This window comes from Streptomyces sp. NPDC085937 (assembly GCF_044540535.1).
In the GTDB taxonomy this organism is placed as follows: domain Bacteria; phylum Actinomycetota; class Actinomycetes; order Streptomycetales; family Streptomycetaceae; genus Streptomyces.
In genome coordinates, this window is the sequence record NZ_JBITSH010000014.1 from 55,919 (window position 1) to 112,869 (window position 56,951).

Here is a 56,951-nt window from a genome sequence, read left to right on the forward strand (position 1 = left end):
GCGGGCGGGCTGCCCGGGTTCCTCTCCCGGATCCCGGACCTGCTGCACCTGGACCGGCCCACCGTCTGCCACGACACCCTGCGCGACCAGCTCGCCGGCGCACAGGTGCATGACGACGACGTGATCCGCACCCGCGACAACCCGGTCGCCGCCGAGGGCGGGGTCGCCGTGCTGCGCGGCAACCTCTGCCCCGACGGCGCCGTCGTCAAGCACATCGCTGCCGAGCCGCACCTGCTCAAGCACACCGGGCCCGCCGTCGTCTTCGACGACTACAAGGAGATGCAGCGGACCATCAACGACCCGGCGCTGGGCATCACCGCGGACAGCGTGCTGGTGCTGCGCAACGCAGGGCCCAAGGGCGGCCCGGGCATGCCCGAGTACGGGATGCTGCCGCTGCCCGACCACCTGCTCAAGCAGGGCGTGCGGGACATGGTCCGTATCTCCGACGCCCGCATGAGCGGGACGAGTTACGGCACCTGCGTGCTGCACGTCGCCCCCGAGTCGTACGTCGGCGGACCGCTCGCGCTGGTGCGCACCGGCGACCCGATCACCCTCGACGTCGAGAACCGCACCCTCACCCTCGACGTGGACGACGAGGAGCTGCGCCGCCGCCGCGCGGAGTGGACGCCGCCGCCCGCGCGTTACGAGCGGGGCTACGGCGCGCTCTACAACGACCAGATCACCCAGGCCGACACCGGCTGCGACTTCGAGTTCCTCGCCCGCCCGGGCACCGTCCAGGACCCGTACGCGGGCTGACCCGCCCGCACGGGCGGACCCGGCCCCCGCACACCCATGCAGAAAGCGCTTCCTATCGCTCCCTGCCGCTCCCTGCCGCGCACGACAGCCACCCAGCCAGGCACCGCACAGCACGACGTACCGAGAAACGGAGAACAGTCATGGCCCAAGCCGCAGCCGTGGCGAAACCGCCCGCGCCACCGAGGCGGCGCCGTGCCTCCGCCACACCCCGCAGACTCCCCTACCTGCTGATCGCGCCGGCCGCCCTGCTCATGCTCGGGTTCATCGCCTACCCGGTGCTCAGCGTCTTCTGGTACAGCCTTCAGGAGTACAACCCCACCAAGCCCTGGCGGAACGGCTTCGCGGGCCTCGACAACTTCACCCACATCTTCACCGAGGACCCCCTCTTCTGGGACACCCTGGTCTTCAGCGCCAAGTGGGTGTTCGTCGAGGTCGGCCTGCAGCTGCTGTTCGGACTCGCCCTCGCCCTCATCGTCAACCAGACCTTCGTCGGCCGGGGTCTGGGCCGCGCACTGGTCTTCTCCCCGTGGGCCGTCTCCGGCGTGCTGACCTCCGCGATCTGGGTGCTGCTCTACAACTCCCAGACCGGCATCACCCGTTACCTCGCGGACATGGGTGTCGGCGACTACGGCGTCAGCTGGCTGTCGGACACCTCCACCGTGTTCCCGGCGGCGGTCGTCGCCGACCTGTGGCGCGGAGTCCCCTTCTTCGCGATCCTCATCCTCGCCGACCTCCAGTCCGTCTCCAGGGACCTGTACGAGGCCGCCGAGGTGGACGGCGCGAGCCGCCTCAAGCAGTTCTGGCACATCACGCTGCCGCACCTGAAGGACGCCATCATCCTCTCCACGCTGCTGCGCGCCGTGTGGGAGTTCAACAACGTCGACCTGCTCTACACGCTGACCGGCGGCGGACCCGCGGGCGTGACCACGACGCTGCCGCTGTACATCGCCAACACCTCCGTCGACGCACACGACTTCGGCTACGCGTCGGCGCTGACCACGGTGGCGTTCGTGATCCTGCTCTTCTGCTCGATGGTCTACCTGCGGCTGAGCAAGTTCGGAGGCGAGAAGTGATCACCAAGGAGGCCACCACGGCCGCCCCCGCCCCCGCGCCGGCCGTCCCCGAGCCGCCCCGGCCCGCGAAGAAGCGCCGGGCCTGGGACGAGGCACCCCGCTGGCAGATCTACCTGCCGCTCGGCATCTACCTCGTCTTCACCCTGATCCCTTTCTACTGGATCCTGCTGTTCGCGCTCCGCCCGGCCGGCTCGACCTCGCTGGTGCCCTGGCCGATGACCACCGCCCACTTCGAGAAGGTGTGGACCGACCGCAGCTTCGGCACCTTCTTCCAGAACAGCGTCCTGGTCGGCGTCGCCACCCTGGTCATGACGACCCTGGTCGCCCTGGCGGGCGGCTACGCCCTCGCCCGGTTCGACTTCAGGGTCAAGCGGGCGTTCATGCTGGCGCTGCTCTGCTCCCAGTTCGTGCCCGGCGCGCTGCTCCTGGTCCCGCTGTTCGAGATCTTCGCCGAACTGCAGATGATCAACTCGCTCGGCAGCGTCATCATCGCCGAGACGGTGTTCCAGCTGCCGCTGTCGATGATCCTGATCAGCAACTTCATCAAGAACGTGCCGTACTCCCTGGAGGAGGCCGCCTGGGTCGACGGCTGCGGCCGGTTCCGGGCCTTCCGGGTGGTGGTGCTGCCGCTGCTGCGGCCCGGCCTGATCGCCGTCGGCTCCTTCGCCTTCGTGCACTCCTGGAACCACTTCCTGTTCGCCCTGATGTTCCTCAACAACCAGGAGAAGCAGACCATCCCGGTCGGCCTCAACACCCTGATGAGCGCGGACAGCGTCGACCTCGGCGCGCTCGCCGCGGGCGGCATCATCGCGGCCGTCCCCGTCGTGGTCGTCTTCGCCTTCATCCAGAAGTGGCTGATCACCGGGTTCAGCGCGGGGGCGGTGAAGGGATGAGCGCCCCCCGGACCGCGCCCGGCACCCCGCTGCCCGTCGTCCTCGCCGGCGCCCGAGGCCACGGCCGCCGGCACGTCGAGAACATCCGCAGGCTCCAGGCGAAGGGCTTGGTACGGCTCGTGGGCGTCTGCGAGCTCACCCCACTCACCGAGGACGAGTTCGACGGCGAACTCCCCGAGCAGTCGGCCGACTTCGGCGCGCTGCTCGACTCCACCGGTGCCCGTGCCGCGGTGATCTGCACCCCCATCCCCACCCACACCGGCCTCGCCCTCACCGCCGCCTCCCGGGGCGCGCACCTGCTGCTGGAGAAGCCCCCGGCACCGTCGTACGCCGAGTTCCGCAGGATGGCCGACGGGGTCGCCGCGGCCGGCGTCGCCTGCCAGATCGGCTTCCAGTCGCTCGGCTCGCACGCCCTGCCCGCGATCCGCGACCTGGTCGCCGAGGGCGCCGTCGGCCGGGTGACCGGGGTCGGCGGGGCCGGCGCCTGGGTGCGCCCCGAGGCGTACTTCCGGCGGGCGCCCTGGGCCGGCCGGCGGCGGCTCGACGGTGTCGACGTGGTTGACGGGGCGCTCACCAACCCCCTCGCCCACGCCGTCGCCACCGCTCTCGCCCTCGCCGGAAGCACCCGCGCCGAGGACGTCGCCGGCATCGAGACCGAGCTGCTGCGCGCCAACGACATCGAGTCCGACGACACCTCCTGCGTCCGCGTCACCACCGTGCAGGGCGGCTCGGTCACCGTCGCCGCCACCCTGTGCGCGGAGCGGGCCGACGAGCCGTACGTGGTGGTGCACGGCACCAGCGGCCGGATCACCTTCTGGTACAAGCAGGACCGCGTGCTGCTCCAGCGCGCGGACCACGGCCCCGAGGAACTGCGCTTCGGCCGCACCGACCTGCTGGAGAACCTCGCCGCCCACCTCCGGGACGGCACCCCGCTGCTGGTCACCCCCGCCGACACGGGCGCCTTCATGCAGGTCGTGGAGGCGATCCGCAGCGCCGCCGACCCGGTCCCGCTGCCCGCCGAGGCCTGGCACCGCGTCCCCGGTGAGGACCGCCGGGTCGTCCCCGGCGTCGACCACCTGGTCGCCGCCGCGGCGGACCGCCTGTCCCTCTACTCCGAGCTGGGCGCCCCCTGGGCCCGGCCCGCCCACCACCATCTGCCGAACGAGGTGAGCACCCGATGACCGGCAACGACTCCGTGGTGCTGCGCGTCGCCGGCCGGCCCGTCGGCCGGTACGTCACCCGGCCGGAACTGCCGGCCCGGCTCTCCCCGCGGCCCTACCTGCACCCCGTCACCACCCTGGCCGGCACGGCGGTCACCGAGCTGAGCCCCGCCGACCACGCACACCACCTCGGCGTCGGTGTCGCCGTTTCCGACGTCGAGGGGTTCAACTTCTGGGGCGGACGCACCTACGTCCAGGGCCGCGGCCCCACCGAGCTGGACAACCACGGCGCCCAGCGGCACACCGCCTACCAGCGGCGCGAGGCCGACGGCTTCACCGAGGAGCTGCGCTGGGTGGCCGCCCCCGGTGAACTGCTGCGCGAACACCGCACCGTCACCGCGACCGCCCTCACCGCCGGCGCGTGGGCCCTCGACCTCACCTTCGCCCTCACCAACGTCACCGGACGCCCGCTGTCCGTCGGCAGCCCCGCCACCAACGGCCGCCCCGGCGCCGCCTACGGGGGCTTCTTCTGGCGGGCCCGCAAGGAGGACACGGAGCCGGACGTGTTCACCCCCGGCTCCGAGGGGACGGACGCGGCGCACGGGCGGACCGCCGACTGGGTCGCCCTGGCCGGCTCCACCTGGACCCTGGTCCTCGCCGGAGCCACGGAGGCGACCCGCCGCGACCCCTGGTTCGTGCGCACCGAGGAGTACCCGGGCGTCGGTTCCTCCCTCGCCCACGACGCACGGCTGCCGCTCCCGCCGGGGGAGACGGTGGAGCGCCGGGTCGTCACCGTCGTGGCCGACGGCCGACTCGGCCGGGAGGAGGCGGCCGCCCTGGTCGCCGCGGCGGTGAGCCCGTGAGCGCCGACCCGGCCGAGCCCGTCTACCGCAACCCGGTCCTGAACGCCGACTGGTCCGACCCCGACGTGATCCGCGTCGGCGACGACTTCTACCTCACCGCCTCCAGCTTCGGCCGGGCCCCCGGACTGCCCCTGCTGCACTCCCGCGACCTCGTCAACTGGACCCTCGTCGGCCACGCCCTGCAACGCCTCGAACCCGAGGGCGAGTTCGCGGTGCCCCGACACGACTGCGGGGTCTGGGCACCGTCCCTGCGCCACCACGACGGCCGCTTCTGGATCTTCTGGGGCGACCCCGACCAGGGCATCTTCCAGGTCAACGCCCCCGAGATCCGCGGCCCGTGGACCCGCCCGCACCTGGTGAAGGCCGGCAAGGGCCTGATCGACCCCTGCCCCCTGTGGGCGGACGAAAGCGGCGAGGCGTACCTCGTGCACGCCTGGGCCAAGTCCCGCTCCGGCGTCAAGAACCGCCTCACCGGCCACCGGATGCACCCGCACGGCACCGAACTCCTCGACGAGGGCAAGGTGATCGTGGACGGCGACCGCATCCCCGGCTGGTTCACCCTCGAAGGGCCCAAGCTCTACCGGCACGACGGCTGGTTCTGGATCCTCGCCCCCGCCGGGGGAGTGGAAACCGGCTGGCAGGGCGCCTTCCGCTCCCGCGCCTTCTTCGGACCGTACGAGGAGAAGGTGGTCCTGGAGCAGAAGGGCACCGACGTCAACGGCCCGCATCAGGGCGGCTGGGTGCGCACCCCGTCCGGTGAGGACTGGTTCCTGCACTTCCAGCACCGCGGCCCCTACGGCCGGGTCGTCCACCTCCAGCCGATGCGGTGGGACCAGGACGGGGGCTGGCCGGTGATCGGGGACGACGGCGCCCCCGTCACCGAGCACCGCCGCCCGGACCTGCCGCCGCAGAAGCCCGCCGCGCCCGCCACCGACGACGACTTCCCCGGCGGACGCCCCGGCCGTCAGTGGCAGTGGACCGCCAACCCCCGGGACGGCTGGGCCACCCAGCACTCCGCCGACGGCCTGCGGCTCACCTGCGTCCGCACCGCCGACGCCCACGACCTGCGCCTGCTGCCCCACGTCCTCACCCAGCGGCTGCCCGGCACCCCCTGCACCGTCGAGGTGGACCTGCGGCTCGACGGCACCGAACCCGGGGCGCGCGCCGGGCTCGCGGTCCTCGGGGACGCCTACAGCTGGATCGGCCTTCGGCGCGGGTCGGACGGCACGGTGCACCTGGTGCACCGGTTCGCCGAGACGGCCGCGGAACAGGAACGGGACGCCGCGCCCCCGCGCCCCGCCCCCGACGGCCGGGCCCGGCTGCGCGTCGACATCGACGCCGGCGCGCGCTGCCGCTTCTCGTACGACACAGGAGACACCGGAGACACCGGAGACCCCCGAGACACCGGAGACACCGGAGACACCGGAGACGGCACCGGGGGCGGCGGCTTCCGTCCCTCCGGTCAGGTCTTCGCCGCGACTCCCTGGCGCTGGGTCGGTGCTCTGCTCGGCCTGGTCGCCCTGGCGCCCACCGGTCAGGGACACGCCGGTACCGCCACGTTCACGCAGTTCAGGATCCGCATCCAGGAGAAGAGAGCCGACCGATGAAGATCAGCATTCTCGGAACCAGCACGGGCAGCAGGCGCCGCCGCACGTCGGCGGCCGTCGCCCTCGGTGCCGTCCTCGCCCTGACCGCCACCGCCTGCGGTGACGACGGCAGCGGCTCGGGCGGCGACAAGGGCGCCGAGGGCAGCGGCACGGGGAAGATCGTCTTCTGGGACAACAACGGCGGTGTCCGCACCGACATCTGGCAGGAGATCATCGCCGACTTCGAGAAGGCCAACCCGGACATCGACGTCCAGTACGTCGGCATCGCCTCCACGGAGTACCAGTCGAAGGTCGACACGGCCATCCAGGGCGGCGGCCTGCCGGACGTGGGCGGCATCAGCGCGTCGATGCTCGCGGGCTTCGCCGCCCAGGGCGCCCTGGACCCGCTGGACGGGCGCGTCGAGGGGTCCTCCCTCAACGGCAAGCTCAACAAGGACATGGTCGAGTCGCTGCGCGCGGCCGGCGGCGGGGACGACCGGCTGTACTCCGTACCGACCTCCGCCAACAACGGTGTCCTCTACTACCGCACCGACATGTTCGAGAAGGCGGGCCTGGAGGAGCCGACCACCTGGGACCGGTTCTTCACGGCCGCGGAGAAGCTGACCGACAAGGGCGCCAACCGCTTCGGCTACACCATCCGCGGCGGCGCCGGCTCCATCGCCCAGGCCCTCGACGCGATGTACGGGCAGTCCGGGATCACCTCGTTCTGGGACTCCACCGGCAAGAGGACCACGGTCAACGACCCGAAGAACGTGAAGGCGCTGGAGAAGTACGCGGCCCTGTTCAAGAAGGTCACTCCCGCCGCCGACCTCAACAACGACTTCACCAAGATGGTCGCCCAGTGGGACTCGGGCGAGATCGGCATGCTGAACCACAACCTGGGCTCGTACCAGGACCATGTGAAGGCGCTGGGCGCGGGCACGTTCCGGGGCATCCCGCAGCCGGTCGGTCCCGACGGCAAGCGCGTGCAGGTGTCCAACCCGGTCGACGGCATCGGCCTGTTCAAGAGCTCGAAGAACAAGGACGCGGCCTGGAAGTTCATCGAGTTCGCCACCTCCGCGCAGTCGAACTCGAAGTTCAACGAGTCGGCGGGACAGGTGCCGGCGCACGCGGACGCCGCGAAGGACGAGTGGATCGCGAAGGCGGAGCCGACCAAGCTGGCGGCCGAGGCGCTGAGTGACGGTTCGACCACCATCGTGCAGCTGCCGTACTACCTGCCGGACTGGAACACCATCTCCAAGGCGGACAACGAGCCGAACTTCCAGAAGGTGCTGCTCGGGGACATGAGCGCGAAGGCCTTCCTGGACGGGCTGGCCGAGCAGCTGAACGAGGCCCAGGCCGAGTGGGACGAACAGATGGGGTGACGTCGGTCCGGGGCCGGCCCGTCGCCCTTCGGCTGCGGGCCGCCCCCGGCCGGGCGCCCAGTTCCCCGCGCCCCTGAAAGGCGCTTCCCATCCCTGCGAACAGGAGAGCCGCACCATGAACGTTCATGTATGGCATGGGCATGCCAGCAGAGCCGTTGTGCTGGCCGGCTGCACCGCCCTCGTGCTGGCCCTGACCGGTACCGCCGCGCAGGCCCACACGCCGGCGCACCGCGACCCCGCGCGCCAGACCCTGCCCGCGGGCGACGGCTGGGCCTCGTACGGCACCGGCACCAGCGGAGGCGCCGCCGCCGGAACCGCCCGCGTCCGCACCGTGACCGACTGGGCCCAGTTCACCGCGGCCCTCGCGGAGGGCGGGGACGCCCCCAGAATCATCAAGGTGAAGGGCACCATCGACGCCGTCGCCGACGGCTGCGACGCGCTCGCCGTCCCCGGCTACGACTTCGAGGCCTACCTGGAGGCGTACGCCCCCGGGACCTGGGGCCTGGAGCGTGACCTCACCGACGAGCCCGACGACAGCCCCGAAGGGCTGCGCCGCGCCTCCGCCGCCCAGCAGGACGCGGCGATCAAAGTGAACGTCCCCTCCCACACCACCATCATCGGCGTCGGCCGCAACGCCGGGATCAAGGGCGCCAGCCTCCAGATCAAGGACGTCGACAACGTCATCGTCCGCAACCTCACCCTGGAGAGCCCCGTCGACTGCTTCCCGCAGTGGGACCCCACCGACGGCGACCGGGGCAACTGGAACAGCGAGTACGACACCGTCGTCGTGTACGGCTCCACCCACGTGTGGCTGGACCACAACACGTTCACCGACGGCACGCACCCCGACAGTGCGGCCCCGACCCACTTCGGCATGCTCTACCAGCAGCACGACGGCGAGCTGGACATCGTCAAGGGCGCCAACTACGTCACCGCCTCCTGGAACGTCTTCACCGAGCACGACAAGACGATCCTCATCGGCAACAGCGACAGCGAGTCCACCGCCGTGGGCGACCGCGGCAAGCTCAAGGCGACCTTCCACCACAACTGGTTCTCGGACCTCACCGAGCGGACACCGCGCGTCCGCTTCGGCCAGGTCGACGTCTACAACAACCACTTCCAGGCCGGCTCCGGCTACGGCTACAGCTTCGGCGTCGGCAAGGAGTCCCAACTCGTCGCCGAGCACAACGCGTTCACCCTTCCTCGGGGCATCAGCCCGGCGAAGGTCCTCAAGCGCTGGAACGACTCGCCGCTCACCGCCCGGCACAACCTGGTCAACGGCAGGCCCGTCGATCTGATCGCCGTGCACAACGCGGAGATCCCCGAGGAGACCCTGCGCTCCGGCGCCGGCTGGACGCCCGCCCTGCGTACGGCCGTGCACCCCGCCTGGGCCGTCCCGGCCCTGGTCCGCCTCGGCGCGGGCGCCGGCCGACTGCGCTGACCCGCCCGTGCAGCGGGACGCCGGTGCGGTCCGCCCCCACAGCGGACCGCACCGGCCCCCACCTCAAGTCCCCCGAAGGAGCACCCGCATGCCTGCGTACCTGTCCCGGAGGAACGTCCTGCTGGCCGGCGCCGCGGCCGGCTCCGCACTCGCCCTGGCCGCAGCCCCCGCACAGGCGGTCCGCCGCCCCCGTGCCCCGTTCGGCCGCTACGGCTCGCCCCGCGCCCGGCTCACCCGCTCCACCCTGTACGTCCACCCGGCGGGCGCTGGTGACTTCACCGGCGTCCAGGCGGCCGTCGACGCCGCCACCGGCCCCGGACGCACCCTCGTCCTCGCCCCCGGCGTCTACCGCGAGACGGTCTCCGTCCCGGCCGACCGCACGGGCATGACCTGGATCGGCGCCTCCGGAGACCCCCGTGACGTGGTCGTCGTGTACGGCAACGCGGCCGGCACCCCGAAGCCCGACGGCTCGGGCACCTACGGCACCTCGGGCTCCGCCACCACCACCCTGCGCCCCGACGGCTTCACCGCCCGCCACATCACCTTCGCCAACGACTGGCTGCGCGCCGACCACCCCGGCGTCAGCGGCACCCAGGCCGTCGCCGTCAAGGTCATGGGCGACCGCAGCGCCTTCTTCGACTGCCGGTTCCTCGGCCACCAGGACACCCTCTACGCCGACTCGGCCTCCCTGGACACCGTGGCCCGGCAGTTCTTCGCGCGCTGCTACGCCGAAGGGGACGTCGACTTCGTCTTCGGCCGGGCCACGGCGGTGTTCGAGGACTGCTCCTTCCGCACCCTGGTCCGCCCCGACCTGACGTCCGCCCCGTTCGGCTTCGTCTTCGCGCCCTCCACCGCCGTCACCAACCGGCACGGCTTCCTGGTGACCGGCAGCCGCGTCAGCGGTGAGGCGCCGGACGGCTACTACAAGCTGGCCCGCCCCTGGGTGCCCAGCTCCGATCCGACCGCCCGGCCCATGCTCACCGTGCGCGAGACGCACCTCGGCGCGGGCATCGACGCAGTGGCGCCCTACACGAACATGGCGAGCGGGTACCCCTGGCAGCACCAGCGGTTCGCCGAGTTCCGCAACACCGGTCCCGGCGCGGTGGTCACCGTCCCCGCGAACCGGCCCCGGCTCACGCCCGCCCAGGCCGCCACGCACACGCGCCAGACCTGGCTCGGCGACTGGCGGCCCCGGGCATGACCTCCGTGCCCGGACCGCCCGGACTGCCCGGACTGCCCGGACCGCCCGGACTGCCAGGACTGCCAGGACCGCCCGGACTGCCAGGACCGCCCGGACTGCTCGACGCGCTCAAGGAGGACCTGACGTTCCCGCTCGCCTGGGGGACCTCACCCGTCCGCGACCCCGCGCGCTGGCGCCGGACGGCCCGGGCCGCGGTGGAGGACGCGCTCCTCGTCCCCGCCGAACCCGCCCTGCCCTACGACCCCGTACACGTCCCGGGCCCCGAAGGCGACGGTTACACGCGGGAGTTGGTGGAGGTCACCCTCACCCGCCGCACCCGGGCCCGCGGCGCCCTGCTCACCCCGCACGGCCCTGGCCCCTTCCCGGCGGTCCTGCTCCTGCACGACCACGGCTCCCGGTTCGACATCGGCAAGGAGAAATGCGTACGGCCCTGGTACGACGACACCCGGCTCGCCTCCGCCGAGGAGTGGGCCGGGCGCCACTTCGGCGGGCGCTTCCCCGGCGACGAACTCGCTCGCCGCGGCCACGTCGTGCTCTGCCTCGACGCGCTCGGCTGGGGCGAACGCGGTCCGCTCGTATACGAAGAGCAGCAGGCGCTCGCGAGCACCCTCTACCACCTGGGTTCCTCCCTTGCCGGACTGCACGCCCGTGAGGACCAGCGCGCCGCCGCCTTCCTCGCGGGGCTCGACCGGGTGGACGCCCGCCGGGTCGCCGCCGCCGGCTGGTCCATGGGCGGCTACCGCGCCTGGCAGGCCGCCGCGCTGAGCGACCATGTGACGGCCGCGGCGAGCGTGTGCTGGATGACCGGGCTGAAGCAGATGACGGTGCCCGGGAACAACACCCTGCGCGGCCAGTCGGCCTTCCACATGCTGCACCCAGGACTCGCCCGCCACCTGGACATTCCCGACGTGGCGAGCCTCGCCGCGCCCAAGCCGACGCTGTTCCTCCACGGCGCCCGCGACCCCCACTTCCCCGCCGACGGGGTGCGGCACGCGTACGCCAGGCTACGCACGGTCTGGCGGGCCTGGGGCGCCGAGGAGCGGCTGCGGCTGCGGGTCCGGCCCGAGCACGGCCACACCTTCGACTCCCCGATGCAGGACGAGGTGTACGCCTGGCTGGACTCCGTGCCGCGCGCGTGACGTCATGTGCGGCGGGCCGGACGGTGTCCGGCCCGCCGGTATGCCGATCCGTCACACGAAGCACACCGGAACGACGTACGGCACGGGCACAATCCAGCCAGCGTTCAGCAGATCATCACCTCCCGCTCATCGAGGAGCAGTTGCATGTCCGAGGCACAGAAGACGGCCGAACGGCAGGACGCCGGGCCGTCCACGGTGACGGGTGTCGACCGGTTCTTCCGGATCACCGAACGGGGCTCGACGTTCGGCCGGGAGATACGCGGCGGCTTCGCCACCTTCTTCACGATGGCGTACATCCTCGTGCTCAACCCGCTGATCCTGGGCGGTGCGAAGGACAAGTTCGGTGAGCAGCTCGACCCGGTGCAGCTCACCACCGCCACCGCCCTGGTGGCCGCCGTGATGACGATCATCATGGGCGTCGGCGGCAACCTCCCCCTTGCCCTGGCCGCCGGGCTGGGACTCAATGCGGTCGTCGCCTACCAGATCGCCCCGCTGATGAGCTGGGACGATGCGATGGGCCTGATCGTGCTGGAGGGCCTGCTCATCTGCGTCCTCGTGGTGACCGGACTGCGCGAGGCCGTCATGCACGCCATTCCGCAGCCGCTGAAGCAGGCGATCAGTGTCGGCATCGGACTGTTCATCGCGCTGATCGGCTTCGTCGACGCCGGGTTCGTCACCCGCATCCCCGACGCCGCGAACACCACCGTGCCGGTCCAGCTGGGCGGCACCGGCACCCTCACCGGCTGGCCGATGCTGGTGTTCTGCGTGGGTGTGCTGCTCACCGTCGGACTGCTCGCCCGCAAGGTGCGCGGCGCCATCCTCATCAGCATCGTCACCATGACCGTGGTGGCGCTCGTCGTCAACGCGCTCGCCGACGTGGACACCTGGGGTCTGACCACCCCCGAGCGGCCCGACCAGGTCGTCGACGCCCCGGACTTCGGTCTCCTCGGCCAGTTCAGCCTGTTCGGCGCGTTCGGCCAGATCGGCGTGGTCACCGTCGTGCTGCTGGTGTTCACCCTGATCCTGTCGGACTTCTTCGACACCATGGGCACCGTCGTCGGCGTGAGCGCCGAGGCCGGCCTGCTGGACGAGGACGGCAAGGTGCCCGGCCTCGGCAAGGTGCTGCTCATCGACGGCGCAGCGGCCGTCGCGGGCGGCGCCGCCTCCGCCTCGTCGGCGACCTCCTACATCGAGTCGGCGGCCGGCGTCGGCGAGGGCGCCCGCACCGGCTTCGCCAACCTGGTCACCGGCTCCCTGTTCGGCCTCGCCCTGTTCCTGACCCCGCTGCTCACCATCGTCCCCCTGCAGGCGGCGGCTCCCGCGCTGGTCGCGGTCGGCTTCCTGATGATGACCCAGGTCAAGCACATCGACTGGGACCGCTACGAGATCGCCATCCCGGCGTTCCTCACCATCGCCGTGATGCCGTTCACCTACTCCATCACCAACGGCATCGGCGCCGGCTTCCTCGCCTACGTCCTCATCAAGACGGTGCTGGGCCGCGCCAAGGAGGTCCACTGGCTGCTCTGGGGCACCACGGCACTGTTCCTGGTCTACTTCGCCATCGACCCGCTCGAACAACTCCTCGGCGTCGGCTAGAGGCTAGGCCGGCGGCCGGAACGCGGCGGCGTGGTCGGCGGCCCAGCGGCGGAACGTCCGCGCCTCACCCAGGAGGTCGGCCACCGCGGTGGTCACGTGGGCGGGCCGTCCGACCGCCGCCTTCCACGCGCCGAGCAGCATGTCCACCACCGCGCCGGGCGCGGTGCCCTCCGACAGGCGGCGGAACTCCTCCGGTGTCATCTCCTCGAAGGTGACCGGGAGTCCCATGGCCTCCCCGAGGGCCCGCACCTGCGCCGCCTGGGTCATCGACTCGGGGCCGGTGAGCACATGGTCGCCTCCGGCGAGATCGGGGTCGTACAGCGTGCGCGCCGCGACGGCCGCGACGTCCCGGTCGTCGACCGGCGCCGTCTCGGCGGCCCCGTAGGGCCACCGGACGGCCTGGCCGGCGCGGATCGCGGGCGCCCACCAGGCCAGCGCGTTCGACGCGAGCATGCCGGGCCGGAGGATCGTCGCCTCCGGCCCGGCCGTCGTGATCAGCCGTTCGACGTGCGCGTGCAGATCCGCCATGGGGTTGGGCTGCTGGAAGAAGGGGTGCGGCGTCCGGTGCGGGGAGGAGAGGAAGACGACGCGCTGTACCTGGGGCGCCAGGCGTTCGACGACCGCCGCCGCCGTGTCGGGCGGGGCCGTCCAGACAAGGAAGACGGCAGCCGCGCCCGTCAGCGCCGCATCGAGGGACTCGGGTTCGGTGAGGTCGCCGGTGAAGACCTCGGCCTGCGGGGGGAGTGCCGCCGCCGCGTCCGGACGGCGGACGAGGGCGCGGACCGGCACGCCCGCGTCGAGCAGCCGGCCGACGACCAGGCGGCCGATCCGGCCCGTCGCCCCGGTCACCAGCACGGGAGGAGTGATCGTGGGATGCATGCCGCCATGAAAACGTTACTGGGTTAAAAAAGCAACTAGGTAAAAAATGTTACGGTGGGTGCATGTACGAGCCGACGGGACTGCGCGCCCGCAAGAAGCAGCGGACGCACGACGCGATCGCCGACGCGGCCGTCTCGCTGTTCCTGGCACACGGCTTCGACCGCGTCTCGGTGAACGACATCGCCGCGGCGGCCGAGATCTCCAAGCCGACCCTCTTCCGGTACTTCCCCACCAAGGAAGACCTGGTGCTGCACCGGTTCAAGGACCACCACGGCGAGGCCGCACGGGTCGTCCGCGACCGCGCTTCCGGCGTGGAGCCGATGACGGCACTGCACCGCCACTTCCGGGCCGGACTCGACCGGCGCGACCCCGTCACCGGCCTCAACGACCACCCCGAGGTGGTCGCCTTCCACCGGCTGGTGTTCGGTACCCCGAGCCTCGCCGGGCGTCTCGCGCGGTACCGGCTGGAGGACGAGGAGGCACTGGCGGACGCCCTCGGCGAGGGGATCGAGGCGCGGCTGCGGGCCGCCCAGGCACTCGCGGTCCTCCAGGTGCTCGCCCGCGCCAACTGGCAGCGGATCGCCGACGGCCGGACCGCCGGGGACGTCCACCCCGAGGCGGTGGCCGACGCCGACCTCGCGTTCGGCCGGCTCCGCTGACACGGACGGGCCGCCCCCGAAAACGGGAGAGCGGCCCGTGCTGTGCGGGGGTCAGTTCTTCAGGGCTGCCTTCATCGTCGCCCTGGCGATCGGGGCCGCCAGGCCGTTGCCGCTGACCTCCGAGCGGGCCGCGTCGGACTGCTCGACCAGGACCGCCACGGCGACCTTCTTGCCGTTCGCGTCCGACTCGCCGTACGAGGTGAACCAGGCGTACGGCGTCTTGCTGTTGTTCTCGCCGTGCTGCGCCGTGCCGGTCTTGCCGCCCACCGTGGCGCCGGAGATCCGCGCGTTGGTGCCCGTGCCCTCCGAGACCACCGTCTCCATCGCCGACCGCAGCTGCCCGGCGGTCGACGCGCTGACGATCCGCCGGGCCGACGCGTCCTCGTCGTGGTCCTCCAGCACGTCGCCGCCGCTGTCGGTCACCCGGGACACCATGTGCGGCGACATCAGCTCACCGCCGTTGGCGAGGGCCGCCGAGACCATCGCGATCTGCAGCGGCGTCGCCGTCACGTCGAACTGGCCGATGCCGCTGAGGGCGGTCTGCGCCTCGTCCATGTCCGAGGGGTAGACGCTGGGGTAGGCGCGCACCGGCACGTCCTGCTTCTCGTCGTTGAAGCCGAACTTCTCCGCCATCGCCCGCACCTTGTCCTGCCCCAGGTCGACGGCCATCTGCCCGAAGACGTTGTTGCAGGAGTACTGCAGCCCGACCCGGATCGAGGCGTTCTCGCAGGGCGCGTTCGGGTTCTCGTTGCCGAGGTCCCTGCTCGTGCCCGGCAGCGGGTAGGGATCGGGGCTGTCGGTCGGGTCGTCCACCGACGCGTACAGGCCGTCCTCCAGCGCGGCCGCCGCCACGACCAGCTTGAACGTCGAGCCGGGCGGCAGGGGCTGGCGCAGCGCGCGGTTGGTCAGCGGCTTGTCCTTGTCCGCGTTGAGCCGCGTCCAGGCGTCGCCCGCGGTGTTCGCGTCGGTCAGCGCCGTCGGGTCGTACGACGGGGTGGAGACCGCGGCGAGGATCCGGCCGGTCTCCGGGTCGATGGCCACCGCGGCGCCCTTCTTGTCGCCGAGCGCCTCGTACGCCGCCTTCTGCACCGCCGGGTCGATCGTCGTCACCACGTTCCCCGGGCCGGCCCGCCGGTCGGTGACGGTGTCCATCACCGTCTTCAGCCGGGGGTCGGTGCCGTTGAGCAGGTCCGCGTAGATGCCCTCCAGCTGGGTCGGGGCGTAGGCCTGCGAGGCGTAGCCCGTCACCGCCGCGTACAGCGGTCCGTCCGTGTAGGTGCGCTTGTACGCGAGGTCGCCGCCCTTCGTCCGCGCCGAGCCGGTGATCGCCTCACCGCCCACGACGATGTTCCCGAGCGGCTCCGCGTACGTCTCGATCGCGTTGCGCCGGTTGTCCTTGTCGTCCGCCAGTGCCCGGCCCTCGTAGAACTGCACCCAGGTCGCCCGCACCAGCAGGGCGAGCACCAGGAGCAGCGTGAAGACGGAGGCACGCCTGATGGTCCTGTTCATCGCGTCCGGACAGACGAGCGGGAGGGGGCGGAGCGTTCCCGTCCGCGGGGATTCTCATCGGCCGTTCATACGGCGGCCCGCCGGGCGTGAGCCCGCTCACCCCGCCGCACGGGACCGGGCGCACCCGTCGCGGTCGGGCCGCCGCGGGTGCGGGTCGGTGGAGGGCTTGACGCGTGGTTCCCCGCGCCCCTGGGTGAGCTGTCCGGCCCGGCGTCCTGGGATCACCGGTGCCGCGAGCACCCCCCTGGGGCGGCTCAGCCCTCCAGTCCGAGCACGAGTTCGTCGGTCTCCGTGCCCCGCCCCGGCGCGTACGCCCTGGCCTTCCCGGTGACCTCGAAGCCGCACTTGCGCAGCACCCGCAGCGAGCCCGCGTTGTCCTCGGCCACGCGCGCGTACAGCGGACGGTCGGTGACCTCCGCCAGCAGGGCGCGCAGCGCGGCCGTGGCGATGCCCTTGCCCCAGTAGGCGCGGTCGATCCAGTACGTCACCTCGCGCTCGCCCGCCTCGCCGTAGACGGACGCCGTCCCCACCACGTCGCCGTCCGCGAGGACGGTGCGCGCCACGATCTCGGGGAGCTGCGGATGTGCGCCCAGTGGGCGTCGAAGCGGTCCCGGTCGGCGGGGTCCTCCGGGGTGAAGGCGGCCATGCGCAACGCCTCCGGGTCGTTCATCTGCCGGTAGAAGACGGGCAGGTCGCTGTCGTGCACCGGGCGCAGGTCGACGTCCACGGGTCAGAGCCTCCGGGTGGCCAGGGTCAGCCGGTCGCGGGCGTCGAACAGGGCGTCCTTCACCATCTGTTCGTGCGCCGGGGTGAGCCGGGCGACGGGCACCGAGCAGCTGATGGCGTCCCGCGCGGGCGTGCGGTAGGGGATCGCCACACCGAAGCAGCGCAGCCCCAGGGTGTTCTCCTCGCGGTCCACGGCGAAGCCCTGCTCCCGCACCTGGTGCAGCTCCTCGATGAGCTTCTCCCGGTCGGTGAGGGTGTTCTCGGTGAGCGCCGGCAGCGTCTCGGGGAGCATCTTGCGTACCTGCTCGTCCGTGTACGTGCTCAGCAGCGCCTTGCCCAGCGACGTCGAGTGGGCGGGCAGCCGGCGGCCGACCCGGGTGAAGGGGCGCAGGTAGTGCTGGGACTGGCGGGTGGCGAGGTAGACGACGTTGGTGCCGTCGAGGCGGGCCAGGTGGATGGTCTCGGTGGTGTCGTCGGAGAGCCGGTCCAGCGTGGGCCGGGCCGCCGCGACGACCTCGTCGCCGTCGATGTACGACGTGCCGACCAGCAGCGCCCGGACGCCGATGCCGTAGCGGGTGCCCGTCGCGTCCGTCTCGACCCAGCCGAGGTCCACCAGCGTGCGCAGCAGCATGTACAGGCTGGACTTGGGGTAGCCGACGGCCTCCTGGACCGCCGCCAGGGAGTGCATCCCGGGGCGCCCGGCGAAGTATTCGAGCAGTTCAACGGTCCGCACCGCGGACTTGACCTGCGCCCCGCCGCCTGTCTCGCCAGCCGACATCGCCCTTGACCCCTTCGTTCGCCGGGAAATAGTCTCCGAAGCGCATTCACCCACAGAGACAGTGTTCAGTATATCGAACACTCCCGTGGACGACGTACATACTGCGGCATTGCATGCGGCATTCAAGTGGAGGGACCCGCGGTGGCAGCAGCACCAGTCTGGAGTGTCGACCCCCGAACCGGGAAGCAGCGTGAGCAGGTTGCGGTGGAGGCCACAGCCCAGGAGGTGGACGCCGCCGTCCGGGCCGCCGAGGAGGCGCGCGAGGCGCTGACCGACCGCACCGTCCGTGCCGCCTTCCTGCGCTCCGCCGCCGACGAACTGGAGGCCGCCCGCGACCGGCTCGTCGAGGCCGCCGACGCCGAGACGGCGCTCGGCCCGGTCCGGCTCACCGGCGAACTCGCCCGCACCTGCTTCCAGCTGCGCGCCTTCGCAGGCATCGTCGAGGAGGGTGCCTTCCTCGACGTCGTCGTCGACCACCCCGACGACACCGCCACCCCGCCGATCCCTGACCTGCGCCGCTACAAGATCCCGCTGGGCGTGGTCGCCGTCTACTCGGCGTCCAACTTCCCCTTCGCCTTCTCCGTGGCCGGCGGCGACACCGCGAGCGCGCTCGCGGCCGGCTGCCCCGTCGTCGTCAAGGCCCACCCCGACCACCCCGCCCTGTCGGAACTGGTCGCCCGGGTGATCCGGCGGGCCGCCGCCCGGCACGCGGTCCCCGACGGCGTGCTCGGCCTGGTGCACGGCTTCGAGGCCGGCCTGGAGCTGATCCGGCACCCGCTGGTCGCGGCGGCCGGCTTCACCGGCTCCGTCCGCGGCGGCCGGGCCCTCTTCGACGCGGCCGCCGCCCGGCCCGTCCCCATCCCCTTCCACGGCGAACTGGGATCGCTGAACCCGGTCGTCGTCACCGAGGCCGCCGCCGCCGAGCGCGGCGAGGCCATCGGCGCCGGGCTGGCCGGCTCGATGACGCTGGGCGTCGGCCAGTTCTGCGTGAAGCCCGGCCTGGTCCTCGCACCGGCCTCCGCGGCCGGCGACGCGCTGCTGAAGTCCCTCACGGACGCCGTCAGCGACACCGACCCGGGCGTGCTGCTCGACCACCGCATGCGCGACAACTTCCTCGCCGGGGTCACCGAGCGCGCCCAACTGCCGGACGTGGAGTCCCCGGTGACGGCCGGCGCGGGCGGCGACCACACCGTCAGCGCCGGTTTCCTCACCGTCCCGGCCGAGCGGCTGACCCGCGAGGGCGACCACGACCTGCTGATCGAGGAGTGCTTCGGGCCGGTCACCGTCGTCGCCCGCTACACGGACGAGGCCGAGGTGCGCGCGGTGCTGTCCCGGCTCCCCGGCAACCTCACCGCCACCGTGCAGCTGTCCTCCGAGGAGGCGGCGGGAGCGGGCCGCGGGGCGGAACTGGTGCGGGAGCTGACGCCCCTCGCGGGACGCGTGCTGGTGAACGGCTGGCCGACGGGTGTCGCCGTCGCCCCGGCCCAGCACCACGGCGGCCCGTACCCGGCGACGACCTCCACGTCCACCTCGGTGGGCGGCACCGCCATCGAGCGCTGGCTGCGGCCCGTCGTCTACCAGGGCACCCCCGAGGCGCTGCTGCCCCCGGAGCTCAGGGACGACAACCCGCTCGGGCTGCCCCGCCGGTTCAACGGTCGCCTGGAGCGCTGACCCCGTTCAGCAGGCCATGTTCACCCGCCGGCCGGCTCCAGGCCCGCGTCCCGGGCCAGGAGCGCGGCCTGCACCCGGTTGTCGCAGTCCAGCTTGGTCAGGATGCGGCTGACGTACGTCTTGACCGTGGCCTCGCTCATGTGCAGCCGCGCCCCCGCGTCCGCGTTGGACAGGCCCTCCCCGAGCAGGGCCAGCACCTGGCGCTCCCGCCCGGTGAGGCCGGCCAGCCGGCGGCGTGCCTCCTCGGCGCGCGCGGTCGCGGCGGGGGAGGCGAGGCTGTCCACCACGTGCCGGGTGGCGGCGGGGGAGAGGTAGGCGTCACCGGCCGCCGCCGCGCGGACCGCGTGGATCAGCTCCTGCGGCGCGGAGTCCTTCAGCAGGAAGCCCGCACCGCCGTGCCCGAGCGCCCGCAGCACGTTCTCCCGCTCACCGAACGTGGTCAGGATCAGCACCCGCACCCCCGGCGCGGCCCGGCCCATCTCGGCCAGCGCGGTCAGTCCGTCCATCACCGGCATCTGGATGTCCAGCAGCGCCACGTCGACCGCGGTGGTGCGCGCGGTCTCCACGGCCTCCCGGCCGTCGCGCGCCTCCGCCACGACGTCGATGTCGTCGGCCGAGGTGAGGATCATCCGTATGCCGGCCCTGATGAGCGGCTCGTCGTCGGCGACGAGGACCCGGATCACGCGGCCTCCTGCGCGGTGTCGGTGGGACGGCTGAGGGCGAAGCCCTGCCATCATGCCCGATCCCACCGCCGCGCCGGGCCGGCCGTCCGTCAGATCTCGTGCGGGTAGGACTCCTTGGCCACCAGCTTCCCGTCGCGGAAGCAGAACCGGTAGACGATGTCCTCCTCGTCGTCCACGAAGTGCTCGCAGACCGCGTCCTCGGGCAGCGGCGGGCCCTGCTTCTCCACCCCGTCGGTCAGCAGGGAGTCCCCGTCCGGGAACTCCTCGCGCAGCTCCGCCTCGGCGTCGCCGACGCGCGCGTCCTCGTACACGTACGCCGGTATGACTCCCTTCTCCACCTCGTCGATCAGCTTGCCCACCCCCCACACCAGCAGGGCGGCGGTGCCGGCGACGAGGACGACGGCGACGAGGGCGCACCCCAGGGCGACGTTCTTCTTGGTGCTCATGATGGCGGCGTACTCCTTCTGCGGATCGAAGCGGTCGATGTCCGCTCCACCGTCGCCCGCGGCATCCCGCCCGCTCCGCCCCCGAAAGTCGCCGACCGGTGCGACGGACGTCGCGTCCTTCCGCCCGACAGGCGCCGGCCCGTCGCCGTACGGCAGCACACCCGCGACGCGGAACCCGCCGTCGGGCGCGGGGCCGCTGTGCACCATCCCGCCGACCAGCCGCGCCCGTTCCCGCAGTCCCGCCAGGCCCTGGCCGCCACTGATCGCGGGCGGCGCCGCGGGCACCCCGGCCGGCACCGGCCCGTTGGCCACCTCGACCACCAGGCTGTCCGGTTCCTGGCGCAGCTCCACGGTGATCGGGGCGCCCGGCGCGTGCTTGTGCGCATTGGTCAGGCCCTCCTGGACGATGCGGTACACCGCGTGGTCGGCGGCCGGCGCGAGCGGCCGCGCGGTCCCCGAGCGGCGCAGCTCCACCGGGACACCCGCCCCCCGCGAGGACGCGACCAGCGCATCGAGCCCCGCCGCGCCCCGGGCGGGCGGCGCACCCGCCGCGTCCACGTCGGCGCCCGGCCCGGACGCGGGCAGCTCGTCCGTGTCGTCGCGCAGGATGCCGACGGCCTCGCGCAGTTCCCGCATCGCCGACCGGGCGGCCTCCCGGAGGATGCCCACACCCTCCCGGTGGCGGTCGCCGAGCTCCGGGTCCACCTCCAGCGCCCCGGCGTGCACGGCGATCAGGGCGAGCTGGTGGCCGAGGCTGTCATGCATGTCCTGGGCGATGCGCTGCCGCTCCAGCAGCCGCGCCTGCCGGGCCACCATCGCCTGCTCACGCACCAGCTGGACGTTGTGCCGGCGCAGCGCGTCGAGCAGGTCCCGGCGCTGGGCGCGGTACCGGGAGGCGAGCCCCGGCACGACCGCCAGCACCAGGTAGGGGCCCGCGCCGAGCGCCGCCGTCAGCAGCAGCGAGAACTCCAGCGCCTCCTCGCCCCCGTCGCCGAGCAGGGCGCCGGCGGCGTACAGCACCAGTCCGGCGGCGTAGGCGCCCACCGCGTGCCAGGGACGCCTGATCCGGCTGCCCGCCGACCAGCTCGCGTAGATCAGCAGCGGGCCGGTGCCGAGCACCGACCCGGCCAGGGCGGACGAGACGACGAGCACGGTGGCCGGGAGCGAACGCCGGACCAGCGTCAGCACGCCGACGGCCACGGCGAGGGCGCAGGACCGCGCGGTGGACCCGCTCTCCAGGGAGTACGCCGCCCCCGCGGTCCCGGCGAGCACCAGCACGAGGGCGCTCTCCCCGACGATCCGTCCGCGGGACCAGGGGGAGGCGGCGGCCAGCCGGGACAGCAGCGGCCGGGCGGTGCGAGATGTCTGCGCGATGTCCACGCGCAGACCTTAGGGGGCCGCCCCCCGGGGCCCGCATCCTCCCTCGGTCGCGGCCCCGTACGACGAAAGTGAACACCCCAGGCCGGACACCCCCGTCCACTTTGGTCGCCGCCGGATGCGACTTACGGAGACTGCGACCGGACAGCCCGCACGGCGACGATGACGGCGCCGGACGCGGTCGTGGCGGGCCGGCGTCACCCACCACCGAGCACCGGGGAGCGCAGCAGTGGACGCAACGGGACCGTGGCAGAGCCGACGCTTCACCATCACCCAGCGGGCCACCCTGAAGGCCGACCGGTACGTCGTCACCGAGACGCTGCCGGACGGCTCCCAGGGCCGGGTCCTCGCCCACGCCGAGCAGAAGCGCTTCTCGCTCAAGGAGGAGCTGACCTTCTACGACGGTGCCTCCCGGCAGCGGGTCCTGTTCACCGTGAGGGAGCGCACGCTGCTGGACCCGGGCGAGGGCTTCGGCGTGCTGGACGCGGAGGGGAAACCGCTTGGCGCCTTCCACGAGCGGTTCTTCACCTCCCTGGTGCGCTCGACGTGGGTGCTGGAGCAGCCCGGCGCGCCCGACGCCGTCGGCCGTGAACGCAACCGGTTCGTCGCCGTGCTGCGCCGGGCCTGGGGCTGGCTGCCGCTCGACCTGGTGCCGTTCGCGTGGCCGTACCACTTCGACTTCGAGAGCGACGGCAAGCCCGTGATGACCGTCGACAAGAAGATCGGCCTGCGTGACCGCTACCTCGTCGAGGTGACCGTCCCCGACCTCGACCTGCGGCTCGCCGTCGCCCAGGCGGTCGCCCTGGACACCTTCCAGGGCCGCTGACCGGAACCGCCCGCGCGGGCCCGGACGCCGCCTGGAACAATCCCGCCATGGACCTGGACATACCCGAACTCCCCTTCCGCCTGCGGACCTACGGACCCGAAGGTTCCTGGGCCTACGAGGACGGCGTCCTCACCGGATGGGCCGGACCGCGGCAGGACCGCTTCGTGCCGCCCACCGGCGAGTCGCTGGAGTCCGCCGCCGACGCGCCCCGGCTGCTCGGCGCGCCCGAGGGCGACTTCCAGCTGATCGCCCGGGTCACGGTCGGCTTCGGCGCCGCCTTCGACGCGGGTGTGCTCTACGTCCACGTCGGAGAGCGGGCCTGGGCCAAGCTCTGCCTGGAGTACTCCCCGAACGTGCCGACCATCTGCACGGTGGTCACCCGGGGTCACTCCGACGACGCCAACTCCTTCACCGTGGAAGGCAGTTCCTTCTGGCTCCGGGTCAGCCGCACCGGACGCGCCTTCGCCTTCCACGCCTCGCGCGACGGCAAGCAGTGGACCTTCGTCCGTCTGTTCACCCTCGGCGACGAGAAGGAGACCGGGGCCGCCCTGGTCGGGTTCGCCACCCAGTCGCCGACGGGGGAGGGCTGCGTGGTGACCTTCGACCACATCGAGTACCGGCTGCACTGGCCGCCGGACCTGCGCGACGGCAGCTGAGCGCGCCGCCGGGGAATGTCCTCGACTGCTTGAACGTTCATCCGTTGGCGGGGGGAGTCTCCGCAGCCGTACGACCCTGGAGAGAGCCGGCCCATGCGCGTCGAGATCTGGAGCGACATCGCCTGCCCCTGGTGCTATGTCGGAAAAGCCCGCTTCGAGAAGGCGCTGGCCTCCTTCCCGCACCGTGACGGCGTCGAGGTGGTGCACCGCTCCTTCGAGCTGGACCCGCACCGCGCCAAGGACGACATCGAGCCGGTCCTCACCATGCTCACCAGGAAGTACGGCATGAGCGAGGCCCAGGCCGAGGCCGGCGAGGACAACCTGGGCGCCCAGGCCGCCGCCGAGGGCCTGCCCTACCGCGCCCGGGGCCGCGACCACGGCGGCACCTTCGACATGCACCGCCTGCTGCACTTCGCCCGCGAGCACGGCCGCCAGGAACAGCTGCTCGACCTGCTGTACCGGGCGAACTTCGCCGAGGAGCGGTCCGTGTTCGGCGACGACGAACGGCTCGTGGAACTCGCCGGCGCCGCCGGCCTCGACACCGACGCCGCCCGCACGGTCCTCGCCGACCCCGAGGCGTACGCCGCCGAGGTCCGCGCCGACGAGAGCGAGGCCGCCCAGCTCGGCGCGCGCGGGGTGCCGTTCTTCGTGCTCGACCGGAAGTACGGCGTGTCCGGCGCCCAGCCCGCCGAGGTCTTCACCCAGGCACTCACCCAGGCCTGGGGCGAGAGGTCGCCACTGACCCTCGTCACGGGCGGCACCGACGCCGAGGCCTGCGGCCCGGACGGGTGCGAGGTGCCCCGGCAGGAGAACCCGCAGGCCGGCGCGGACGTATAAGCGTCCCTTAGGGGTACCGCGCAGAACATCGCGATGGACGGGGAGAGGGCGGGACCGCACAGTGGTCCCATGGAGACCTTCGAGAGCCTCGTCCACGCCGAGTTCACCCCGGAGAACACCTACCTGAACACCGCGAGCAGCGGCCTGCTCCCCGCCCGCACCGTGACCGCGCTGGAGGCGGCCGCGCGGCTGCGGGCGGAGGGGCGACCGCTCGACCCGCTGTTCGCCGACGTCGAGGTCTGCCGCGCCGCGTACGCCCGCCTGGCGGGCGTGCCCGTGGAGCGGGTGGCGGCCGGTGCGACGGTCGCCCTGTACTCGTCGCTGGTCGCCGCGTCCCTGCCGCCGGGCGCCGAAGTCCTCACCGCGGAGGACGACTTCACCTCCGTGCTGAACCCCTTCCACGCCCGCGGCGACCTCAAGGTGCGGGCCGCGCCGCTGGAGCGGCTGGCCGACGCGGTGCGGCCGGGCACCGCGCTGGTCGCGGTCAGCGCCGCGCAGTCCGCCGACGGCCGGATCGCGGACCTGCCCGCGCTGCGCGAGGCGGCCCGGTCCCACGGGGCACGCACCTACGTCGACTTCTCCCAGGCCGCGGGCTGGCTGCCGCTGGGGGCCGACGCGTACGACTACAGCGTCAGCATCACCTTCAAGTGGCTGCTGGGCCCGCACGGCGCGGCGTTCCTCGTCGTCCCCGAGGACTTCGGTGACCTGGTGCCGGTGCAGGCCGGCTGGGTCGCGGGTGAGGACCCGTGGGGCAGCTGCTACGGCCCGGTCGCCGAACTCGCCCGCTCCGCGCGGCGGTTCGACACCACTCCCGCGCTGTTCAGCTACGCGGGACTGCGGGCCTCCCTCGAACTCGTCGAGGAGATCGGGGTGGACACCGTCCGCGCCCACGACCTCGCCCTCGCCGAGAGGTTCCGCGCGGGGCTGGCCACGCTGGGCCGTGAGCCGCTGCCCGCGCCCGGTTCGCCCATCGTGTCCGTGCCGGGGCTCGGCGGGCTGCAGCCGCGGCTGGCCGAGGCGGGCATCCAGGTGTCCAACCGCGCCGGCAACCTGCGGGCGTCCTTCCACCTCTACAACACGGTCGCCGACGTGGACCGGCTGCTCGACGCCCTGTCCGGCTGAGCACACGGCAGCGGGCCGGTGCCTCCTTGTCCCACACGAGGAGGCCCGGCCCGCAGTCTGTGTCACGGTGCGCTCAGGGCACCGCCGTGTTGCCGCGGTGCGCTCAGGGCACCGCGTGCGCCTACTTCACCGGCGTGAAGTCCCGCGCCCCGATGCTGTGTCCTCCCGGGGGGCGACCCCCGGACCCCCGGCAGGGGGTCGGACTCACCGGACGGGAGTGAAATCCCTGGCCCCGATGCTGTGTCCTCCCGGGGGGCGACCCCCGGACCCCCGGCAGGGGGTCGGACTCACCGGACGGGAGTGAAATCCCTGGCCCCGATGAAGTCGGGGCGGCGGATCGGGGCCGCGAAGGGCTCGACCGCCGTGTTCTCGACGCTGTTGAACACGATGAACACGTTGCTGCGCGGGAACGGCGTGATGTTGTCACCGGAGCCGTGCATGCAGTTGCAGTCGAACCAGGTCGCCGAGCCGGCCTTGCCGGTGAACAGCTTGATGCCGTACTCCGACGCCATCTTGGTCAGCGCCTCGTCGGACGGCGTCCCCGCGTCCTGCATCTGCAGGGACTTCTTGTAGTTGTCCTTCGGCGTGGCACCGGCGCAGCCGAGGAACGTCTTGTGCGACCCCGGCATGATCATGAGACCGCCGTTGGTGTCGTAGTTCTCGGTGAGCGCGATCGAGACCGAGATGGTGCGCATGTTCGGCAGACCGTCCTCGGCGTGCCAGGTCTCGAAGTCGGAGTGCCAGTAGAAACCGCTGGCGCCGAAGCCCGGCTTGACGTTGATCCGCGACTGGTGGACGTAGACGTCCGAGCCGAGGATCTGCCGGGCCCGGCCGACGACCCGCTCGTCGCGCACCAGATTCGCGAACACCTCGCTGATCTTGTGCACCTCGAAGACCGACCGGATCTCCTGGGACTTCGGCTCGACGATCGAGCGCTCGTCCGCGCGGATCGCCGGGTCGGAGACCAGCCGGTCGAGCTCCCGCTTGTACACCTCGACCTCGTCCGGGCCGATCAGCTGGTCGATGGCCAGGAAGCCGTCACGGTCGAGCGCCTGGAGGTCGGACGCCGGGACGGGGCCGGGTGTGTCCGGGCTGCCCCAGACGACCGGGTCCTGCCGCGGGGTGGCCACCTCGGTGGCACCGCGGGTCGGGTAGAGATCGGTGACGTGCGTGGTCGTGGTCACGGTGACTCACACCTCCTCGGTGAGCAGCGGGTAGACGCCGTTCTCGTCGTGGTCCTCCCGTCCGGTCACGGGCGGGTTGAAGACACAGATGCAGTGGAAGTCCTCCTTGACCTTGAGCGTGTGCCGCTCATGGCCGTCGAGGAGGTACATGGTGCCGGGGGTGATGTGGTAGGTCTTCCCGGTCTCGCGGTCGGTGAGCTCGGCGTCGCCCTTGGTGCAGACGACGGCCTCGATGTGGTTCGCGTACCACATGTCGGTCTCCGTACCCGCGTACAGGATCGTCTCGTGCACGGAGAAGCCGACCTTCTCCTTGGCGAGGACGATGCGCTTGCTCTCCCACGTTCCGGACGCCGACTTGATGTGCCGGTCGGTGCCTTCGATCTCCTTGAACGAACGGACGATCACGGTGTTGCGATGCCTCCTCGGCTGGGGTGTGTGTTTCAGGCGGTCTCGCGGACGGCGCGGGCGAGGACGGTGAGGCCCTCGTCCAGCTCGTCCGGCGTGATGGTCAGGGCGGGGAGCAGTTTGACGACCTCGCTCTCCGGGCCGGACGTCTCGATGAGCAGACCGAGTTCGAAGGCGCGCCTGGCGACGCGGCCGGCCCGCTCCTTGTCGTGGAACTCCAGGCCCCACACGAGGCCGCGGCCGCGGTACTCCTTGACGTCGGCGAGGTTCTCCTCGGTGATGGCGATCATCGCCTGCTCCACCTGCTCGCCGCGCGCGCGGGTCTGCTTCTCCATGGCGGAACCGTCGGCCCAGTAGGCCTCCAGGGTGGCGGTGGCCGTCACGAACGCGGGGTTGTTGCCGCGGAACGTGCCGTTGTGCTCGCCCGGCTCCCAGACGTCCAGCTCCGGCTTGAACAGGGTGAGCGCCATGGGCAGCCCGTAACCGCTGATCGACTTGGAGACGGTGACGATGTCGGGGGTGATGCCGGCCTCCTCGAAGGAGAAGAAGGCGCCGGTACGGCCGCAGCCCATCTGGATGTCGTCGACGATGAGCAGCATGTCCTGGCGCTCGCACAGCTCGGCCAGGGCGCGCAGCCACTCGGGCCGCGCCACGTTGATGCCGCCCTCGCCCTGCACGGTCTCGACGATCACGGCGGCCGGCTTGTTGAGGCCCGAGCCCTGGTCCTCCAGGAGCCGCTCGAACCACAGGAAGTCCGGGACCTGGCCGTCGAAGTAGTTGTCGAACGGCATCGGCGTGCCGTGCACCAGGGGGATGCCGGCGCCGGCCCGCTTGAAGGCGTTGCCGGTCACGGCGAGCGAGCCGAGCGACATGCCGTGGAAGGCGTTGGTGAACGACACGATGGCCTCGCGCCCCTTCACCTTCCGCGCCAGTTTCAGCGCGGACTCCACGGCGTTGGTGCCCGTCGGCCCCGGGAACATGACCTTGTACGGCAGGTCGCGGGGGCGCAGGACGTAGTTCTGGAATGACTCCAGGAACGCGCGCTTGGCCGTCGTCGACATGTCGAGGCCGTGGGTGACGCCGTCGCGCTCCAGGTAGTCGATCAGGGCGCGTTTCAGGACGGGGTTGTTGTGCCCGTAGTTGAGTGAGCCGGCTCCGGCGAAGAAGTCGAGGTACTCGTGGCCGTCCTCGTCGTACATGCGGCTGCCGTGCGCACGGTCGAAGACGGCGGGCCAGCCGCGGCAGTAGCTGCGTACCTCGGACTCGAGGGTCTCGAAGACGCTGAGGTCGGGCTGGGTGATGGTCACGACGAATCGCTCCTCGGTGGCGTGGGAGGTCAGAGGGAGTCGGAAGATCGGGGTGCGGGCCGGTCCGTCAGAGGGCGAACGGCCCGATGCGGTACAGAACCTCGGGGTCGTGCGGTCCGTCGGGGAACTGGCCGGCGTCGAAGAGCACCTCGCGCTCCAGCAGGGCGCCGTGACGCTCCGCGAACGCGGTGAACAGGCGCTCGGAGGCCGTGTTGCCGGGAGCGACGGTGGTCTCCACGGTGTCCACGCCGTGCTCCGTGGCGGTCCGGGCGGCCAGTCCGTCGAGCATGGCGGCGGCCAGGCCCCGGCCGCGGTGCGTCTCGTCGACGGCGACCTGCCAGACCAGCAGGGTGCGCGGGCTGTCCGGCCGGAGGTACCCGGTGATGAAGCCCACCGGCGCTCCGCTCTCGTCGCGAGCGACGGCCGAGGTGGCGGCGAAGTCACGGCACCACAGCAGATAGCTGTACGACGAGTTCAGGTCGAGAACCTTCGAGTCCCTGGCTATCCGCCACAGCACGGCTCCGTCCGCCACGGTCGGGCGGTCGATTTGCAGGTCTGCTTGTGCGGCAGTCATGCGAATTGAACTTACCGAGGTAAATTCAAAATTGCATCGTCTGTCGGGGTTACGTACAAGCGCGTCATGTGTTATCGCGCGTACGGGCAGGTCCGCGCGAACCGTCGGAGAAATGCCCCGATTTGCACGGGAGAAAAGGGGGGAAAGCGGGCGCGATGTGGAACCGGTCACATCTGTGTAACTCTCGTGACGGCCCCTGGAATCGCCCGGTGGCCGCCACTCGGATCGGGGCGTTTAGGGTCCGGGAAACCGGGCAGAAGAAGACGGGAAGCTGTTCCGCAAGGTAATAGGGAAATAAGCCGGGGAATGTCGCGGGAGTATGTGTGCGAGGGATTTCGATAATCCCTGTGAATTCAGTTGCCGGTCACTGCGCCGATGCGCTCCCGCAGGACACAGGACACCGGTGTGAGCGTTGTACCGCGCGTATGTCGGCGCCGGGGGCGCGCGGTGGCGGTCCAGTCAGGACTCCGGAGCACCGCCCGCTCGTCCGTCACAGGCCCACGCCCCCGCCGGCCCGCCGCACCCTTCCGGCCACGCCCGACGGGCACCCGTGACAGGCACCCGCGACGGGCACCCTGGCGGGCGGACGGGACGTCAGCAGGCGTCGGGTCCGCGGCCGTGCGACACCCCCGACGAGTGGTACCGGTTACTGCCAGGCCTCTTCCGCCGCCGTCAGGGCCGCGGGGAGGTCGGCCGGCAGGCCCGCGTCGGTCAGGGCCGTGGCGAGGGCCGTCAGGCAGGCGCGGACCGTACCGCGGGTCGCGTCGGGGCCGTAGTGGTTGACACGGATCATCTCGCGGGCCAGGGCGCCGCCGCCCGCCGCCAGCGGGAGGCCGGGGTCGGCGGCCAGGGCGCGGGCGACCAGTTCGGACGCCGTGGTGCCGGACGGCGCCCGCAGGGTCGTCGCGACGGGCGCCGCGTCGGCCGCGTCGTGGACGTACGGCGCGATCCCACCGCCCAGCGCGAGCGCACCCGCCCGGGTCGCGGCCGCCGCAGAGGCGTGCCGCGCCATCACCGTCTCCAGGCCCTCCGCCTCGATCCGCTCCACGCACGCCTCCAGCGCCAGCATCTCCAGCTGCGCCGGCGCGTGCAGCAGGGCCTTGCGCCCGCCGTCGATCCACCGCTCCTTCCAGTCGAGGAGGGAGAGGTAGGAGCGGCGCGGGGCGTGCGGGTTGGCCGCCATCCGGGCCCAGGCCCGCGCGCTCACCGAGACCGCCGACACCCCGGCCGGACCGCCCATCGCCTTCTGCGCCCCGATGACGCACAGGTCCACGCCCCACGCGTCCGGCAGCACCGGCTCCGCGCCGACCGACGCCACCGCGTCCAGGTAGAACAGCGCACCGTGCGCCCGCACCACCTCGCCGATCGCGGCGACCGGGTTGGTGTTGCCGGTGGCCGCCTCGGCGTGCACCAGGGACACGAAGTCGATCTCCGGGTGCTCCGCGAAAGCGTCCTCGATCTGCCCGGCCGTCACCGCCGTGTGGAAGGGCACCGTCAGGTCGACGACGGTGGCGCCGCAGTCCCGCAGCCAGTCGCCGAAGGTCTGCCCGTAGGGGCCGGTGATGACGTTCAGCGCGGTCGTCCCGGGTCCGGCCGCCGCACGGATCGCGCCCTCCAGCGGCAGCAGCGCCTCACCCTGCGTGATCACGACGTCCTGCCCGGTACCCAGCAGGCGTGCCACCCGGTCCTCGATGGAGGCGAAGCGCGCGGCGCTCAACGGGGGCAGGTCGAGGAGGAGGTTCGTCACGGCTGTGCTCTCTTTGCTCATGCTTCACGGCGGCGCGGGTACGTACGACGACGTCGAGGGTAAACCTTCGCCCGACGGCGACCGGACAGCCAGGTTCCGCACCGGGCACCGCCGGACCAAGGGCAGGTTTGAGGCACTCAAACCTTTACTTATAATCTGAACATTCAGTTCCCCGACAGGAGGCTCCCGTGAAGACGCTCCTCGGCCGCCGGACGCGAGTCCTGGCCGCCACCACCGCGACGGCCGGGATGGTCCTCCTCGCCGCCTGCACCTCCACCGACGACGGAGGCAGCGGGTCCACCACCGCGGCCGGCGGGGTCGAGCTCGTCAAGGCGGGCCAGCTCACCACCTGCACCCACCTGCCCTACCCGCCCTTCCAGTCGGAGATCGACGGCAAGGTGCAGGGCTTCGACGTCGCGCTGATCGACCTGGTCGCCGACGACCTCGGAGTGAAGCAGCAAATCCTCGACACCCCCTTCGAGAACTTCAAGACCGGCGCCTTCCTCAACTCGGGCGAGTGCGACCTGGCCGCGGCCGGCATGACCATCACCGACGAGCGGAAGAAGAACGTCGACTTCTCCGACCCGTACTTCAACGCCACCCAGGCCGTCCTCGTCGACAAGGACAGCGGCGTCACCTCCCTCGCCGACGTCAAGAGCGAGAACGTCAAGCTGGGCGCCCAGGCGCAGACCACCGGCGAGGACTACGTCAAGGGCCAGGGCTTCGACCCGGTCTCCTTCGAGTCCTCCGACGCCGTCCTCAACGGCCTGCGCACCGGCCAGGTCAAGGCCGTCGTCATCGACTACCCCGTGGTCCAGGGCTGGCTGAAGGACAAGGCCAACGCCGACGCCTTCACGGTCGCCGAGCAGATCGACACCGGAGAGGAGTACGGCTTCACGGTGAAGAAGGGCAACACGGCCCTGCAGACGGCCGTGAACAAGGCGCTCGCCGACGCCAAGGCCGACGGCACGTACAAGAAGCTGTACGAGCAGTGGATCGGCCCGTACGACGAGTCGGCCGCCTCGCCGGCCGCGTCCTGACCCCGTGGCCGACACGGAGAAGACGCCGCTCCAGCCCAAGCGGAAGGGCCTGACCCGGCGTCAGAAGCGCAGCGTGTCGCGCGGCATCCAGTACGCCGTGTTCGTCGCGGCCGTGATCGCCTTCGCGGTCACGGCCGACTGGGGCCGCCTGCAGAACCAGTTCGCGCAGGTCGACATCGCCGAGCGGATGTTCCCCGACGTCATCACGCTGGCGCTGAAGAACACCGTCCTCTACACGGTGACCGGCTTCGCCGTCGGGCTCGCGCTCGGCATGCTGATCGCGCTGATGCGGCTGTCGTCCGTCGGGCCCTACCGCTGGCTGGCCGGCATCTACATCGAGATCTTCCGCGGCCTGCCGGCCCTGCTGATCTTCATCTTCATCGGCGTCGCCGTGCCGCTCGCCTTCCCCGGCACGGAGATCATCGGCGGCACCTACGGCAAGGTCGCCCTCGCCCTCGGCCTGGTGGCCGCCGCGTACATGGCGGAGACGATCCGGGCCGGCATCCAGGCCGTGCCCAAGGGACAGATGGAGGCGGCCCGCTCGCTGGGCTTCTCGCCTGCCCGGGCCATGGTCTCCGTCATCATCCCGCAGGCCTTCCGGATCATCCTGCCGCCGCTCACCAACGAACTCGTCCTGCTGTTCAAGGACTCCTCGCTGGTGCTGTTCCTCGGCGTCACCCTGGAGGAGCGCGAGCTGTCCAAGTACGGCCGCGACCTGGCGAGCCAGACTGCCAACTCCACGCCCATCCTGGTGGCCGGCCTGTGCTACCTGCTGATCACCATCCCGCTCGGCTTCGTCGTGCGCCGCATGGAGGCCAAGGCCCAGGAGGCCGTCAAATGAGCCGCCCGGAGATCCGCGTCAGCGGTCTGCACAAGTCGTTCGGCGACAACCACGTGCTGCGCGGCATCGACCTGGAGATCGGCCAGGGAGAGGTCGTCTGCGTCATCGGCCCGTCCGGGTCCGGCAAGTCGACCCTGCTGCGCTGCGTGAACCTCCTGGAGGAACCCACCGAGGGCCAGGTCTTCGTCGGCGGCACCGAACTCACCGACCCGGACGTCGACATCGACGCCGTCCGCCGCCGCATCGGCATGGTGTTCCAGCAGTTCAACCTGTTCCCGCACCTGACCGTCACCGAGAACCTCACGCTGCCGCAGCGCCGGGTGCTCCGGCGCGGCAAGGCGGAGGCCGCGAAGGTCGCCGCCGAGAACCTGGAGCGGGTCGGCCTCGCCGAGAAGGCCGACGCCTACCCGTCCTCCCTCTCCGGCGGCCAGCAGCAGCGCGTCGCCATCGCCCGCGCCCTCGCCATGGGCCCCGAGGTGATGCTGTTCGACGAGCCGACCTCGGCGCTCGACCCGGAGCTGGTCGGCGACGTGCTCGCGGTGATGCGGATGCTCGCCGACGAGGGCATGACGATGATGGTCGTCACCCACGAGATGACCTTCGCCCGCGAGGTCGCCGACCGGGTGGTGTTCATGGACGGCGGCGTGATCGTCGAGGACGGCAGCCCCGCCCAGGTCATCGGCGCGCCGCGGCACGAGCGCACCCGCCACTTCCTCTCCCGCCTGCTCGACCCCGCCATGGCGCAGGTCGAGGAGGAGACGTCCGACCAGGTGGGCACGTCGGACTAGAACGACGGGTCCGACAGGACCGCCCTCTCGCCGTCCGCCCTCCCGGCAGGGCGGACTGCTGGGAGGGCGGTCCCCACAAGCGGCGGACCTCAGCCGGCGGCCCGGACGACCGGGTCGTCCTGGTAGGCGTCGCCCTCGTCGAACGACGCCGCGACGACCGGCGCGGTCTTGGTGGCGCTGAGCGAGCAGGTCTCGAACGACGCGCCCTCGGCCTCGAAGTCGCGGCCGCCCCAGTACACCGAACCGCACAGGCGTCTCCCTCCCGGCGATCACTGCAACGGCCCCCGACGGCGGGCGGCCCGTGCCCGCCGCGGGGGAGAGGCGACGGGGACGCACGGCGGCGCGGGCGACGAACTATCGTGCGGGGCATGAGCGATCAGGCGGTGCTGCACGTGAAGGGACGGATCCTCGTCGGCCCGGACGAGGTCCGCGACGAGCTGTGGGTGGTCGACGGCCGCATCTCCTACGACCGTCCCGCCGGCGCACGCGACGTCCGCACGGTCGACGGCTGGGTGCTGCCCGGTCTTGTCGACGCCCACTGCCACGTGGGTCTCGACCGGCACGGGGCCGTCCCCGAGGACGTCGCGGAGAAGCAGGCGCTCACCGACCGGGACGCCGGAGCCCTGCTGCTGCGCGACGCCGGCTCGCCCTCGGACACCCGCTGGACCGACGACCGCGAGGACCTCCCGAAGATCATCAGGGCCGGCCGGCACATCGCCCGTACCCGCCGCTACATCCGCGGATACGCCTGGGAGGTCGAGCCCGACGACCTCGTCGCGTACGTCGCCCAGGAGGCCCGGCGCGGCGACGGCTGGGTGAAGCTGGTCGGCGACTGGATCGACCGCGACCTGGGCGACCTGTCGGCCTGCTGGCCGCGCGGCGCGGTGGAGGCGGCCATCGCCGAGGCGCACCGGCTGGGCGCCCGCGTCACCGCCCACTGCTTCGCCGAGGACTCCCTGCGCGACCTCGTCGAGGCCGGCATCGACTGCGTCGAGCACGCCACGGGGCTCACCGACGAGACCATCCCGCTGTTCGCCGAGCGGGGCGTCGCCATCGTTCCCACCCTGGTCAACATCGCCACCTTCCCCGCGCTCGCCGACGGCGGCGAGGGCAGGTTCCCGCGCTGGTCCGCGCACATGCGCCGGCTGCACGAGCGCCGCTACGACACCGTGCGGTCCGCGTACGACGCCGGCATCCCCGTCTTCGTCGGCACCGACGCCGGCGGCACCCTCCCGCACGGGCTCGCCGCCGAGGAGGTCGCGGAACTCGCCAAGGCCGGTCTCCCGCCCGTCGAGGCGCTCGCCGCCGGCACCTGGAAGGCCAGGGCGTGGCTCGGACGCCCCGGTCTGGAGGAGGGCGCCCCGGCCGACCTGGTGGTCTACGACGCCGACCCGCGCGCGGACCTCCGGGTACTGACCGGTCCGCGCCGGGTGGTGCTGAACGGGCGCGTCGTCGCGTAGGGCGCGCCCGCCGGCGGGACACCGGAGGGTGACGGCGGCGAACAGCCGTACCCCGGAAATCGAAAACGTTCTCCGACCTTCCCCGAAGGAGTGAAGAGTCACCGGATCGCTGACGGGGCGGCGCGGGCGCGGACATTCTGTCCGGGTCCCAGCAAAGTCTCATGGGGGTCCCACCACCTTGTACACCATCAACTTCTGTACGCCTGCCCGCCGTTGGACCGCCGCCGCCGCGGCCTGCGCGCTCGTCGCGGGGCCCGTCGTCCTCACCGGCGCGGGCGCGGCGTACGCCACCGAGGACCACGGCAGCGCGAGCGCCGCGGTGCTGCGCACCGGGCTCGACGTGTCCCTGCTCAACAAGACGGTGCAGGTCCCGCTCACCGTGTCCCTCAACGAGGTCCAGGCACCGCGGAGCGCGCGGGAGACGGCCCTCACCGCCACCCTCGACGGCGTGAACCGCGGCAAGCCGTTCAGCGTGCTGCGCGCCGAGGTGGCCGACGCGGCCGCGACCGTCGAGGGGGACAGGGCGGAGGCGTCCACCACCCTCGCCGACGCCCGTCTGCACGTTCCCGGGCTGCCCCTGCTGTCGGTCGTCGAGATCGAGGCGGTCAGCTCCAAGGCGGTCTGCGAGGCGGGGAAGACCCCGCACGCCTCCGTCACCCTGCCCGCCGCGGTCACCGTCCTCGGCAAGCGGGTCTCGCTGAGCGCCGGCGGCCCGACGCACATCGAGGTGCCGGGCGTGGGCTCGGTGCGGCTGGACCTGTCGAAGACGGAGACGACCTCGTCCACCGCCGTCGCCACCGCCCTGAAGCTGGAGGTGTCGGTCAACCCCGCCAAGCTGAACGTGGCCGAGGTCGAGGGCAGCCTGACGCTGGCGGAGTCGCGGTGCGAGACGCCGGCGGCGGCAGCCGCGGAAGAGCCGGAGGCAGCCGCCCCCGAGGCACCCGACGCCCCCGATGCGCCTGAGAAGGCGGAGCCCGCCGTCGAGCCCCAGGGCGCCCGCGCGGAGACCAACCTCGCCGAGACGGGCGGGGATTCGGCCACTCCGTACGTGGCGGCGGGCGCGGTGGCGCTGCTGGCGGCCGGCGGGGGAGCGGTGCTGCTGTCGCGGCGGGGGCGCCGCAACTGACTGGTGTCGCGGGTCACCAGGCCCGGGGCCCCGCCCCCTCCGGCGCCTGGTGACGGAGACGGCGCAGGGTGAGCGCCCGGCGCCTGAAACGGCGGTCGTCTCGACGGTGGCGCACTGGGGGTTGCGCGGTGGGGCCATGAGACCGAGGGCATGAGGGCTGCGCCCGGTCGGACGCAGAGGCCTGCGGCGTACCGGGCGCAGTGGCGGGCCGACCTCCTGGGGAATGAGGAGGCAGCGCCCCGCCCGCGCAGTGCGCCGAGCCTGCAGGTCCCTGCTGCTCATAGCTGGGCTGTCGATGGGTTGACGGCCCTGATCGCGGCTTGTTGTCAAGCGCGCATCGTGGGCCGTCTCCTCCCCAAGCGCCAGATGCACTGCTGGGGGCTGTGCGGTCCGTACCCGCTCACGCCTGTCCGGAGGCGTACCGGGCCTCCGAGGCGTCGGTAAGGCAGGTGCGGCGCAGCGGCGCACCTGGAGCGAGGGCCTCCCGAGAGACGGGCATCGCCGATCGCGTATGCCAGGCTGGGGTGGCCGAGGTCCTGTCTTGGCCCACAGGGTGTATTGACGCCTTGCTCAGGCGGCACATGGTGCATGCCATCGGAGTGAGGGGCGCGACCCGCATGAGGTTGATGTGCTCCCCGCCGACCGAGCCGACGAGGAGCACATCAAGGAGCGCGGTCATCCCGAAGGGGGAGCTCAGCCGCGGCCGTCGCACGCCTTGCAGTCGCCGCTGCCCCGGCAGCTGTCGCACTTCCACACACCGCGGTTGCCGGAGCCGTCGCAGGTGGTGCACTTGCCATTACCCTTGCAGCGCTGGCACCTGTTCCACATGATGAGACCTCTCTCTGTCACTGTGTTTTTTGCTGGTGTTGATCGGCAGATGACTCCTGGTCAGTCGCGTCCTCGTGGTGTTGCTGCGACTCGCGCAGGTGGATCAACACTGCTTGATCCGACAACCGACGCCACCGCACGCTCGCCTCGCGCGCTGTTCTGGAGCCGCACCTTCTCGCAGCCGCGCACGTTGCCCGGTGCGGCTTGGAGGAGGCGCACACGGCCGCTCAAGGCGGCGGCCTCGGCATGTGTGGACGCCGTCGAGCGGATCCGCAGTGCCGGGCACTCTTGTTCGCCGGCGGGGCAGACGCGTCCCCGACTGCAACACCCTTCACCGTGACCTCCATAACGCCTGCCGCAGACAGCACACGGTCACCTGAGGCACCTCAATCGATGCGCTTGCTCCTGCCGGATATATCTGGTCTGTCCTGTTTGTCGCTTCCATTTGAACCGCACTACTGCGTGCCGTCACCGCTGCGGTGTTGGTGAGGTGTGACACCCGTAAACGCAGTGAAGACCATTAACCACGTAACATGTCGTCACCGCAAGCTACTTCGTCGTCAATTACTCGATCGAGTGGCCGATCCGTTACGTTCCAAGGGCTAAGGAGGGATGTGTCGCATGCGATCCCCTGAGCCGGAAGATGTCAGCCGGCCTCTGACAAGACGTGAACGCCTGCGTGCAGAGTTGGAACATGACGCGCTGACGGCTGCGCGCCATCTCGTCGCTGCGCAGGGCGTTGAGGCTCTCAGCTTGTCGGCGGTAGCGCGGCAGGTAGGGGTCACTCCGCCGGCGTTGTACCGCTACTTCGAAGGAAAGGCAGGCCTCACGCTCGCCCTGTACGAGAGAATCACCAGTGATTTCGTGTCTGTCGTCGCTCAGGCTGCCGGCGCCATGGACGCCGAAGACTTCGGTGGTCAGCTCTACGAGGCTACGCGTGCCGTCCTGGACTGGTCCGTGGCGAATCCCGGCGAGTTCGATCTCCTGATGGGAGCTGGCTACGCACGGTTGGTCGCCTCCGGCCGCCCAGTTGACCAGGTACTTGTCCGGGAGCTCGGGGGTCTGTTCGGGCAGACCTTTGAAGAGTTGTGGCGTCGCGGCATCCTCTCGTACCCCTCGGAGGAGGAAGTGGAACCGCGTCTGTGGTCGCAGGTCACGGCCTACGGACAACTGATGCGACACGACTACCCGCCGGGCGTCGCCATGGTGATGATCACCTGCTGGCGGCAGATCTACGGGCTGCTCTGCATGGCGGTCTACGGGCATTTCGCCTCGTCGTTCGAGGACTGTCAGCCCTTGTTCGAGCACATGATGGACGACCTACTGGCTCTGTGCGGCGTGCCACGCAACCGATGAGTGCGTGGCCACCGGGCCTCCCGCAGGCAGGCTACGTTCGTCGCCTTCGGGGGCCTCAGCCATACCCGCCCCTGGCATGCGCCGCGCTCTGCGGGGGAGGCGTTGCCTTCCGAAAAGGTCGCAGGGAGGCCGCCCGACGAGTGCCTGCACCAGATCGAAGGACAGCCCCGTCGCCGCAGCCACCGCGCCCCGCTCAGCTCGCCAGCACCCGCTCCAGCGCCCCCAAGAACCCCTCCGTCGTCCCCCTGTCCCGTACCGCCAGGCGCAGCCACTCCTCGCCCAGGCCCGGAAACGTGTCGCCCCGGCGGACCGCGTAGCCGAGGGTGCGCAACCGCTCCCGTACATCCGACGCCGCCGGGACGCGCACCAGGACGAAGGGCGCCTCCGCCGGTTCCACCACCCGCAGGCCGCGGGACGCCAACTCCCGCAACCCCGCGATCAGGTACGCGCGGTCCGCCGCGACACCGCGCGCCGCCTCCTCCGCCTCCGCCAGCGCCGCAGGCGACACGCACGCCTCCGCCGCCGCCAGCGCCGGCGTCGACACCGGCCACAGCGGCTGCGCCCGCTCCAGCTCCGTGACGGTCTCCGGCGCCGCGAGCACGTACCCGATGCGCAGGCCGGCCAGGCCCCACGTCTTGGTCAGGCTGCGGAGCACAACCAGGCCCGGGACGTCCGTCCGCCCGGCCAGGGCCTCCCGTTCGCCCGGCACCGCGTCCATGAACGCCTCGTCCACCACGAGCGTGCGTCCCGGCCGGGCGAGCCGGACGAGCGACTCCGCCGGGTGCAGCAGGGACGTCGGGTTGGTCGGGTTGCCGACCACCACCAGGTCCGCGTCCTCCGGGACCGCCGCCGGGTCGAGGCGGAATCCGTCGGCCTCCCGCAGCAGCACCCGGTCCACCATGTGCCCCGCGTCCCGCAGCGCCGCCTCCGGCTCGGTGAACTGCGGGTGCACCACTACCGGCCGGGACACCTTCAGCGCCCGCGCCAGCAGCACGAACGCCTCCGCCGCGCCCGCCGTCAGCAACACCCGCTCCACCGGGAGCCCGTGCCGCGCCGCCACCGCGGCCCGCGCCGCCCGCCCGTCCGGGTAGGCGGCGAGGCCGGTCAGCGACGCGGCGACACGCTCCCGCAGCCACGCCGGGGGCGTGTCCGTGCGGACGTTGACCGCGAGGTCGACCAGGGCGCGGCCGTCGTCGCGGACCTCGGCGTCGCCGTGGTGGCGCAGGTCGTGGCCGGCCGCCGGATCAGTGGGCATGGGAGGGGGAGTGCGCGTGACCATGACCATGATGATGGTGCCCGTCGTCCCCGGGATGGAAATGCGGCTGCTGCGGCATCCCCACCTTGTCCTCGAAGCCGGGCAGCGCGATCCGGTACACGCAGGAGTCGCAGTTCATCCGTAGATCTCCCTTCACCGCCTCCTCGTACCGCTCCAGCACCAGGTCCAGCAGCTCCGGCTCCGGGCCGACGACGTCCGCCGACCGCACCTCGGCCTCCGGGTGCGCCGCCGCCCACTGTTCGGTCTGCGTCCGCACCCGGTCCGGCAGGATCCCGGTGAACAGGAAGTACGGCAGCACGACGATCCGCCGCGCCCCCAGCCGGGCACACCGCTCCAGCCCGCCCGGCACGTCCGGTTCCGCCAGCGACACGAACGCCGTCTCGACGCCGGCGTAGCCGCGACCCTCCCACAGCAGCCGGGCCGCCTTGAACACCTCCGCGTTGGCGTCCGGGTCCGTCGACCCGCGCCCCACCAGCAGCACGGTCACCTCGGCCGGGTCCCAGGAGGCGTCCACCGCCTCCGCGAGCCGCCGCTCCAGCACCCGCAGCAGCGCCGGGTGCGGGCCCAGCGGACGGCCGTACGTGTACGAGATCCCCGGGTGGCGTTCCTTCTCGCGGGCCAGCGCGGCCGGGATGTCGCCCTTGGCGTGCCCGGCGGACACCAGCATCAGCGGCACGGCCGCGAACCGCCGCACCCCCTGTTCGACCAGGCCGGCGACGGCCTCGCCGAGCGGCGGCGGGGACAGTTCGATGAAGCCGCCCGCGACGGGCAGCTCGGGCCGGCGGCGGCCCAGCTCTCGCACGAAGGCGCGGAACGCCTCCGCTCCGGCGTCGTCCCGGGTGCCGTGGCCGGCGATGAGCAGGGCGGGCGGGCTGGTCACAGGGTCTCCTCGGTCGAAAGGGGGTGGTACAGCAGGGCGTTGAGCGCGGCGGCGGCGACCGCCGACCCGCCCTTCTCGGACACGTTGCTCACGGCGGGCAGTCCGCTTTCCCGCAGCGCCGCCTTGGACTCGGCGGCGCCGACGAACCCGACGGGCAGGCCGACGACGAGCGCCGGGGAGGCGTCCAGCGTCAGCAGTTCCTCCAGCGCGGTCGGGGCGCACCCGATCACCCACAGGGCACCAGGACCGACCTCCTCGTAGGCGAGCCGGACGGCGTGCGCGGACCGGGTGAGCCCCGGCCCGGAGCGCGCGTCCCGCAGCCGGCACACGGTCTCCCGGCGGGTGATCCCGGCCGCGACCATCTCCACGTCCGCGACGACGGGCGCCCCCGCGTGCAAGGCGGCGTGGGCGCGCAGCAGTTCGGCCTCGTCCATGACGAGGTCGGCGGCGTACTCCAGGTCGGCCGAGGAGTGCACGACGCGCTCCACGACCGCCCGGGTCAGCGGCGGGAAATGCGAGGTGTCGAGACGGGCGCGCAGCCGCCGGAACGACTCCTGCTCGATGGGGTGGACCACGCGGTTCACCGGGCCTCCTCCTGCCAGCGGTAGCCGCGCGGGGTGACCATGCGCCCCGCGATCCGCCGGGTCGCCGTGTTGCCCACGGTCACGACCGTCATCATGTCGACCGTCGCCGGGTCCAGCGCGGCCAGCGTGGTCAGCCGCACCGACTCGTCCGCGCGGGACGCGTTGCGCACGACCCCGACGGGTGTGCCGGGCGCCCGGTGTCCGGCGAGCACGGCGAGCGCCTTCGGGAGCTGCCAGTTGCGGCCCCGGCTGCGCGGGTTGTAGAACGTCACCACCAGGTCGGCCTCGGCCGCCGCCCGTACCCGCCGCTCGATGACCTGCCACGGCGTGTGCAGGTCGGACAGGCTGATCGACACGTGGTCGTGGCCCAGCGGCGCGCCGAGCAGCGCGCCCGCCGCGAGCGCCGCCGTCACGCCCGGCACGCCGACCACGTCGATGTCGTCGGACGCCTCCGCGAGCGCCGGGGACGCCATCGCGTACACGCCCGCGTCGCCGCTGCCGATCAGTGCGACCGCCTGCCCGCGCCGGGCCTCCGCGACCGCCGTACGCGCCCGCTCCTCCTCCGCGCCGAGCCCCGACTCCAGCACCCGGGTGCCGGGACGCAGCAGGTCGCGGATCTGGTCGACGTACTGGTCCAGGCCCACCAGCACCGACGCGCGCCGCAGTTCGTCCCGCGCCCGCGGGGTCAGCAGGTCCCGCGCGCCGGGCCCGAGCCCGACCACCGCGAGCCGCCCCCGCCCCGGACGCCGTACGACGGCACAGGTCGCCATGGCCGGGCGCCCCGCCGACTTCCGCTTGGGCACGACGAGTTCACCCCCGCCGACGAGCGCCGCGGCCTCCGCGACGGACGGGGTGCCGACGGCGGCGAGCGGCGCGTCGGACGGGTTCGGCACCGCCACCCGCGCCAGCTCGCCGGCGGGGTACGTCACCAGCGGCACCCCGAGCCGCCGGGCCGCCTCCACGAGCCCCGGCTCACCGGACTTGGCGTCCACGGTGGCCAGTTCGGCCACGGACGCCCGCGACAGCCCCGCCTCCCGCAACGCGTCCTCGACGAGACCGAGCACCTCCTCCACGGGGGCGCCCTTCGACGCGCCCACCCCGACGACGAGGGTCGGCGGCCGCAACACCGCCTCCCCGTCGACCGGTTCGGCGATCCGGTCCGTCACCCGGACCGTGTACGCGCCCTCGGCGGCGACCGGGAGCGGCGGCAGCGGCCACGCCACCTCGGCGCGCAGCGCCACCGCCTCCCCGTCCAGCAGCGCCCGCGACACGGCGGCGACGTCGCCCTCCACCGGCAGGCCCAGCGTGTCGAGACCGGGCAGTCCCACCGCGTCGGTCGCGGTCGTCACCACCGGCTCCGCGCCCAGCACCTCGCCGACCTCGCGGGCCAGGTCGTTCGCGCCGCCGCCGTGCCCGCCGAGCAGCGACACCGCGAACCGGCCCGCCTCGTCCACGCACACCACACCCGGGTCGCTCGTCTTGCCGGCCAGCAGCGGCGCCACCAGCCGCACCACGGCCCCGGTGGCGAGGAAACACACGAGGCGGTCGCACTCCGCGAACGCGGCCCGTACCGCGTCCGCCACCGGACCGCCGTACACGCGCGTGCGGTCCGGCCAGGCGGCGGCCAGCCGGTCCCGTGCCGCCGCTCCGGCCGCCGTGGCGGCAATGAGGCCGATCACTCGCCCACTCCTTCACTGTGCGCCGGGGGCCGGACGCCCCACAGCAGGAACACCGGGTTGGTCGCCGCGAGCCGGGTCACGTCCCCGGGCAGCGGCGCGAGCCGCGACGACTGCAGCAGCACGCCGTCGCAGGTCAGACCGGCGTCGGTCAGGGCCGCACGGGCGGCCGGCACCCGGTCGAGCGCCGCCACCGCCACGACGACCGTCCGCCGCGCCCGCCGGGCGCACGCGGTGACGACCGCCGGGAGCTCCCTGCCCCCGCCGCCGACGAACACGGCGTCCGGGTCGTCGTCCAGCCCGTCCAGCACCCCGGGCGCCTCCCCGTGCACCACCGTCACGTCCACGCCGTGCGCGGCGGCGTTGGCGCGCACCCGCTCCACGCCGTCCGCGTCGCGCTCCACGGCGACGGTCGCCGCGCCGAGCCGCGCGCACTCCACCGCCACCGACCCCGACCCCGCGCCGACGTCCCACACCAGATCGCCGGGGCGCGGACCCAGCCGGGCCAGTGCCAGCGCCCGCACCTCGAACTTGGTGATCATCGAGTCGCGGTGGGCGAACTCCGTCTCCGCCAGCGCCCACCCGGCGGGGCGGTCCCCGAGGCCGGCGACCGTACGCACCGGCCCGAGCACCCGCGCCTCGTCGAGGCACAGCACCACGCTCACCGCGCGGCCCCAGTCCCGGCCGGCCGCCTTCTCGGGCGTCACCCGCTCCACCGACTCCCCGGCCGACCCCAGTGCCGAGGCGACGACCAGCACCCGCCGCTCACCGCGCAGCGCCGCCCCCAGCTCGGCCGGACCTGCGCCCGGCCCGGTCAGCACGGCGACCTTCGGATGCGCCCGGCACACGTTCACCGCCGTCCGCGGGTCCCGGCCGTGCGCGCTGACCACCACGGCGTCGTCCCAAGGGAGGCCGGCCCGCGCGAAGGCGGCGGCGACGGAGGACACCCCGGGCCGTACGTCGAGCCGCTCCGGCCCGAACCGCTCGGCCAGCGCCCGGACGATCCCGAAGAACCCGGGGTCCCCGGAGGCCAGCACGACCACCGGCCGCTCCTCCGCCACGTACGCGGCGACGGTGTCGAGCGCGGGCGCCAGCGGCCCCAGCACGACCGTCTCGGCCCCCTCCGGCACTCCCACGGCGTCCAGGTGCCGCCGCCCGCCGACGACGAGCGCGGCCTTCCCGGCCTCAGGGACCTCGACCGGCGCACCCATGCCCGTCCCCACCACGGTGATCATGTGCTCGCCCCCCGCTCCCGCAGCTCCCTGCGGGCCTGCGGGTCGGCCTTGCGGAAGCCGTGGAAGTGGCCCGGGTGGTACAGGTGCGAGCGGGTGCCGTGCGCGTCGAGGGCCGGACCGACCAGGAACAGCGTGTGCTTCCACAGCTTGTGCTCCTTGACCGTCTCCTCCAGCGTGCCGACCGTGCACCGCACGACCAGCTCCTCCGGCCAGGTCGCCTGGTACGCCACCACGACCGGCGTCGACGTCGGATAGCCGCCCTCCAGCAGCTCCCGCACCAGCTGCCCGCTCCTCGCCGCCGACAGGAACACCGCCATGGTGGTGCCGTGCCGCGCGAACTCGCGTACCTCCTCACCGGGCGGCATCGGCGTCTTCCCGCCGCCGAGCCGGGTCAGGATCACCGACTGCGCGACCTCTGGGATCGTCAGCTCCCGCCCCGCGAGCGCCGCCACCGCCGAGAACGACGACACGCCCGGCACGATCTCCGTCGGGATGCCCAGCTCCGCACACCGGTCGACCTGCTCCTGGGTGCCGCCCCACAGCGCGGGGTCACCCGAGTGGATCCGGGCCACCTTGAGCTGTTCGTCGAGTGCCCGGGCGTAGACGGCCACCACGTCCTCCAGCGACATCGCGGCCGAATCGAGGATCTCCGCGTCCTCCCGCGCGTGCTCGAGTACCTCCGCCTGCACCAGGCTGGCGGCCCAGATCACCACGTCCGCCTCGGCGATGGCCCGCGCGCCGCGGAACGTCAGCAGATCGGCGGCGCCGGGACCGGCCCCGACGAAGGTCACCTTGCCGGTGGGGGCGTCGGTCATGGAAAACGGGTCCTTCCCTGCGTGCGGTCGGAAGTAGAGGTGCGGGGAGCGGCTGTCACGCGTGCGCGAGCGGCCGCTGATCGGATACGAAGAGCACATGGCGGTCCTCGTCGCGCTGGGCGCGTTCCTGATGACGCTGGCCGGCGGCTGGTCGGCACACCGTGTGACCGACCGCCGCCACCTGGTGCTGGGCCTGGCCGGCGGGCTGATGCTGGGCGTCGTCGGTCTGGAACTCCTCCCGGAGTCCCTGGAGACCGCCGGCACCGAGGTGTACGGCGTACCGGCCGCCCTGCTGCTCTTCGTCGGCGGTTTCCTGCTGGCCCACCTGGTGGAGCGCCTGCTCGCCCACCGGCAGGCCGCGCACGGCGCGGGGGAGAACCACGGCCGCACCCCCGAGGTGGGCCTCACGGCCGCGGCGGCGATGGTCGGGCACAGCGCGATGGACGGCGTGGCGATCGGCGCGGCCTTCCAGGTCGGCGGCGGCATGGGCGCCGCCGTCGCGGTCGCGGTGATCGCCCACGACTTCGCCGACGGCTTCAACACGTACACACTCGCCCACGCCTACGGCAACGCCCGCCGCCGCGCCCTCGCCATGCTGGTCGCGGACGCGGTGGCACCGGTCGCCGGCGCCGCCTCCACCCTCTTCTTCACGATCCCCGAGCCGCTGCTCGGCGGTTATCTGGGCCTGTTCGGCGGCGCGCTGCTGTACCTCGCGGCGGCCGAGATCCTGCCCGAGGCCCACCACGACCACCCGGCCCGCTCCACCTTGGTGTGCACGGTCGCCGGGGTGCTGTTCATCTGGCTGGTGGTGGGCGCCGCCCACTGACCGCCGGACCGGCCGCCTCACAGCTTGCCGCCCCGCCCGCGCGCGCGGCGCGGGGGCGCGATGAGCGTCGACAGATACGGCAAGGGCGTGCCGTCCATCTCCACCGCGGATCGCACGGACTCCTCCGGCAGCCCGAGCGCGGACCCCCACACGGCGTCGTCGAGCCGCCCGGTCTCCCGCAGCACCTCGGCGACCTCCCCGGCCTGCCGCCCGAACTTGTAGGCGACGACGGTGCCGGGCCCGGCAAGAGCCTCCTTGAGCACGGCGCTCCCGGCGGTGACCGGCACCAGCGTCAACGGCTCGGTCCCCTCGGTCAGCACGGCCCCGGACCGGGCGGCGAGGTCCTGCATGGCGGTGATCCCGGGCACGGTCTCGACCACCACCCCCGGCACGAGTTCACCGACGGTCTGCGCGAGATAGGTGAAGGTCGAATAGACGTTGGGATCCCCGATGGTCGCGAACGCCACGGAGCCGTGCTCGCGCAGCAGCCCGGCGACCCGCTCACCGGCGGCGTCCCAGGCGGCCTCCCGCCGCGCCCGGTCGGTCCGCTCGTTCAGCGCGAACACCACCCGGACGACCTTCCCGGCGGGCACGTGGTGCAGCACGGTAGCCTCGGCCCGCCCCCGCTCACCCGTGTCCATCACCGGAACGACGACGACATCGGCGGCCCGCAGCGCGTTGACGCCCTTCACCGTCACCAGCTCCGGGTCCCCGGGCCCCACGCCCACCCCGATCAGCCTGCTGCTCATGACGTCCGGCACCTCTCCACGAACCGACGGGCGACACCGGGCTCGGACGCCCAGTGGGTGTGCAGATAACTGGCGTGCACGTTCTTCTCGACGAACCCTTCGACCCGCCGCTCGGGCACCCGCAGCCCCCACGCGGGGGAGGCTCCGGCCCCCGGCTCGATGGCCGTCCGATGGAACTCGTGCCCGCGCATCCGCGTCCCGGCCGGGGCCAGCACGCTGTCGGTGACGGCCACGGCGTCCCGGTACCCGAGCGTCAGCCGCTCCGACATCCGCGCGGAGGCGTCCAGCACCCCGCACATCGGCAACCCGTCCAACTCCCGGCACAGGTAAAGCAACCCGGCACACTCAGCGGCGACGGGACGCCCGCTCGCGGCGAGCTCACCGATCTGCTTGCGCAGGGCTTCGTTGGCGGACAGCTCGGAGGCATACACCTCGGGAAACCCACCCCCGATGACAACCCCGGAGGTCCCCTCGGGCAACGCCTCGTCCCGCAGCGGATCGAACGTGACGACCTCCGCCCCGGCGGCCGTCAACAACTCGGCGTGCTCGGCATAGGAAAAGGAGAACGCGGCCCCACCGGCGAGGGCGATGACGGGCTTCTCCAGCCCGTCCGGCGCTTGAGGACAAGCGTCAAGGGCCGCCCCTCCCAGCCCGTCCGGCGTTCGAGGACGAGGCCCGCCAGGGCCGACAGGGGGGTCTGGGGGCGCAGCCCCCAGGGATGGGAAGGGAAGGGGCGGCGGGGGCGAAGAAGCCAGAGCGGCACCCGCCTCCCAGGCCGCACCAGCCAACACCCCCGCGCCCCGCGCCAACGCGACAAGCCCCTCAAGATCACACCCGCCGGCGACCAACGCCCCCATCGCCCGGACGACGTCAACAGCCAACTCCCCCCGCTCAGCCACAGGCACAAGCCCCAGATGCCGAGACGGAGTCTCCACCCCCGCCCCCCGCCGCAACACCCCCATCACGGGAACCCCGACAGCCTCCAACGCCTCCCGCAGCACAGCCTCATGCCGATCCGAAGCGACCTTGTTGAGGATCACGCCCCCGACCCGGACCTCGGGATCGAAGGTCACGAACCCATGCACCAGCGCCGCCACCGACCGCGCCTGCGCCGACGCGTCGACGACCAACACCACCGGCGCCCGCAACACCTTCGCCACCTGCGCGGTGGACGCCAGCTCCCCCTCACCCGACGCCCCGTCGAACAGCCCCATCACGCCCTCGACGACGGCGATGTCACACCCCCGCGCCCCGTGCGCGAACAACGGAGCCACCAGCTCGACCCCGCACAGATACGCGTCCAGATTCCGCCCCACCCGCCCCGTGGCGAGGGCGTGGTACCCGGGATCGATGTAGTCCGGCCCCACCTTGTGAGGCGACACGGCCATCCCGCGCGCGGACAACGCGGCCATCAACCCCGTGGCGACGGTGGTCTTCCCACTCCCCGACGCGGGCGCGGCAACGACCAACCGGGGAACGGCGCCGACGGCAGCCCCCGTCACCACTCGATCCCCCTCTGCCCCTTCTGCCCGGCGTCCATCGGATGCTTCACCTTGGACATGTCGGTCACCAGATCGGCGCACTCCACCAGCTCCGCCGGCGCGTTGCGCCCCGTGATCACGACGTGTTGCGTCCCCGGCCGCTCCCGCAGCACGGACACCACCTCGGCCGTGTCGACCCACCCCCAGTGCATGGGGTAGGCGAACTCGTCCAGCACGTACAGCCGGTACGTCTCGGCGGCCAGGTCCCGCTTGACCTGCTCCCAGCCCTCGCGCGCCTTCTCCTCGTTGTCCATCTGCGCGTCGCGCTGCACCCAGGACCAGCCCTCGCCCATCTTGTGCCAGGCGACGGACCCGCCCTCACCGGAGTCCCCGAGCACGCGCAGCGCCCGCTCCTCGCCGACCTTCCACTTCGCCGACTTGACGAACTGGAACACCCCGATCGGCCACCCCTGGTTCCAGGCCCGCAGCGCCAGCCCGAAGGCGGCGGTCGACTTGCCCTTCCCCACGCCGGTGTGCACGACGACGAGCGGACGGTTCCGCCGCTGCCGCGTCGTCAGACCGTCGTCCGGCACGACACTCGGCTGCCCCTTCGGCACTACGCGGCCCTCCTCTGCACGTCCTTGACCAGCCCGGCGATGCTGTCCGCCCGCAGCTCGTCCAAGGTCACGGCGGTCCCGCCCAGCTCACCGGCCAGCCGCCCGGCCAGCCCCAGCCGTACCGGCCCCGACTCGCAGTCCACGACCACCGAGGCGACGCCCTCCGCCGCGAACAGCCGGGCCGCCCGCGACGCCAGCGCGACCGGTTCCGGCCCCCCGGTCGCCCGCCCGTCGGTCACCACCACGACCAGCGGCCTGCGCGCCGGATCCCGCAACCGCTCCACCCGCAGCACGTCGTGCGCCTTGAGCAGTCCCGCCGCCAGCGGGGTACGCCCGCCGGTCGGCAGCGACTCGAGCCGGGCCGCCGCCGCGTCCACCGACGAGGTGGGCGGCAGGGCGACGTCGGCCGCCGATCCCCGGAAGGTCACCAGCCCCACCTTGTCCCGCCGCTGGTAGGCGTCCAGCAGCAGCGACAGCACGGCGCCCTTCACGGCGCCCATCCGCTGCCGTGCGGCCATCGACCCGGAGGCGTCCACGACGAACAGCACGAGGTTCCCCTCGCGCCCCTCCCGGGTTGCCTGCCGCAGATCGTCACGGCGCACCACCAGCCCGCGCCCCGACCGTCCCCGGGCCCGCTGATGGGGAGCGGCCGCCCGTACGGTGGCGGCCAGGTGCAGCTTGGTCAGCGTGCCCTCGGGCCGGCGCGCACCCGTCGTCCGCCCGTGCTCGGTACGCGCCCGCGACCGCCGCCCGGCGGCCCCCTCACCGATCCCGGGAACGCTCAGCACCTTGGTGCGGAAGGGCTCCGCGGCCCGCGCGGGGGACTGCTCCCCGCCGCCACCGGGCGCGGGCACACCCTCACCGCCCTCGGGCCGGGCGCCGGTGTCGTCGCCCGTGGGCCCCTCGTCCGGCTCCGGCTGCCCACCGCCCCCGCCGGGACCATCGCCGTCCCCGTCCGGGTCGGGACCGCCGTCGCCCCCGGACTCCTCCAACGTCTCGTCCAGCTTCTCCTCGTCCAGCCCCGGCGCGTCGAACGGGTTGCGCCGCCGCCGGTGGGGGAGCGCCAGCAGCGCGGCCTGCCGCACGTCCTCCGCCAGCACCTCCGTCCGCCCGGCCCACGCCGCCAGCGCGGTCGCCGTGCGCGCCATCACGATGTCGGCCCGCATGCCGTCCACCTCGAACGCCGCACAGGTCGCCGCAATCTGCCGCAGCGCCCCGTCGCCCAGCCGCACCGACGGCAGCAGCTCCCGCGCGGCGACGATCCGCTGCCGTACGGCCGCCTCCTCGCCGGCCCAGCGCGCCGCGAAGCCGGCCGGATCGTCGTCGTACGCCAGCCGCCGCCGGACGACCTCGACCCGCTGGTCCGGCTCCCGGGAGGCCGTGACCTCGACGGTCAGACCGAACCGGTCCAGCAGCTGCGGCCGCAGCTCGCCCTCCTCGGGATTCATCGTCCCGACCAGCAGGAACCGCGCCGCGTGCCGCACGGACACGCCCTCCCGCTCCACGTAGGAGGCGCCCATCGCCGCCGCGTCCAGGAGCAGGTCGACCAGGTGGTCATGGAGGAGATTCACCTCGTCCACGTACAAGATGCCCCGGTGCGCGGCGGCCAGCAGACCGGGTTCGAACGCCTTCACGCCCTCCGCCAGCGCCCGCTCGATGTCGAGCGCGCCCACCAGCCGGTCCTCGGAGGCGCCGACGGGCAGCTCGACCATGCGCGCGGGACGCGCGGCGCCGGCCGTGCCCTCGTGCGGCCCGTCCGGGCACCCCGGGTCGGGTGCGGCCGGGTCGCAGGAGAACCGGCAGCCCGGCACCACCGCGACCTCCGGCAGCAGCGCGGTGAGCGCCCGCACGGCGGTCGACTTGGCGGTGCCCTTCTCGCCGCGCACCAGCACACCGCCGACGGACGGCGACACCGCGTTCAGCAGCAGCGCGAGCCGCAGGTCGTCCTGGCCCACGACGGCCGTGAAAGGAAAGGGGGTGGTCACTGGTCGTCGCCCTCCGAGTCGCCTTCGAGGTCGCCCTCGAGTTCCAGGTAGGTGGCGCGCAGCCGCTCCAGCGTGCCGTCGTCCGGCTCCGCCCACAGCCCGCGCTCCGCCGCCTCCAGGAGCCGTTCCGTGATGCCGCGCAGCGCCCACGGATTGGACTGCTTCATGAACGCGCGGTTCTCCGGCGAGAACACGTACTCCGCGCTGAGCTTCTCGTACATCCAGTCGTCCACGACGCCGGCCGTGGCGTCGTACCCGAACAGGTAGTCCACGGTGGCCGCCATCTCGAAGGCGCCCTTGTAGCCGTGTCTGCGCATCGCCGCCATCCAGCGCGGGTTGACCACCCGCGCGCGGAACACCCGGTGCGTCTCCTCGCCCAGCGTGCGCGTCCTCACCTGGTCCGGTGTCGCCGAGTCACCCACGTACGCCTCGGGGCTCCGGCCCGTGAGGTGCCGGACCATGGCGACCATGCCGCCGTGGTACTGGAAGTAGTCGTCCGCGTCGACGAGATCGTGCTCTCTCGTGTCGACGTTCTTCGCCGCCACCGCGATCCGCCGGAACGCCGTCTCCATGTCGCCGCGCGCGGCCCGACCGTCGAGTCCGCGGCCGTAGGCGTAGCCGCCCCACACCGCGTACACCTCGGCGAGGTCGGCGTCGGAGCGCCAGTTCCGCGCGTCGATCAGCGGCAGCAGCCCCGCTCCGTACGCCCCCGGCTTGGAGCCGAAGACGCGCGCTGTGGCCCGCCGCCGGTCACCGTGCTCCGCGGTGTCCTCCTCCACGTGCGCCCGCACGTAGTTGGACCCGGCCGGCTCGTCCAGCTCCGCCACCGCCCGCACCGCGTCGTCGATCAGCCCCACCACGTGCGGGAACGCGTCCCGGAAGAACCCGGAGATGCGGACCGTGACGTCGATGCGCGGCCGGCCCAGCTCCTCCAGGGGCACGATCTCGAAACCGGTCACGCGGCGGGACGCGTCGTCCCACACCGGACGGCAGCCCAGCAGCGCCAGGATCTCGGCGATGTCGTCGCCCTGCGTGCGCATCGCGGACGTGCCCCACACCGTCAGGCCGACGGACTTCGGGTAGGCACCCGTGTCCTCCAGGTACCGCCGGACCAGCGAGTCCGCGAGGGACTGTCCGACCTCCCAACTCAGCCGCGAGGGGATCGCCTTGGGGTCGACCGAGTAGAAGTTCCGGCCGGTCGGCAGTACGTTGACCAGCCCGCGCGTCGGCGACCCCGACGGACCCGCCGGGACGTACCCGCCGTCCAGCGCGCGCAGGATGTGCCCGATCTCGTCCGTCGTCCGGGCCAGCCGGGGCACGACCTCCTCGCACGCGAACCGCAACACGGCCACCGCGTCCGGCAGTTCCGTGCCCAGCACCTCCCGCACCAGCCCCGGCACGGTGCCGGCCTCCCACGCCCGCTCCTCCATGCCCTCCGCGAGCCGCCGGCACAGCTGCTCCAGCAGGTCGATCGCGTCGGCGGCCGTACGGGACGGGCCGTCGACCAGGTCCGTCAGCTCCACCGGCGCCTTCACCGGCGCGCCCGGCTCGGCCAGCAGCTCCTTCTCCACCAGCCCGAAGTGCTCGGCGAGGCAGGCCCGCAGACCCGGCAGGGCGTTCGCGCGCCCGCCCCACACCTGCGCGGCGCGCAGCACCGCCATCACCAGGTTCACCCGCGGCTCACCGACCGGTCCGCCGCCGAGGATGTGCAGACCGTCGCGGATCTGCACGTCCTTGATCTCGCACAGGTAGCCGTCGATGTGCATGACGAACTCGTCGAACGCGTCGTCGTCCGGCTGGTCGTCCACGTGCAGGTCGTGGTGCAGTTCGGCGGCCTTCACCAGCGTCCAGATCTGCGCCCGCACGGCCGGGGCCTTCGCCGGGTCCAGGTCGGAGACCAGCGCGTACTCGTCGAGCAGCTGCTCCAGCTTCGCCAGGTCTCCGTAGGTGTCGGCGCGGGCCATCGGCGGCACCAGGTGGTCGACGACGGTGGCGTGCCCGCGCCGCTTGGCCTGGGTGCCCTCGCCGGGGTCGTTCACGATGAACGGGTAGACCAGCGGCAGGTCACCCAGCACCGCGTCCGGCGCGCACCCGGCGCCCAGCCCGAGGCCCTTGCCGGGCAGCCACTCCATCGTGCCGTGCTTGCCCATGTGGACGATGGCGTCGGCACCGAAGCCCCCCTCCGACGGTGCGGCCTCCAGCCAGCGGTAGGCGGCCAGGTAGTGGTGGGACGGCGGCATGTCGGGGTCGTGGTAGATCGCGATGGGGTTTTCCCCGAAGCCGCGCGGCGGCTGGATCATCACCACGACGTTCCCGAACCGGAGGGACGCCAGCACGATGTCCTCCCCGTCGACGTACAGAGAGCCCGGCGGCTCGCCCCACGCCTCGGTCATCGCCTCCCTCAACCCCGGCTCCCGCGTGGCGAACCAGGCCCGGTAGTCGGCCAGCGGCACCCGCGCGGGCGCGGCGGCCAGCTGCTCCTCGGTCAGCCACTCCACGTCGTGCCCGCCGGCCGCGATCAGCCGGTGGATCAGCTCGTCACCCTCGGCGGGGTGCCCCTCGACCGCGTAGCCGGCGTCCCGCAGCGCGTCCAGCACCCGCACGGCCGACGCGGGCGTGTCCAGGCCCACCGCGTTGCCGACACGCGAGTGCTTCGTCGGGTACGCGGTGAAGACCAGCGCCAGCTTCTTCTCCGCGTTCGGCTTGTGGCGCAGGGCCGCGTGCCGTACGGCGATCCCGGCGACCCGCGCGGCCCGCTCGGGGTCGGCGACGTACACCGGCACGTCGTCCGGGCCCTGCTCCTTGAAGGAGAACGGGACCGTGATCAGCCGCCCGTCGAACTCGGGGATGGCGACCTGCATGGCCGCGTCCATGGGGGAGAGGGCCGCGTCGGACTCCTCCCAGGCTCCGCGCGAGGTCGTGAGGCACAGCCCCTGCAGCACGGGCACGTTCAGCTCGGCGAGCGCGCCGACGTCCCAGGCTTCCTCCTCACCGCCCGCCGACGCCTGCGAGGCGTGGCTGCCGCCCGCCGCGAGCACGGTGGCGACCAGCGCGTCCGCCCGGCCCAGCAGCTCGTACAGCGCCGGGTCGGCGCCGCGCAGCGAACCGCAGTACACGGGCAGCGCGTTGGCGCCGCACGCCTCGATCGCGTCGCACAGGGTGTCCACGAAGGCGGTGTTGCCGCCGAGTTCGTGCGCGCGGTAGAAGAGCACGCCCACCGTCGGACGGCCCGGTACGGCGGGACGCTCGCCGTGCACACCGAACTCCGGCATCCTGCGCGGCTGTTCGAACCCCTCGCCGGTCAGCAGCACCGTGTCCGACAGGAACCGGGCCAGCTCCGCGAGGTTCTCCGGGCCGCCCTCGACGAGGTAACGCAGGGCCTCGGCCACCACGCCCGCCGGGACGCTCGACTCGGCCATCAGCTCCGCGTCCGGCACGCTCTCCCCACCGAGCAGCACCGTGGGGACGCCGGACGCCTTGAGCGCGGCCAGCCCGTCCTCCCAGGCCCGCTTGCCGCCCAGCAGCCGCACCACGGCGAGGCCGGCGCCGTCCAGCAGTGCGGGCAGTTCCTCCGCGACGTCCACGCGGGTGGGGTTGCCGATCCGGTAGGCGGCGCCGGAGGCCCGGGCCGCCAGCAGGTCCGTGTCGGCGGTCGACAACAACAACACAGTGCTCATGCGGGCGCTCCCGGGGGGATGAAGGGCAGTCCTCGTGGCGCGCCGGACTCGATGAGCCGCCACAGCGCGTCGGTGTCCGCGTGCTGTTCGATCAGGTCGCCGAGCCGGTCGAGCTGCTCCTCGCGCAGCGCGGCGAAGGAGGTGTCGGGGGCCGGCACGAAGCGGCGTCCCGCGTGCTCGGCCACCGCGCGCAGGAACGCCCGCCGGAAATCGTCCGACTCCAGCGCCCCGTGCCAGTGCGTGCCCCAGGTCGCGCCGACCCGGCACCCGTCGAGGAAGGCGTCACCGCCGAGCACGTCGGCGACGCCATGATGGATCTCGTAGCCCTCGACGCGTTCCCCGAGGGCCTCGCCGACCGGGCGCGCCAGGGTCTTCCCGCGGGCGAACCGGACCCGCACCGGCAGGACGCCGAGCCCGTCCACGCGGCCCGCGCGGCTCTCCACGTCGTCCTCGATGTGCTCGCCGAGGACCTGGAAGCCGCCGCAGACACCGAGCAGCGGCCGGCCCTCGGCGGCCCGCCGCACCAGCGCGTCCGCCAGCCCGCGCTCCCGCAGCCAGCGCAGCGCCCGGACCGTCCCGCGGGTGCCCGGCACGACCACGAGGTCCGCGTCGGTGAGTTCGTCCGGCCGGTCCACGAACCGCACCACGACGCCCGGTTCGGCGGCCAGCGCGTCCACGTCGGTGAAGTTCGACATCAGCGGCACCGCGCACACCGCGACCCGCAGCACCTCCTCACCGGCCGGCGCGGCCACCGCGGACTCCCGCACCGCGCCCCGGAGCGACACGCGGAGGCCGTCCTCCTCGTCGATGCCGAGCCCGTGCCGGAACGGCAGCACGCCGTAGGTGCGCCGTCCGGTCAGGCCGTGCAGCATCTCCAGGCCCGGCTCCAGCAGCGAGACGTCCCCGCGGAACTTGTTCACCAGGAACCCGGCGACCAGTTCCTGGTCCTCCGGGGAGAGCAGGGCGACCGTGCCGAAGAAGGAGGCGAACACGCCGCCCCGGTCGATGTCCCCGACCACGAGGACCGGCAGCCCGGCGTTGCGGGCGACGCCCATGTTCACGATGTCGGTGCGCCGCAGGTTGATCTCGGCCGGGCTCCCGGCGCCCTCGCAGATCACCGCGTCGTACTCGCTCCGCAGCCGCTCCAGGCAGTCGAGGACCGTGCCGAGGAGGCTTTCCTGACGGCCGCCGTGGTAGCCACGGGCGCTCATCTCGCCGACCGGGCGGCCCATCAGCACCACCTGGCTTGACCGGTCGCCGCCCGGCTTCAGCAGCACCGGGTTCATCAGCGCCGTCGGCTCCACCCGGCACGCCTGCGCCTGCATGGCTTGGGCGCGGCCGATCTCGGCGCCCTCACGCGTGACGAACGAGTTCAGCGACATGTTCTGCGCCTTGAACGGCGCGACCTTCACTCCTTGGCGCACCAGCCACCGGCAGATCCCGGCGGTGACCACGCTCTTGCCGGCGTCCGAGGTGGTCCCGGCGACCAGCAGTCCGCCCCCGCTCACCTCGCACGTCCCTTCCGCACACGCCGCGCGGCCACCCCGGCCGCGAGCGCCAGCCAGCCGACCCGCCGCGACAGGCGCACCGCCCGGTCGATGTCGGTGACGGCGACGGGGCGCCCTCCGCCGTTGAGGACCGGCCGGTGCTCGACCCGTCCGCCGTAGGAGAGGGTCCCGCCGAGCCGCACGCCGAGCGCGCCCGCGAAGGACGCCTCCACGGGGCCGGCGTTGGGGCTCGGATGCTTCGCCGCGTCCGCGCGCCAGGCTTGTACCGCCCCGCGCGGGTCCGGCCCGGAGAGCGCGGCGAGGACGGCCGTCAGGCGCGCGCCCGGCCAGCCGGCGACGTCGTCGAGACGGGCGGACGCCCAGCCGTAACGGCGGTACCGGGGCGACTTGTGACCCACCATCGCGTCCAGGGTGTTGACGGCCCGGAAGCCCACCAGACCCGGCACCCCGGCGACGGCGCCCCACACAAGGGCGCCCACCACGGCGTCGGAGGTGTTCTCGGCGACCGACTCCACCACGGCGCGGGCGATCCCGTCGGCGTCCAGGGCCTGCGGGTCCCGGCCGCACAGGTGCGGCAGCCGCTCCCGGGCCGCCTCGACGTCCCCGGACTCCAGCGCCCGCCCGACGGCACGCGCCTCCCGGGCCAGCGAGGTGCCGCCGACGACGGCCCAGGTGGCGACGCCGGTCAGGGCGACGGAGGCGGCGGGACTGCGGCGTACGGCGTGGGCGGCCAGGCCGGCGAGCGTGACGGCGCCGCCGACGCACACGGCGGTGTGCACCGCCCCGCGGCCCCGGTCGTCCCGCCACAGCACCCGCTCCACGGCAGCCGCGGCCCGCCCGAAAGCGGCGACCGGATGCCCGCGGCGGGGATCGCCGAGGAGCAGGTCGCCCAGGAGGCCGGCGGCGGCGCCGTACGCGAACACGCGATCGGCACCCATGGGATCAGCCGGTGACGGATCCGGAGGGAACGGCCCCGAAGGGGGGTGGGGTGTCGCTGATCGACCTCGACAGGCAGCCGCGCATGGCGATATGTCCTCACTCAGGGTGTCCGCGCCCTGGTTCGACGAGACCGGCGGCGAGAGTTCCTGGCTCCCGGGGTGGACACCCCGGTGACAGTGGCGGGACCGCGCCGGATTCGCACCGGCTTCCTCTCCTGCCGCCGTGTTGGCGGAGGCAGTCCACCACGCCCCCGGAAGGGCCGTCAACTTGCCTTTGACCTGCGGGGCTCAAGTGTGCTGAGGCCCACAGAGGGGCTCACGTGGGTGAACGGCGGCGGAGCCGCGCACGCGGAAGCGGGCGGGACGGAAGCCGGTGCTCCCGTCCCGCCCGCCGCCGCGCGACCTGTGATCAGGCCATGATCAGGTAGATGCCGTAGCCCACCGCCGCCGCGCACGCGGCGAAACAGGCGTAGGCGCCGGTGACCGCGAGGGCCGGGGACCGGCCCTCGGCGGTGGCCCGCTCGCGGCGGGACAGGCCGGAGATGCCGAGGGTGAACAGGGCCACCAGGGCCACGGTGACCACGAGGCTGACGCCGAAGACGGAGCCGAGGGCCGCCCAGTCGATTGTCATGGTGCTTCTTCCTTCGTGCCGGGCGCGGTCAGACGGTGGTGGCGGCCGACGGGGCCTGCGGGTCGGTGGCCGCGGGGGCGGGGATGGTGGCCGAGAGCTCCTCGGCCGCCGGGTTCGCCGGCGGCTGGGTCACCGCCGCGATGGCCTGCGTCACC

50 protein-coding genes, 1 pseudogene and 1 riboswitch (2 of these 52 running past the window's edge) are annotated in these 56,951 nt (G+C 72.9%); of the genes and pseudogenes, 24 read left to right on the top strand and 27 right to left on the bottom strand.

From position 1 onward, the window contains the following. The 11 genes from araD to ACIF8S_RS26270 form a co-directional block, all read left to right on the top strand. A protein-coding gene (araD, locus tag ACIF8S_RS26220; protein WP_400002200.1) for an L-arabinonate dehydratase crosses the window boundary here: on the top strand, nt 1-756 show its final stretch. It extends 975 nt beyond the left edge of the window; only the last 756 of its 1,731 coding nucleotides appear in the window; the start codon falls outside the window, past its left edge; it ends in the stop codon at nt 754-756. Between the two features lie 140 nt (nt 757-896). Next, nucleotides 897-1,829, top strand: coding sequence for a carbohydrate ABC transporter permease (locus tag ACIF8S_RS26225; protein WP_400002202.1), 933 nt, complete (start codon nt 897-899; stop codon nt 1,827-1,829). After that, complete coding sequence (locus tag ACIF8S_RS26230) at nt 1,826-2,722, top strand: carbohydrate ABC transporter permease (RefSeq protein ID WP_400002203.1); 897 nt, start codon at nt 1,826-1,828, stop codon at nt 2,720-2,722. The genes ACIF8S_RS26225 and ACIF8S_RS26230 overlap by 4 nt, the downstream gene beginning before the upstream one ends. After that, nucleotides 2,719-3,903 (top strand): Gfo/Idh/MocA family protein, encoded by a 1,185-nt coding sequence (locus tag ACIF8S_RS26235; RefSeq protein ID WP_400002205.1) that lies wholly within the window; start codon nt 2,719-2,721, stop codon nt 3,901-3,903. Before ACIF8S_RS26230 ends, ACIF8S_RS26235 begins: the two co-directional genes overlap by 4 nt. Beyond that, the gene (locus ACIF8S_RS26240) at nt 3,900-4,745 is read left to right on the top strand and encodes a PmoA family protein (protein ID WP_400002207.1); all 846 of its coding nucleotides are present in this window, start codon (nt 3,900-3,902) and stop codon (nt 4,743-4,745) included. Before ACIF8S_RS26235 ends, ACIF8S_RS26240 begins: the two co-directional genes overlap by 4 nt. After that, on the top strand, nt 4,742-6,352 hold the full coding sequence (locus tag ACIF8S_RS26245; RefSeq protein ID WP_400002209.1) for a family 43 glycosylhydrolase: 1,611 nt from the start codon (nt 4,742-4,744) through the stop codon (nt 6,350-6,352). Before ACIF8S_RS26240 ends, ACIF8S_RS26245 begins: the two co-directional genes overlap by 4 nt. After that, nucleotides 6,349-7,716 (top strand): ABC transporter substrate-binding protein, encoded by a 1,368-nt coding sequence (locus tag ACIF8S_RS26250; protein WP_400002211.1) that lies wholly within the window; start codon nt 6,349-6,351, stop codon nt 7,714-7,716. The genes ACIF8S_RS26245 and ACIF8S_RS26250 overlap by 4 nt, the downstream gene beginning before the upstream one ends. 115 nt (nt 7,717-7,831) lie before the next feature. Continuing rightward, the gene (locus ACIF8S_RS26255; protein WP_400002212.1) at nt 7,832-9,157 is read left to right on the top strand and encodes a polysaccharide lyase family 1 protein; all 1,326 of its coding nucleotides are present in this window, start codon (nt 7,832-7,834) and stop codon (nt 9,155-9,157) included. An 88-nt stretch (nt 9,158-9,245) separates the two neighbouring features. Then, nucleotides 9,246-10,358 (top strand): pectinesterase family protein, encoded by a 1,113-nt coding sequence (locus ACIF8S_RS26260; RefSeq protein ID WP_400002214.1) that lies wholly within the window; start codon nt 9,246-9,248, stop codon nt 10,356-10,358. Continuing rightward, nucleotides 10,355-11,497: a dienelactone hydrolase family protein gene (locus ACIF8S_RS26265; RefSeq protein ID WP_400002216.1), complete on the top strand. Its 1,143-nt coding sequence runs from the start codon at nt 10,355-10,357 to the stop codon at nt 11,495-11,497. The genes ACIF8S_RS26260 and ACIF8S_RS26265 overlap by 4 nt, the downstream gene beginning before the upstream one ends. Nucleotides 11,498-11,641: 144 nt before the next feature. Beyond that, nucleotides 11,642-13,093: an NCS2 family permease gene (locus ACIF8S_RS26270; RefSeq protein WP_400002217.1), complete on the top strand. Its 1,452-nt coding sequence runs from the start codon at nt 11,642-11,644 to the stop codon at nt 13,091-13,093. A gap of 3 nt (nt 13,094-13,096) precedes the next feature. Here ACIF8S_RS26270 and ACIF8S_RS26275 read toward each other — a convergent pair whose 3' ends face one another. Then, on the bottom strand, nt 13,097-13,972 hold the full coding sequence (locus ACIF8S_RS26275) for an SDR family oxidoreductase (protein ID WP_400002219.1): 876 nt from the start codon (nt 13,970-13,972) through the stop codon (nt 13,097-13,099). A gap of 62 nt (nt 13,973-14,034) precedes the next feature. Between ACIF8S_RS26275 and ACIF8S_RS26280 the strand changes: the two genes are divergently transcribed. Next, nucleotides 14,035-14,631, top strand: a complete 597-nt coding sequence (locus ACIF8S_RS26280; protein WP_400002220.1) for a TetR/AcrR family transcriptional regulator — start codon at nt 14,035-14,037, stop codon at nt 14,629-14,631. A gap of 51 nt (nt 14,632-14,682) precedes the next feature. On the opposite strand, the gene ACIF8S_RS26285 is transcribed toward ACIF8S_RS26280, so the two are convergent. From ACIF8S_RS26285 to ACIF8S_RS26295, 3 genes and pseudogenes are all read right to left on the bottom strand, one after another. After that, entirely contained in the window at nt 14,683-16,140 is a 1,458-nt protein-coding gene (locus ACIF8S_RS26285) for a peptidoglycan D,D-transpeptidase FtsI family protein (RefSeq protein ID WP_400002222.1), read from the bottom strand. Between the two features lie 254 nt (nt 16,141-16,394). Then, nucleotides 16,395-16,867, bottom strand: a pseudogene (locus ACIF8S_RS26290) (GNAT family N-acetyltransferase). A 3-nt stretch (nt 16,868-16,870) separates the two neighbouring features. After that, nucleotides 16,871-17,644, bottom strand: a complete 774-nt coding sequence (locus tag ACIF8S_RS26295) for an IclR family transcriptional regulator (protein ID WP_024887214.1) — start codon at nt 17,642-17,644, stop codon at nt 16,871-16,873. 141 nt (nt 17,645-17,785) lie between these two features. On the opposite strand from ACIF8S_RS26295, the gene ACIF8S_RS26300 reads away from it, so the two are divergent. Continuing rightward, nucleotides 17,786-19,315: an aldehyde dehydrogenase (NADP(+)) gene (locus tag ACIF8S_RS26300; protein WP_349791472.1), complete on the top strand. Its 1,530-nt coding sequence runs from the start codon at nt 17,786-17,788 to the stop codon at nt 19,313-19,315. Between the two features lie 20 nt (nt 19,316-19,335). Here ACIF8S_RS26300 and ACIF8S_RS26305 read toward each other — a convergent pair whose 3' ends face one another. Then, nucleotides 19,336-19,998 (bottom strand): response regulator, encoded by a 663-nt coding sequence (locus ACIF8S_RS26305; RefSeq protein WP_400002225.1) that lies wholly within the window; start codon nt 19,996-19,998, stop codon nt 19,336-19,338. Between the two features lie 89 nt (nt 19,999-20,087). Further along, nucleotides 20,088-21,824, bottom strand: coding sequence for a sensor histidine kinase (locus ACIF8S_RS26310; RefSeq protein ID WP_400002227.1), 1,737 nt, complete (start codon nt 21,822-21,824; stop codon nt 20,088-20,090). Between the two features lie 226 nt (nt 21,825-22,050). Between ACIF8S_RS26310 and ACIF8S_RS26315 the strand changes: the two genes are divergently transcribed. The 4 genes from ACIF8S_RS26315 to ACIF8S_RS26330 all read left to right on the top strand — a co-directional run bounded on the left by ACIF8S_RS26315 (nt 22,051) and on the right by ACIF8S_RS26330 (nt 25,262). Continuing rightward, nucleotides 22,051-22,647 carry a hypothetical protein gene (locus ACIF8S_RS26315; protein ID WP_400002229.1) on the top strand — a complete coding sequence of 199 codons (597 nt, stop codon included), beginning with the start codon at nt 22,051-22,053 and terminating at the stop codon, nt 22,645-22,647. Between the two features lie 47 nt (nt 22,648-22,694). After that, nucleotides 22,695-23,303: a DUF1349 domain-containing protein gene (locus tag ACIF8S_RS26320; RefSeq protein ID WP_349791477.1), complete on the top strand. Its 609-nt coding sequence runs from the start codon at nt 22,695-22,697 to the stop codon at nt 23,301-23,303. Nucleotides 23,304-23,396: 93 nt separating this feature from the next. Beyond that, nucleotides 23,397-24,140, top strand: coding sequence for a DsbA family oxidoreductase (locus ACIF8S_RS26325; protein WP_400002231.1), 744 nt, complete (start codon nt 23,397-23,399; stop codon nt 24,138-24,140). 69 nt (nt 24,141-24,209) lie between these two features. Then, nucleotides 24,210-25,262, top strand: coding sequence for an aminotransferase class V-fold PLP-dependent enzyme (locus ACIF8S_RS26330; protein ID WP_400002233.1), 1,053 nt, complete (start codon nt 24,210-24,212; stop codon nt 25,260-25,262). Nucleotides 25,263-25,549: 287 nt separating this feature from the next. On the opposite strand, the gene thpD is transcribed toward ACIF8S_RS26330, so the two are convergent. From thpD to ACIF8S_RS26355, 5 genes are all read right to left on the bottom strand, one after another. Then, nucleotides 25,550-26,446: an ectoine hydroxylase gene (gene thpD, locus ACIF8S_RS26335; protein WP_400002235.1), complete on the bottom strand. Its 897-nt coding sequence runs from the start codon at nt 26,444-26,446 to the stop codon at nt 25,550-25,552. Between the two features lie 6 nt (nt 26,447-26,452). Next, on the bottom strand, nt 26,453-26,851 hold the full coding sequence (locus tag ACIF8S_RS26340; RefSeq protein ID WP_024887205.1) for an ectoine synthase: 399 nt from the start codon (nt 26,849-26,851) through the stop codon (nt 26,453-26,455). Nucleotides 26,852-26,886: 35 nt separating this feature from the next. Then, nucleotides 26,887-28,158, bottom strand: a complete 1,272-nt coding sequence (gene ectB, locus ACIF8S_RS26345) for a diaminobutyrate--2-oxoglutarate transaminase (RefSeq protein WP_349791484.1) — start codon at nt 28,156-28,158, stop codon at nt 26,887-26,889. Between the two features lie 67 nt (nt 28,159-28,225). After that, the gene (gene ectA / locus ACIF8S_RS26350; RefSeq protein WP_400002237.1) at nt 28,226-28,732 is read right to left on the bottom strand and encodes a diaminobutyrate acetyltransferase; all 507 of its coding nucleotides are present in this window, start codon (nt 28,730-28,732) and stop codon (nt 28,226-28,228) included. Between the two features lie 646 nt (nt 28,733-29,378). Further along, nucleotides 29,379-30,479 carry a pyridoxal-phosphate-dependent aminotransferase family protein gene (locus ACIF8S_RS26355; RefSeq protein WP_400002239.1) on the bottom strand — a complete coding sequence of 367 codons (1,101 nt, stop codon included), beginning with the start codon at nt 30,477-30,479 and terminating at the stop codon, nt 29,379-29,381. A gap of 188 nt (nt 30,480-30,667) precedes the next feature. On the opposite strand from ACIF8S_RS26355, the gene ACIF8S_RS26360 reads away from it, so the two are divergent. From ACIF8S_RS26360 to ACIF8S_RS26370, 3 genes are read left to right on the top strand one after another with little or no spacing between them, the layout of a single operon-like run. Continuing rightward, complete coding sequence (locus ACIF8S_RS26360) at nt 30,668-31,519, top strand: transporter substrate-binding domain-containing protein (RefSeq protein WP_400002241.1); 852 nt, start codon at nt 30,668-30,670, stop codon at nt 31,517-31,519. 4 nt (nt 31,520-31,523) lie between these two features. After that, a complete protein-coding gene (locus ACIF8S_RS26365; RefSeq protein ID WP_349791490.1) occupies nt 31,524-32,360 on the top strand; it encodes an amino acid ABC transporter permease in 837 nt (278 codons plus the stop codon). Then, on the top strand, nt 32,357-33,148 hold the full coding sequence (locus tag ACIF8S_RS26370; protein ID WP_400002243.1) for an amino acid ABC transporter ATP-binding protein: 792 nt from the start codon (nt 32,357-32,359) through the stop codon (nt 33,146-33,148). Before ACIF8S_RS26365 ends, ACIF8S_RS26370 begins: the two co-directional genes overlap by 4 nt. 89 nt (nt 33,149-33,237) lie before the next feature. Here the strand turns inward: ACIF8S_RS26370 and ACIF8S_RS26375 are convergent, their stop codons facing one another. Continuing rightward, complete coding sequence (locus ACIF8S_RS26375) at nt 33,238-33,387, bottom strand: hypothetical protein (RefSeq protein WP_400002348.1); 150 nt, start codon at nt 33,385-33,387, stop codon at nt 33,238-33,240. A 129-nt stretch (nt 33,388-33,516) separates the two neighbouring features. Between ACIF8S_RS26375 and ACIF8S_RS26380 the strand changes: the two genes are divergently transcribed. From ACIF8S_RS26380 to ACIF8S_RS26390, 3 genes are all read left to right on the top strand, one after another. After that, nucleotides 33,517-34,608 carry an amidohydrolase family protein gene (locus tag ACIF8S_RS26380; protein ID WP_400002244.1) on the top strand — a complete coding sequence of 364 codons (1,092 nt, stop codon included), beginning with the start codon at nt 33,517-33,519 and terminating at the stop codon, nt 34,606-34,608. Nucleotides 34,609-34,786: 178 nt separating this feature from the next. Beyond that, nucleotides 34,787-35,734 (top strand): SCO1860 family LAETG-anchored protein, encoded by a 948-nt coding sequence (locus tag ACIF8S_RS26385; RefSeq protein ID WP_400002246.1) that lies wholly within the window; start codon nt 34,787-34,789, stop codon nt 35,732-35,734. Nucleotides 35,735-37,183: 1,449 nt separating this feature from the next. Beyond that, nucleotides 37,184-37,918 carry a TetR/AcrR family transcriptional regulator gene (locus tag ACIF8S_RS26390; RefSeq protein WP_400002247.1) on the top strand — a complete coding sequence of 245 codons (735 nt, stop codon included), beginning with the start codon at nt 37,184-37,186 and terminating at the stop codon, nt 37,916-37,918. 193 nt (nt 37,919-38,111) lie between these two features. Here the strand turns inward: ACIF8S_RS26390 and cobC are convergent, their stop codons facing one another. Genes cobC through cobM form a run of 6 tightly spaced genes read right to left on the bottom strand, consistent with a single transcriptional unit; the run spans nt 38,112 to nt 44,384 of the window. Then, nucleotides 38,112-39,173, bottom strand: a complete 1,062-nt coding sequence (gene cobC, locus ACIF8S_RS26395) for an Rv2231c family pyridoxal phosphate-dependent protein CobC (protein ID WP_400002249.1) — start codon at nt 39,171-39,173, stop codon at nt 38,112-38,114. Further along, nucleotides 39,163-40,074 (bottom strand): sirohydrochlorin chelatase, encoded by a 912-nt coding sequence (locus tag ACIF8S_RS26400; protein WP_400002251.1) that lies wholly within the window; start codon nt 40,072-40,074, stop codon nt 39,163-39,165. The genes cobC and ACIF8S_RS26400 overlap by 11 nt, the downstream gene beginning before the upstream one ends. Then, complete coding sequence (locus tag ACIF8S_RS26405; RefSeq protein ID WP_400002252.1) at nt 40,071-40,658, bottom strand: precorrin-8X methylmutase; 588 nt, start codon at nt 40,656-40,658, stop codon at nt 40,071-40,073. The genes ACIF8S_RS26400 and ACIF8S_RS26405 overlap by 4 nt, the downstream gene beginning before the upstream one ends. Further along, nucleotides 40,655-42,337: a precorrin-3B C(17)-methyltransferase gene (gene cobJ, locus ACIF8S_RS26410; protein ID WP_400002254.1), complete on the bottom strand. Its 1,683-nt coding sequence runs from the start codon at nt 42,335-42,337 to the stop codon at nt 40,655-40,657. The genes ACIF8S_RS26405 and cobJ overlap by 4 nt, the downstream gene beginning before the upstream one ends. Then, nucleotides 42,334-43,569: a precorrin-6y C5,15-methyltransferase (decarboxylating) subunit CbiE gene (gene cbiE / locus ACIF8S_RS26415; protein ID WP_400002256.1), complete on the bottom strand. Its 1,236-nt coding sequence runs from the start codon at nt 43,567-43,569 to the stop codon at nt 42,334-42,336. The genes cobJ and cbiE overlap by 4 nt, the downstream gene beginning before the upstream one ends. Further along, a complete protein-coding gene (gene cobM, locus ACIF8S_RS26420) occupies nt 43,566-44,384 on the bottom strand; it encodes a precorrin-4 C(11)-methyltransferase (RefSeq protein ID WP_400002258.1) in 819 nt (272 codons plus the stop codon). Before cobM ends, cbiE begins: the two co-directional genes overlap by 4 nt. Nucleotides 44,385-44,481: 97 nt before the next feature. On the opposite strand from cobM, the gene ACIF8S_RS26425 reads away from it, so the two are divergent. Further along, the gene (locus tag ACIF8S_RS26425) at nt 44,482-45,210 is read left to right on the top strand and encodes a ZIP family metal transporter (protein ID WP_349791510.1); all 729 of its coding nucleotides are present in this window, start codon (nt 44,482-44,484) and stop codon (nt 45,208-45,210) included. 17 nt (nt 45,211-45,227) lie between these two features. Here the strand turns inward: ACIF8S_RS26425 and cobI are convergent, their stop codons facing one another. The 9 genes from cobI to ACIF8S_RS26470 form a co-directional block, all read right to left on the bottom strand. Beyond that, nucleotides 45,228-45,959 (bottom strand): precorrin-2 C(20)-methyltransferase, encoded by a 732-nt coding sequence (gene cobI, locus ACIF8S_RS26430; RefSeq protein ID WP_400002260.1) that lies wholly within the window; start codon nt 45,957-45,959, stop codon nt 45,228-45,230. Then, nucleotides 45,956-47,464: a cobyrinate a,c-diamide synthase gene (locus tag ACIF8S_RS26435; protein ID WP_400002261.1), complete on the bottom strand. Its 1,509-nt coding sequence runs from the start codon at nt 47,462-47,464 to the stop codon at nt 45,956-45,958. The genes cobI and ACIF8S_RS26435 overlap by 4 nt, the downstream gene beginning before the upstream one ends. Beyond that, nucleotides 47,458-48,057, bottom strand: coding sequence for a cob(I)yrinic acid a,c-diamide adenosyltransferase (gene cobO / locus ACIF8S_RS26440; RefSeq protein ID WP_400002263.1), 600 nt, complete (start codon nt 48,055-48,057; stop codon nt 47,458-47,460). Before cobO ends, ACIF8S_RS26435 begins: the two co-directional genes overlap by 7 nt. Then, nucleotides 48,057-50,042: a putative cobaltochelatase gene (locus ACIF8S_RS26445; protein WP_400002265.1), complete on the bottom strand. Its 1,986-nt coding sequence runs from the start codon at nt 50,040-50,042 to the stop codon at nt 48,057-48,059. Before ACIF8S_RS26445 ends, cobO begins: the two co-directional genes overlap by 1 nt. After that, nucleotides 50,039-53,719 (bottom strand): cobaltochelatase subunit CobN, encoded by a 3,681-nt coding sequence (gene cobN, locus ACIF8S_RS26450; RefSeq protein ID WP_400002266.1) that lies wholly within the window; start codon nt 53,717-53,719, stop codon nt 50,039-50,041. The genes ACIF8S_RS26445 and cobN overlap by 4 nt, the downstream gene beginning before the upstream one ends. Continuing rightward, nucleotides 53,716-55,227 (bottom strand): cobyric acid synthase, encoded by a 1,512-nt coding sequence (locus ACIF8S_RS26455; RefSeq protein ID WP_400002268.1) that lies wholly within the window; start codon nt 55,225-55,227, stop codon nt 53,716-53,718. The genes cobN and ACIF8S_RS26455 overlap by 4 nt, the downstream gene beginning before the upstream one ends. Then, nucleotides 55,224-56,165: a cobalamin biosynthesis protein gene (locus ACIF8S_RS26460; protein ID WP_400002270.1), complete on the bottom strand. Its 942-nt coding sequence runs from the start codon at nt 56,163-56,165 to the stop codon at nt 55,224-55,226. Before ACIF8S_RS26460 ends, ACIF8S_RS26455 begins: the two co-directional genes overlap by 4 nt. 141 nt (nt 56,166-56,306) lie before the next feature. Continuing rightward, nucleotides 56,307-56,379: riboswitch (cobalamin riboswitch) on the bottom strand. Nucleotides 56,380-56,574: 195 nt separating this feature from the next. Then, on the bottom strand, nt 56,575-56,796 hold the full coding sequence (locus ACIF8S_RS26465; RefSeq protein WP_400002272.1) for a hypothetical protein: 222 nt from the start codon (nt 56,794-56,796) through the stop codon (nt 56,575-56,577). Between the two features lie 28 nt (nt 56,797-56,824). Then, nucleotides 56,825-56,951 carry the final stretch of an anion permease gene (locus ACIF8S_RS26470; protein ID WP_400002273.1) on the bottom strand. Its footprint extends 1,127 nt past the window's final position, so 127 of the gene's 1,254 nt are visible here — the last part of the coding sequence; its start codon lies beyond the right edge, outside the window; the stop codon is at nt 56,825-56,827.

What these genes read in the sequence shown, in the direction of transcription:
- ACIF8S_RS26270 (WP_400002217.1), top strand. Translation starts at nt 11,642, where the DNA reads ATGTCCGAGGCACAGAAGACGGCCGAACGGCAGGACGCCGGGCCGTCC.
- ACIF8S_RS26425 (WP_349791510.1), top strand. Translation starts at nt 44,482, where the DNA reads ATGGCGGTCCTCGTCGCGCTGGGCGCGTTCCTGATGACGCTGGCCGGC.
- ACIF8S_RS26265 (WP_400002216.1), top strand. Translation starts at nt 10,355, where the DNA reads ATGACCTCCGTGCCCGGACCGCCCGGACTGCCCGGACTGCCCGGACCG.
- ACIF8S_RS26235 (WP_400002205.1), top strand. Translation starts at nt 2,719, where the DNA reads ATGAGCGCCCCCCGGACCGCGCCCGGCACCCCGCTGCCCGTCGTCCTC.
- ACIF8S_RS26380 (WP_400002244.1), top strand. Translation starts at nt 33,517, where the DNA reads ATGAGCGATCAGGCGGTGCTGCACGTGAAGGGACGGATCCTCGTCGGC.
- cobI (WP_400002260.1), bottom strand. Translation starts at nt 45,959, where the DNA reads ATGAGCAGCAGGCTGATCGGGGTGGGCGTGGGGCCCGGGGACCCGGAG.
- cobC (WP_400002249.1), bottom strand. Translation starts at nt 39,173, where the DNA reads ATGCCCACTGATCCGGCGGCCGGCCACGACCTGCGCCACCACGGCGAC.
- cobN (WP_400002266.1), bottom strand. Translation starts at nt 53,719, where the DNA reads ATGAGCACTGTGTTGTTGTTGTCGACCGCCGACACGGACCTGCTGGCG.
- ACIF8S_RS26460 (WP_400002270.1), bottom strand. Translation starts at nt 56,165, where the DNA reads ATGGGTGCCGATCGCGTGTTCGCGTACGGCGCCGCCGCCGGCCTCCTG.
- ACIF8S_RS26465 (WP_400002272.1), bottom strand. Translation starts at nt 56,796, where the DNA reads ATGACAATCGACTGGGCGGCCCTCGGCTCCGTCTTCGGCGTCAGCCTC.
- ACIF8S_RS26330 (WP_400002233.1), top strand. Translation starts at nt 24,210, where the DNA reads ATGGAGACCTTCGAGAGCCTCGTCCACGCCGAGTTCACCCCGGAGAAC.
- ACIF8S_RS26225 (WP_400002202.1), top strand. Translation starts at nt 897, where the DNA reads ATGGCCCAAGCCGCAGCCGTGGCGAAACCGCCCGCGCCACCGAGGCGG.
- ACIF8S_RS26240 (WP_400002207.1), top strand. Translation starts at nt 3,900, where the DNA reads ATGACCGGCAACGACTCCGTGGTGCTGCGCGTCGCCGGCCGGCCCGTC.
- ACIF8S_RS26320 (WP_349791477.1), top strand. Translation starts at nt 22,695, where the DNA reads ATGGACCTGGACATACCCGAACTCCCCTTCCGCCTGCGGACCTACGGA.
- ACIF8S_RS26390 (WP_400002247.1), top strand. Translation starts at nt 37,184, where the DNA reads ATGCGATCCCCTGAGCCGGAAGATGTCAGCCGGCCTCTGACAAGACGT.
- ACIF8S_RS26325 (WP_400002231.1), top strand. Translation starts at nt 23,397, where the DNA reads ATGCGCGTCGAGATCTGGAGCGACATCGCCTGCCCCTGGTGCTATGTC.
- ACIF8S_RS26260 (WP_400002214.1), top strand. Translation starts at nt 9,246, where the DNA reads ATGCCTGCGTACCTGTCCCGGAGGAACGTCCTGCTGGCCGGCGCCGCG.
- ectA (WP_400002237.1), bottom strand. Translation starts at nt 28,732, where the DNA reads ATGACTGCCGCACAAGCAGACCTGCAAATCGACCGCCCGACCGTGGCG.
- ACIF8S_RS26285 (WP_400002222.1), bottom strand. Translation starts at nt 16,140, where the DNA reads ATGAACAGGACCATCAGGCGTGCCTCCGTCTTCACGCTGCTCCTGGTG.
- ACIF8S_RS26250 (WP_400002211.1), top strand. Translation starts at nt 6,349, where the DNA reads ATGAAGATCAGCATTCTCGGAACCAGCACGGGCAGCAGGCGCCGCCGC.
- ACIF8S_RS26370 (WP_400002243.1), top strand. Translation starts at nt 32,357, where the DNA reads ATGAGCCGCCCGGAGATCCGCGTCAGCGGTCTGCACAAGTCGTTCGGC.
- cbiE (WP_400002256.1), bottom strand. Translation starts at nt 43,569, where the DNA reads ATGATCACCGTGGTGGGGACGGGCATGGGTGCGCCGGTCGAGGTCCCT.
- ACIF8S_RS26280 (WP_400002220.1), top strand. Translation starts at nt 14,035, where the DNA reads ATGTACGAGCCGACGGGACTGCGCGCCCGCAAGAAGCAGCGGACGCAC.
- cobM (WP_400002258.1), bottom strand. Translation starts at nt 44,384, where the DNA reads ATGACCGACGCCCCCACCGGCAAGGTGACCTTCGTCGGGGCCGGTCCC.
- ACIF8S_RS26255 (WP_400002212.1), top strand. Translation starts at nt 7,832, where the DNA reads ATGAACGTTCATGTATGGCATGGGCATGCCAGCAGAGCCGTTGTGCTG.
- ACIF8S_RS26275 (WP_400002219.1), bottom strand. Translation starts at nt 13,972, where the DNA reads ATGCATCCCACGATCACTCCTCCCGTGCTGGTGACCGGGGCGACGGGC.
- ACIF8S_RS26295 (WP_024887214.1), bottom strand. Translation starts at nt 17,644, where the DNA reads ATGTCGGCTGGCGAGACAGGCGGCGGGGCGCAGGTCAAGTCCGCGGTG.